Raw genomic sequence first — 53,187 nt, forward strand, 5'->3', positions numbered from 1 at the left:
TAATCTACTTTTTTATTTTTTATAAATATGCGGATTTTCCACTACTCCTTTTTTAAATACTTTTCTAACGCCCATTCTTAGTGCATTATCAACTTGCAAAACTTGATCCAAAACCTTTTGCTCTGGACGACCTCTAAACGAAGTCACATGAAAAGAATCTGTTTCTCTTAAAGGTTCTTTAGAAAAATAATAATTTGAAACACATTTTCTAAAACCTTCAAACTTTATTGGAGAAACCGAATGCAAAGAATCATTATGCGTTGCCATTACCGCTAATCGATTGAATTTACTAAAAATCGTAATTTGATCATTTTTCAATCCATTTGGCCAAATTTCTAAATTACCACCATATTCTTCTTTCCAGTCTGGCGTTACATAATACAATAAATTCAACACACGCCACAATTCTCTTTTCGCATCGTGAGAATTATCCAAATGAGGCTGCAAAAATTGACGATTTCCCATCATAGACAAACCTCCAGCATACAAAGATGAATCTGGAATAGGTTGTTTTATTTCGCAAATCTCAGCAATCAAATTTACGATTCTTTCATCTTGAAAAGCGTAAATAATTTCTTCTAAAATAGGAAGATATTGATCCATTTGAACAGCAATATATTTATCTTCTTTCAAACTTTTTTTCAACACCATTTCTTTTTCTTGTGGAAAAACTTGATTTATCTCCAAAACTAATTCTTCTGGTAATAGATCATCAACCCAAAAATAACCGATCTTATCTTTGCTACTATTATATTGTTGACTTATTTCTTCCTTTTGATCAATTAATCGTTGTAAAATTATATCTGCAAATTGATTTCTGTTCATAATCATAAAGTTAATTAAAAATTTGTTTCAAAATAATTTTGGCATTCAATTTATCATTCAAATCATATTCAAGCGTATCAATATATTCTTCTGACCCTAAAAAAGGTTTATTTTTTAAATGATTAATAGCTTTTATCAACTCTAATTTATTCAAAACTTGAACACAAAGTCCACTAATTTTCTCATCATCTATTACATTTTCATTAATTATCGAAAAACGACTATTGAATAATGCATTTATTACTTTTAGCTTTGTCCCAGATTCCTGAAAAGACCACGCAATATTAAGATGAGCTTTTGCGAAAAGTTTTTTCAAATGATTAAAATCTTTCAATTTAACAAATTGTATATGTGGATGATTTTTAATTTTTGCTTTTACCCAATCCTCTCTAGAACCTGAAGCAATAACGAAAGGATAATCAATTTCTTTAAAAACTTCTATCAAGAAATCGACTACTTTACAATTGTCCGAAGCTCTCAAATCTCCGTGATACAAAGCAAATTCTCCTTTTTCACTTAATGATTGAAAAGTTTCATTTCCATGAAAAACAGGTACAAATTTTCCTTTATTATATTTTTCTTGAATATAATTTTGTTCAAATTTAGAAAGTGTAAAAACTTCATCAAACTGGTGGATAATATTTTCGTATTGGATATATTTTTTTGCCTCAATATAAAACAATGCTTTTTTCGCTAGATTCTTTTCGCTTTCAGCCAATCCGGAAAAATAATTTTGCTCAATATTATGTAGTCTCAAATATTTAGAATAACCTTCAAGAGTATATTTATTCAAAATAAATGTTGTTTTTAGACTTTCAAAAAAAATAGGAGCTTTCAACGATTTAATTCGTTCATACAATAATTGACTATCCCTCGATCTTACTGAAATAGGATATTTCTTAAAAATATAATTAGGCTTTTGATGTATTGGATAAAAATAAACTTCTTTAGCATATTTTCTTAAAACATCGCTTTCTATTTCATTAAACCCAAACAGATGTAAATGAATCTCAATCCCAAGTTGATGAAATGCTTTCAATTTATAAAAAACATCTATAACACCTCCATAATTGGGAGGAAATGGAACATCCATACTTATAAAATGAAGTTTATTACCTTGATACATTAGTTAGTTAATTATTTAACAAAAAAAAGAGTCTACAACTAAGTAAACTCTTTCTTTAAAATTATATTGTGTAATTTATCTTATTCTGATATCGCTTCCGCAACTTCAAATAATCTTCCGTCTTCACAACGCACTTTACGCGCAGGATAGCGACGAATAATTTCATAATCGTGTGTAGCCATCAAAACTGCACAATTATTTTCTTTCGATACCGACAACAATAAATCCATAATATCATTTGACGTTTCTGGATCTAGGTTTCCTGTAGGCTCATCTGCTAAAATTAATTCAGGATGATTTAATAAAGCACGAGCTATAGAAACACGCTGTTGTTCTCCTCCAGAAAGACGGAAAGGCATCATTTTCTTTTTTGACAACATCCCTACCGAATCTAAAACCTCATCAATACGTTTATCGATTGTAGCCTTATCTTTCCAACCTGTTGCTTTCAAAACGAACGTCAAATTTTGCTCAACTGTACGATCTGTTAACAATTGGAAATCTTGGAAAACAATTCCTAAATGTCTTCTAAGATCAGGAATCTTACTTGTTTTCAATGATTTCAAATCCATTCCAACCACAGAACCTTGTCCCGATTGAAGCGGCAAATCACCATAAAGCACTTTCAACAAACTACTTTTTCCACTTCCTGTTTTTCCAATAAGGTAGACAAATTCTCCTTCATTAAGTGTAAAATTAACGTCAGATAATACTAAATGATTTCTTTGATATATAGATGATTGACTTAACTCAATTACATTTTTAGCTTCCATACTTTTCTACAGTCTTTAAAACAAATGTAAAAAAAAAGCTTGAAAGAACGACCTTCAAGCTTATTTTTTATGAATTGTAGCGATTATCTTTTAGCTCTTACTTCACTAACAGTTAATGCTTTTCTTCCTTTCTTTCTACGAGCAGCTAATACTTTGCGCCCGTTTTTAGAAGCCATACGCTCACGGAATCCGTGTTTGTTTCTTTTTTTTCTGTTACTTGGTTGAAATGTTCTCTTACTCATCTTTACTAAGTTTCTAATCCATTACTCGAATGGGTTGCAAATATACAGTTATTATTATTAATTCAAAAATCAAATTGATAGAAAATTACAAAAAAGCTGAATTAATAGTAAACCGCGTTCCGTTCTACACTTTGTAATTTTCGAAGTGCAAATATAAAAACATTTTTTTGTTAAGCAAGAGAAAATTAAAACAATAACAATTAAAACTTATCAACAATATCATTTACGAGGATAAAACAAAGCTATTTTTAGAAGGATTAGAAAAGTTTCCTTAAAACTTTCATAAAACATCAAATATCTTGTTTTTATCAATCTTTTTTTAGCTTAAAATTCGTATATTAGCCACCTTATATAACAAAACAATATGACTGAAGGAGAAAGACTAATCCCAATTAACATTGAGGATGAAATGAAATCCGCTTACATCGATTATTCGATGTCGGTAATCGTATCTCGTGCGCTTCCGGATGTGCGTGATGGCTTAAAACCTGTACACCGTAGAGTATTATTCGGAATGTATGAATTAGGTGTTTTTTCTAATCGTTCTTACAAAAAGTCGGCACGTATTGTAGGGGAAGTTTTAGGTAAATTTCACCCACACGGCGACAGTTCTGTTTACGACACAATGGTACGTATGGCGCAACCTTGGTCTTTGCGTTACTTATTAGTTGACGGACAAGGTAACTACGGTTCTGTAGATGGTGATCCACCTGCTGCAATGCGTTATACTGAAGCAAGACTTCAAAAAATTTCAGACGAATTATTAGCTGATTTAGATAAAGAGACAGTTGACTTTCAACTAAACTTTGACGATACTATCCAAGAACCTACTGTATTACCTACTCGTGTTCCAAACTTATTAGTAAATGGTGCATCTGGTATTGCGGTTGGTATGGCAACAAATATGGCGCCACATAACTTAACAGAAGTTATTGACGGAACAATTGCATACATCGACAATCGTGAGATTACAATTGACGAATTAACACAATACATCAAAGCGCCAGACTTCCCAACAGGAGGTACTATCTATGGCTATGATGGTGTAAAACAAGCTTTCGAAACTGGACGTGGACGTGTTGTTTTACGTGCAAAAACTAATTTCGAAGAAGTACATGGTCGCGATTGTATTATCGCTACAGAAATTCCTTACCAAGTTAACAAGGCAGATATGATTGCAAAAACTGCTGAGTTGGTAAAAGATGGTAAATTAGATGGTATTTCTGAGATTCGTGACGAATCTGACCGTAAAGGTATGCGTATCGTTTATGTCCTTAAAATGGATGCGGTTCCTAACGTCGTTTTAAATAAACTATATAAATTTACTCAATTACAATCATCTTTCAGTGTAAATAACATTGCGTTGGTAAAAGGTAGACCAGAGCAATTGAATTTGAAAGACATGATTTATCATTTCGTAGAACATCGTCACGAAGTGATTGTTCGTCGTACGGAATACGAATTGAGAAAAGCGCAAGAAAGAGCTCATATCTTAGAAGGTTACATGAAAGTAATCGGAACACAAGATGATCTTGATCGTGCAATTAAAATCATTCGCGAATCTGCAACACCAGACGAAGCGCGCACAGGATTAATGGAAGCTTTCGAGTTATCAGAAATTCAAGCACGTGCAATCTTAGATTTACGTTTACGTACATTGACTGGTCTTGAGATTGATAAAATTCGTGAAGAGTACGAAGAAATCATGAAAATGATTAACCATTTGAAAGATATTTTAGCAAACGAAGATTTACGTATGCAAATTATCAAAGATGAGTTATTAGAAATTCGTAAAAAATATGGTGACGAACGTCGTACAGATATCGATTACGCAGGTGGAGACTTAAATATCGAAGATTTAATTCCTGATGAGCAAGTTGTTTTAACGATTTCTCACATGGGTTACATCAAACGTACACCACTTTCTGAATACCGCAAACAATCTCGTGGAGGAGTTGGTAATAGAGCCGCTACAACACGTGACGAAGATTTCTTAGAGTATATGGTTTCGGCATCTAACCACCAATACATGTTATTCTTTACAGAAAAAGGAAAATGTTATTGGATGCGTGTGTACGAAATTCCAGAAGGTTCTAAAACATCTAAAGGTCGTGCAATTCAGAATTTGATTAACATCGAGCCAGATGATAAAGTAAAAGCATATATCCTTACACATGATTTAATGAACGAAGAATACGTAAATAATAATTACGTAATCATGGTAACTAAAAATGGTATCATCAAGAAAACATCTTTAGAAGCTTATTCTCGTCCACGTGTTAATGGTATCAACGCAATTACTGTTCGCGAAGGTGACACATTATTAGAAGCTTTATTAACAGATGGTAAATCTCAAATTATGATCGCTTCTAAATATGGTAAAGCTATCCGTTTCGAAGATGAGAAAGTTCGTCCAATGGGTCGTACTGCTTCTGGTGTTCGCGGAATCAACTTAGGAGATCAACCAGATAATGAGGTTATCGGGATGATTGTTGTGACTGATGTAGAAAAAGAAACTGTATTAGTTGTTTCTGAACAAGGTTACGGAAAACGTTCTTCTATCGAAGATTATCGTGAAACAAATCGTGGAGGTAAAGGTGTAACAACACTTAATATTACTGATAAAACAGGAAAATTAATCGCGATTGAGGCTGTTACAGACGAAGATGATTTAATGATCATTAATAAATCTGGAGTTGCTATTAGAACTGGTTTAGATGAAATTCGTGTAATGGGTCGTGCAACACAAGGTGTTCGATTGATTAACTTGAAAAAGAACGACGAAATTGCAGCAATTGCAAAAGTACAAGTTGAAGAAGAATTGGAAAACGAAGTAGAACTTGATGAAGAAGGAAATCCAATTGTTGTAGAAAACACAAACGAAAACAACGAAACTCAAGCAGAAGAAACGCCTGCTGAGGATCCAAATAATGAATAATCAATGAAAAAATTATTATTTAGTTTAGGATTAGTTTTAGCAATGTCGACATCATTCGCTCAAACTAACACAGAAGAATTAACGACAGAACCTACAGTTTTAGCTGAAAAATATAATAAATCAGCAAAAGAAAACTTAGCAAAAGGTGACGTTACAAAAGCAAGTCAAGATTTAGCAAAATTATCTAAATACGAAAACGGTAAAGTTTGGCAAGTCAAAAATAAAGACTCTAAAAAAGACGAATTTTACTATTCTCAAGCTGATTTAGATAAAGCTACAGCTGGTGGTAATTACGCAAAAGCAAAAGAAGTTGCTTTACAACCAAAATATGGTTTCTTGTTGCAATCTGAAGTTTCTAATTTAGCAAACAAAGAATTAGACGCAGCAAACAAAGCAATGGACGCTAAACAATATACAGAAGCTGGAACAAAATTCTTAAATGTTTTCAACTTAGTTGAAGCTTTAGGTACAAAAGAAGATATCTACAAATATCAAGCAGCAATCTGTTTTTACAACGCAGCTGATTATGACAAATCTTTAACGATTTTGAAAGAATTAGCAGCAAAAGGATTCACTGGGAAATCAGCTAATCAAACAAAAGATTACAACCGTGATATGTATGTTTTAGCTCTTAATGGATTGTATAATGCAAAAAAATATGATGCAATCGTAGAAGAAGCAACTACAAAATATCCAAAAGATGCTGACATCAACAATATCGCAACTGGAATTTACCAAGTTTCTGGAAATGCTGATAAAATGACAAAACGTATCGAAGAAGCGATTAAAATTAATCCAAACGATGCACAAAATTATTACAACTTAGGAGTTTTATATTTAGATGACGCTTCTAAAGCAGAAGAATCTAAAAACTTGTTCAAAAAAGCGATTGAATTAAATCCTAAACATTTCGAGTCTTACAACAATTTAGTTTTAGCTATTTTGCAACCAGACAAAGAAATTGTTGAAACAATGAACAACAATTTAGGAACATCTAAAAAAGAGAAAGAAATTTATAATGCAAACGAAGTAAAACGCAAAGCTTTGTTTACAGAAGCAGCTCCTTATCTTGAAAAAATGTACGAAATTCAACCAGAAAATCGTCAAGTTATTCGTAACTTAATTCAAGCTTACAAAACTTTAGGAAACGATCAAAAAGAAAATTTCTATCGTGACGCTGAGAAAAAATTAGTAAAATAATTATTTCAATATAACACAAAAAAGGACTTCAATTGAAGTCCTTTTTTGTGCTTTATCATTCTGAATGTAGCTTAAGTAAAACTTAAAACAAATCCCAATTTCTTAAATCTGGTAAAAAATGATGGGCTGTCAAATCATAACGAACTGGCACAACAGAAACATAACCTTCCTCTAAAGCACGTTCGTCTGTATCTTCACCTTTGTCAAGATTTTTAAACTCTCCACTCATCCAATAATACGTTCTTCCACGAGGATCTTCACGTTTATCAAATTTTTCTTCCCATTTTGCATCAGCTTGGCGACAAACTTTAATTCCTTTTATTTCATGTCCTTTCAACTTCGGAATATTAACGTTCAACACTACACCTTTTGGTAATTTATGTTTTAAAACTTGATCAATAATTGTTTTAATAAATTCTTCTCCAGCTTTAAAATCTGCATTGTAAGCAAAATCACACAACGAAAAACCTATCGCAGGAATCCCTTCTATACCAGCTTCTACAGCTGCAGACATTGTTCCCGAATAAATCACATTCACCGACGAATTCGATCCGTGATTAATTCCCGAAATACACAAATCTGGTTTACGAGGTAAAATTTGTGAAACAGCCAATTTTACACAATCCACTGGCGTTCCAGAACACGCATACTCTTTTACATCTTCATCAACTTCTATTTCATCACAAAACAATGTCGAATTTATTGTCACCGCATGCCCCATTCCACTTTGCGGACTATCTGGCGCAACAACATAAACTTCTCCAAATCCTTTTGCAATCTCTATCAACGCTCTTATTCCAGGCGCAGTTACTCCATCATCATTTGTAACTAAAATTAGCGGTCTTTCCATATTTTATTCTTACTTTTATTCATCATTTTTACAAATGTAAAAAACTTCCTTCTAATTTCTTTTTTGTTTTATATTTGAAGGAGTCTTAAATTATTAATTTATATAATACCAACGCAATATGTTAATTAAAAAAACGTATGTATTACTATCGTTTTTATCAATGAGTTTGCTTGCTTTTTGCTTTTGCAAACCCATGTTAGACACAGATGAAGAAAGAGAAAAGTTAATCGTAAAAAATACACGAAACACCCTAACTTACCTACATTACAAACCTGCTACTGTAGATGATAAATTTTCGGAAAATGTTTTCAATAAATATTTAGAATACATTGATCCAAGCAAACGTTTTTTATTGCAATCTGATTATGATCTATTCAAAAAAGATTATCTCAATTTAGATGATTATTACAAATCAGAAAACTTAGGTTTCTACAATTCAACTGTTGATACAATCTACAAACGTATTGCTGAAGCTGAAAAATACTCGATGGATGCCTTGTCAAAACCTTTTGATTTTAATCAAAAAGAGAATTTCAACATCGATTATAAAACATCAAAATTCGCGAAAGATAAGAACGAAGCAAAAGATTTGTGGCGCAAATATTTGAAATATAACGTGATGTTAGAAATCATTTCAATGCAAGACGAATTAAAAGGTCAAAAGAAAGATACTTTAGACAACTCTTCTTCTATAAAACCTGTAAAAGATCCTTTGGCAGATGAGAAAAAGAAAATAACAAAAGATACTCCTTTTGCAGAAGTAGAAAAAATAGCGCGTGAAGAAGTTAAAGATTTAATTTCTGACTATTTCCGTCGTATAAAACAGACAAAACGCGAGAACTATTTTTCTATTTACATGAACTCGTTCACAGAACAATACGATCCGCACACAACATACTTCTCTCCAACAAGTAAAGAGGATTTCGAGTTCGAAATGTCTGGACAAATGGAAGGAATTGGAGCCAAAATACAAGACAAAAGAGGTTACGCTACAATTGCTGAATTAATTGTTGGCGGACCAGCTTGGAAGAGCAATAAATTAGAAGTTGGCGACAAGATCATTAAAGTTGCACAAGGGAAAAATGGTGAAGCAAAAAACATCGTTGGGATGATTTTGAGCGATGCTATTCGCTTAATTAAAGGAAAGAAAGGAACAGAAGTTGTCTTGACTATTCAGAAAAAAGACGGTTCTCAACAAACAATCTCTTTGATTCGTGAGGTAATTGAATCGGAGGAAGTGTTTGCTCGCTCATCTGTTATTACGGACGAGAAAGGAGATAAATACGGAATCATCTATTTACCTGAGTTCTACACGCCGATGGGAAAAGAAGGCGGACGTTACCCTTCGGATGATATCAAGAAAGAAATTGAAATCTTGAAAAAAGAAAACATCAAAGGTCTTGTTTTCGATGTTAGAAATAATGGTGGAGGTTCTCTTGAAGAGGTAGTTAAAATCTCTGGATTGTTTATCAATCAAGGACCAATTGTTCAGGTGAGACGTTCGGACGGAATGCTTAAAATTCACGAAGACAAAGATAATTCTATCGCATACGACGGGCCTTTAGTAGTAATGGTTAACGAGCTTTCTGCATCTGCGTCAGAGATTTTTGCTGCAGCAATGCAAGACTATGGTCGCGCTGTTATCGTGGGTTCACCGCAAACCTTTGGTAAAGGTACTGTACAAACAATCTTGCCTTTAGATCGTCAGTCGGGAAGTGATGAGTTAGGTGCGATTAAGTTAACAATACAAAAATTCTACCGAGTAAACGGAGGCTCTACACAATTGAAAGGAGTTCAGTCGGACATTGCATTAGTTGATCAATTCACTTACGAAGATATCAGCGAAGCTTCTCGTCCAGAAGCCTTGAACTGGGATCAAATCAAACCATTGGTTATTGCAAAATGGCCTTCTGCTTTCGATTTAGCGAAGATTAAAGCGAACAGTAAAACTCGTTTGGCAAACAATGCACACTTAGCATTAATGAACGAAAGTTTCAAGTTCATTAAATCAATGGAAGATGTAAAAGAGATTCCTTTGAACTTAGAAGATTACAAAACGTACCGTAAAACTCGCGAAGATAAAATCAAGAAATTTGAAGCTTTAGACAAGTATAAAAACAATTTCAAATTTACAATGAATCAAAACGATTTGGCAACTACAAAAACAGATACTGTGCTAAAAGCTAAACGTAACAATTGGTTCAAAGGAATGCAAAAAGACTTTTATTTAAACGAAGCTGTTAACGTTTTAAGAGACATTAAATAATGGAACAAGAAAACGGTTCATTTTCTCAAATCATATTCAATAAATTAAGAAAGAACACCCTTGGTGTTCTTTCTTTTAGTGTAATAGTATTAGCTGCAATCATTTCTATTTTTGCTTATGTCTTTGCGTCCGACAAAACGGAAAATGCAAACAGACAGGACCTAACCATTGCATATTCACCTATAGGTTATCAGCAAAAAACAATCGAAATCCCCTTACCTAATTATTCAGGAAAAACGAAGTTTTCTGATTTTATATTCGGGAAAGAGATCGATACCGAACAAATAAGTATTACATCTTACAAAAGAGATGGACAAAGCATTACTTATGTTCCATATATAGGGAACGGACTAAGTGGTGAAGCAGTAAAGATAGATTTGTCAACTTGGACAAAGCATAACATCAAAAATCAAGATATAGAGAAAGATTTTATCTACACAAAAACCTATTTACTTGGAACAGATTCTTACGGAAGAGACTTTTATTCAAGGTTAATTATCGGGACAAGAATTTCTTTTCTTATCGGATTTATCGCTGTTTTCATTTCTTTAATTGTCGGAATCTCCTTGGGCGCTCTTGCAGGCTATTACAAGGGACGAACAGATAACATAATAATGTGGTTGATAAACGTTGTGTGGTCTATCCCAACATTACTATTGGTTATTGCAATTACCTTAGCTATCGGAAAAGGTTTTTGGCAGATATTTATCGCAGTTGGACTAACGATGTGGGTAGAAGTTGCACGTGTAGTTCGTGGACAATTCCTATCGTACAGAGAAAAAGAATTCGTAGAAGCAGCAAAAGCTTTAGGATTTTCGGACACAAGAATTATCTTCAACCAAATATTACCTAATGTCATTGCTCCTATTATCGTTATATCTGCTGCCAATTTTGCTTCGGCAATTTTAGTAGAAAGTGGTCTTAGTTTCCTTGGAATTGGTGCACAACCTCCTACTCCGTCTTGGGGAAACATCATCAAAGAACATTATAATCATATTATTTTAGGGAAACAACATTTGGCAATTCTACCGGGATTAGCTATTATGTTATTGGTTCTTGGGTTTAATATCTTTGGGAATGTATTGCGAGATATTATGGATATTAAGCAGTAAGAAACTTATAAAGTTTTATATTTTCTTTTTTTTAATAATTTAAAACACAAGTTATATCTTTATCTATGTCTCTATGTGATTAATATTTTATCTCTTTTAACCACATAGAGACATAGGTTAAATATTGATAAAGATTTGAATAGACTTTTAGTTTTCACAATAACTATACTTAAGTTAACAACTGAAAGTATATAAACAAATCACAATTAATCAATTTCTATGTTTCTATGTAGTTAAGATTTTACCAAAAGAAAATTTAAAATATTTCTTTTTTATCTACATAGATACATAGGTTTAATTCTTAGAAATATTAGAATGGACTTATAGTTTTCACAGTAACTTTACTTAAGTTAATAACTGAAAGTTTATAAATAAATCACAATTAATCAATTTCTATGTTTCTATGTGGTTAATATTTTACCAAAACAAAATTTAAAACCTATCTGTTTTTACAATATAAATACATCGGTTTAATAATTTGGAAGATGAGTAAAAAACTCATTAACATACGTTTTTTGTCCTTCATTAAATATGTTAAAACAATTAAAGTTGATTAATATTCCTTTTGGACATTTCAGTAGTTTCATATAAGTTAATAATTGAGCTTCATAAGCAGGAACAATATCTTGCACAGCTTTTAACTCAACAACTATACTATTTTCTACATAGAGGTCACAACGAAAATCAAGATCAAGTAGTTTTTCTTTATAGACAACTGGAATCTTCATTACTGTGAGAAAATTTATTTTCCTATGATTTAACTCTTCTTTTAAGCATTGATGATAAACACTTTCTAATAATCCTCTACCCATTATTTTATGAACTTCTATAGCAGAACCTATTATTTCATAAGTTAATTCATCTAAATATTTTTTAGTTTTCATAGTCTATGTTTCTATGTTGTTAATGATTATTCAATTGAGATATAAATAAACTTTTTATAAAACCTCCTTATCTTTTATATAAAACCTAAGGAGGTTTTAAACAAAACGTCAAGTGATTTTAATGAAAACCACTTGACGTTTTTTATTTACTTCAATTAGAAGTTAGAAAAATTATCTCAACTATTTCTTTTTCTCATACTTTAAAGTAGCTAAAGTATCTCGTAAATCTAGACCAGGTCTAAAAAGTATTTTAGCACTTTTTATAGAAGAAGAATTTACTTTGTTCATTGCATCCATTCCTTCGCTACTTATACTTATTTGAAAAGAACCAAAATCTCCTAAGCGAACAATCTTTCCATCAGACAAATGTTTCGATAACATTTTAGCCAAATCAATCAATGTTGCATATACATCACTCTCACTAATAGATGAGGTTTGCGCAATTTCTTTACTCAAATTTCGAAGTGATACTTCACCATCTGCAATAGAATTTGCGTAGAACTTTTTAGGCGCCATAGGATCTCCTGGGTAAGCCTTCTGAATAACGTTGTATTTTACAGCCATAATTAAAAGTATTTACATATTAATAGTTAATTATCTCTAAGTTAATACTTTATATTTAATTAACAAAATAAAACTATTGATTATCAATAAAATACATTATATCATAAAAATAAAAAAGGCTTTCTTATATAAGAAAGCCTTGCTATTATCTTGAAACTTTGGTCGAAAGTTTTGCTGTTGTTTTTGGTACAATTGGTTTTTGATGCAATCTCATCGAATCTTTATTTGGTGCTTTTAGCGGATAAGTTCCTGTAAGTCCAGCCAATTTAAATGCACTATATATATTCTTATTCTGCTTGTTTCCTAATGCAATTACCGTAAATTGATTGTTAACATCGTGTACAAAAACTGTGTTATTCCCGTGCCACCAACCATTGTGATACAATAATTTTTTACCATTGTCATATTCTAACAAGCGCATTCCAAGCCCATAATTTTTGAAACCTTTCTGCTCGTAACTATATCCTTTGAAAGCTTCTTTCTTGATCTTCTTCGGTAAGAAATCGTCTGAATACATGGCAACATCTAACTTATACAGATCTCTTGGCGTTGAGTAGATATTTTTGTCTCCATACGTGCGGTCAAAATCATCCCAAGCCCACTCGTAACCATTGTATTTGTAAGAACGAGCTACTGTATCTTTATCGCGATCATACTCAAAAACAAAGGTGTTATTCATCTCAAGAGGGTCAAAAACCATGTATTTCATTGCTTTCGGATAAGGCATTTTCATAATCTTTTCAATGACAAGAGCAAGAAAAGCAAAGTTAGTATTCGAGTAATAAAACCCTTTGTCTGCGGGACGAATTTGTTTAACGTCAAATTCTCTAAAGATATCTAACACATCTTGATTAGAAATTGGTTTCTCGCGATCCATCATTACCTTCTTGTTATTCCACAAAACGTTGGCATAATTTGGCAAACCACTGCGGTGATTTAGCAAATTACGAACCGTGATATCATCGTAAGGAAAACCTTCTAATATTGTATTTACTTTTTGATCTAATTTGATTTTACCTTTTTCTACAAGCTTAAGAACCGCCATTGAGGTAAAAACTTTCGAGATAGATGCGATGTGAATAGGTGTTTCTGCAGTGATTGGACGCTTATGTCTTTCGTCTGCCATCCCTTGATATTGCTCTAAAAGTACTTGCCCATTCTTCACAACCAACAAACCTCCGCTCACTTTCCCGTCAACCCAAAAGTCTTTATAATAGGTGTTTAGTTTATTTCTGTAATCATTAAGTTCTGCTTGTGTGTACTTCATTGGCTTGAAATCTGCTTTCCAATCCAACGAATCATAGCGCAAAGTATGAGGATCCTTCTTTCTAACTTCTTCTTTTTGTTCGTTTTTCTTGCTACAGCTTCCCATAAACAGCATTGCAGAAGCAAGAACAACCGCTACATATTTCATGTGTTTTTTCTTAATCTTATTGTTTGTTTCTACTAAAGTATATATTTATTTGTGGAATAGTTACCCGTTTAGAAACATTAAGTTTTTTTTATGATTTGTGCGAAAGTTGAGACTTAAACTCGCCTAAGATGACACTTGTTGCAACAGCTACGTTGAGACTTTCGGTAGAACCATTTTTCCCAAAGAACGGAATACTTAGTTTATTTGTCGTTAACTTCTCGATTTCTGGAGAAATTCCATTCGCTTCGTTCCCCATCACCAAGATACCTTCTTGTGGAAGTGTTTGTTCATAAATAGATTCTCCTTCCATAAAAGTTCCGAAAATATTTCCTTTATAGTCAGATAAGTATTTCTCCAAATCGATGTAATGAACCTTCACTCGTGTAAAAGATCCCATTGTCGACATCACAACTTTCGGGTTGTACATATCCACAGATTCTTTGGTACACAAAATATCCTCTACACCAAACCAATCAGCCAAGCGAATAATTGTTCCTAAATTACCTGGATCTCGAATATCATCCAAAGCAATACTTAAACCATTTAACTTGATATCTTCATCATAATTAGGTAATTCACAAAGTGCTAAACCTACATTCGGAGTAGTTAAGAAACTGATCTTTTTCAAATCTTTTTCTTCAATAAAAGTCTTTTTGATGTGTGTAGCTTCTGGCCAAAAGTCTTCAATTATAAATAATTCTTTAATATTTATAGAACTTTTTATAACTTCCCCGATATTTTTAACACCTTCTACGACAAACAAATTATATTTTTGTCTATATTTTTTAGAACCCAGAGAAGTTATTATCTTAATAACGTTATTTGATAACATATTTATGCAAAAAAAAATTACAACAAATATAACACTTATCTCTTGTTTAGGTTTACTTTTTTATAGCTGTAGTACAACTAAAAAAGTACCTGAAGGAGAATATTTGTTTGTAAAGAACAAATTTATCTACGATAAAGAAGATCCCGATATTAAGAAGAAAAAAACTATAATCAACAAAGATTTAAGTGATTATGTGAAACAAAAACCAGCTGGTAAGTTCCTTGGTTTTTTCCCTCTTTGGCAATGGGTTTATAATTGGTCTCCTGCAAAATTTGATGAAACTTTTCAGGAATATTATCGACAAGATGCTTCGGTTCGTAACCAAAAATTATTGGACAGTTTACTAACGAAGAATAATCTTAGCGAATATGTTGGGCACAGTTTATGGAAAGAACGTCTTTATTATAGTCAAGGTGAGGCTCCAGTTTTGTTGGATGAACAACAATCAGAATTTTCGGCAAAGAACTTAAATAGATTATTTCATGACAAAGGTTATTTCGATTCGAAAGTAGCTGTTTCCTATAATAAAGATTCTGTTGCGAAAAAAGCAGAAACTATTTATGATATTAAGTTAGGGGAACCTTCTTATATCGAAACATATGATCAAAAAATATCTGATCAAAAAATAGAAGAATATCTTAATTCTTCTATTGGAAAACAAACTGTTTTGCATGCTGGAGATCAATATAATTTTGACAAATTTGAGGAAGAACGCGATCGTATCATCGATTTGTTAAAGAATAGAGGTTACTATGATTTTAATGATTCGGGCGAAGATTTATATTTTGAAGCGGATACATTAAAAAGTAACAAACGCCTTGATGTAACGATGTTTATTGATAAATATATTCAAGATTCTTTGAAAACGGATAGTATTACACCTTTTACGCAATACCGTTTTGGGAAGATAAATATTTATGCAGATTCTCGCAGTTTTGTTGATGATGAAAGTAAATTAATCAAAGAAGAATATAAAGATTATAACGTTTTATATACAAAAGAACCAGAATATCGACCAAAATATTTTACAGATGCATTTGTAATTCGTCCTGGTCAACTATATCGTCAACGACAAGAACTTCAGACAAAACGTAATATTTTCAAGAAAGAAAACATTAACTTACATGGATTCAGAATTAATAAACAAGATTCTATCCTAAATGTAGACGTTTTCTTTACACCAAAAAAGAAATATGACTTGAATCTCTTTGTCGAAAGTTATGCTTCTCGCTACATGAACTTTGCAATTTCTCCCGGGATGACTTTAACTTCGAGAAATTTATTTGGAGGAGGAGAAAATTTAGAAACAACTTTGAAAGGAACTTTAGGTTCTGTCAACAAAGATTTCTCAATGAATAAAGCATTCTTAAATGCATATGAAATCGCAATCGAAACAAAGTTGAAATTTCCTTATTTATTAACACCAATTAATCTTGATAATATTTTACCAAAACGTTTTACAGCTGAATCTGCTATTAGAATGAATGCAAGTACGCAGAAAAATGTAGGTTTAGACAAAACGACTTATGGTTTTGGTTTTGATATGGATATTTCGAGTTCGGAGTTTCAACACAAAGTCTCTTTATTTAATACGGAATTTATTAGTAATCGAAAAAAAGATCGCTATTATGAAGTATTTACAAAAGATAATAATACAAAAAACGAAGTAAAAAATTTATATTACGCATACAATCCTAATGCACCAATTTATGTAACGGATGATGAATTAACAGACGCAATCGAAGCTGACAAAGGATTCCAAAGTTCATTAACAGGAGAAGATGCAAAGTTGTATGTTGATTTTGAGAATATGTTATATAGAAAAGCTAATATTTCTCAAAATGTGTTAATCAACTCTTTTATCTATCAATTTACATTTAATCAAGAAAATTCATTTCGACCAAAAAGTAATCCTTGGTTTATTCAAGCAAGAATTGAATTAGCCGGAAATGTATTAAGAGGTTTAGACAAGGCTTTTGGTTTTAATAAAGCAGAACCAGATCGAGATGGAAATCAAGCAGGTTTGATCTTTGGAATTCCTTATTCACAATTCGTAAAATTTGATGTGGATGTTAGACGAAAATTCAAATTAAATTCAAATTCTAGCGTAGCAGGACGTTTCTTATTCGGAATCATTCAACCATATGGAAACTCAGATGTTGCACCCTTTGTAAGAAGTTATTCGGCTGGAGGAGCAAATGATGTTCGTGGTTGGGCACCTTTAACATTGGGGCCTGGAAGTAAACCACGTATCGATTCTAAAAATCAAAGTTTAGAATTTGAAAGCATGAAATTGTTATTCAATGCTGAATATCGCTTCAATCTTTTTGGAAGTTTGGAAGGTGCATATTTTCTTGATGCTGGTAATATTTGGGGTGTTAATAAAAATCGTCCAGAAACATTATTTAAGTTCAAAGATTTTTACAAAGAATTCGGAATTGGTTCTGGATTAGGTTTCCGTTATCACATTGGTACGTTTGCAATTGTAAGATTTGATTTAGGTTACAAAATTTATGACCCTTCTTACGAATTGGGTGATCGCTGGCAATTTGACAATTTTAATTTGCTTAAACCAAGAATCCACTTCGGAATTAATTATCCTTTCTAAAAAAACATCTATATTTGTTTCACAAAATACTAACATAATGAGCAGAAAATTTCCTGCCGGTGTTGCTACCGGTTCATTAGTTCAAGACATTATCAATGATGCAAAAGCAAATCAATACGCTTTACCAGCGTGTAATGTCATCGGTTCAGATACTATTAACGCTGCAATGGAAGCTGCAGTTGAAGTAAACTCTCCAGTTATTATTCAATTTTCTAACGGAGGTGCTGCTTTTAATGCCGGAAAAGGATTAAAAGGAGAAAATCAACTTTCTGCTATCAAAGGTGCTATTGCGGGAGCAAAACATATTCACACTTTAGCTGAATCTTACGGAGCTACTGTAATTTTACATACAGACCACTGTGCAAAAAAATTATTGCCTTGGATTGATGGAATTATGGACGCTAACGAAGAACATTTTAATAAATTCGGAAAGACTTTATTTAGTTCTCACATGTTAGATTTATCTGAAGAGCCTTTAGAAGAAAACGTAGAAACGTGCAAAAGATACTTAGAAAGAATGTCTAAAGTTGGAATGACTTTGGAGATGGAATTAGGTATTACAGGTGGAGAAGAAGATGGTGTTGACAATTCTAATGTTGACAATTCTTTATTATACACTCAACCAGAAGAAGTTGCTTACGTTTACGAAAACTTAAAATCTATTTCTGATAATTTCTGGATTGCAGCAGCATTTGGTAATGTACATGGTGTTTACAAACCAGGAAATGTTGTTTTGACTCCAAAAATTTTAGATAACTCTCAAAAATACATCAACGAAAAGTATGGTGTAGACAACGCTGTAAACTTCGTATTCCACGGAGGTTCTGGTTCTACTTTAGAAGAAATTAGAGAAGCAATTAGCTACGGAGTTATCAAAATGAACATTGATACAGATTTACAATATGCATTTATGGAAGGAATTCGTAAATATTTTGACGAAAATGCAGCTTATTTACAAGGACAAATTGGAAATCCTGAAGGTCCAGAATCTCCTAACAAAAAATATTATGATCCACGCGTGTGGTTAAGAGCTGGAGAAGTTACTTTCAAAGACAGATTAATTCAAGCTTTTCACGATTTAAATAATGTTAATACTTTAGGATAATCTTTTCACTAAGATTATTCTTACCCAAATAAAAACAGAGAATATGCCTTGGTTTATTAGAAGCAAGAAAAATATTACAACGCCTACAGAGTCTAAAAAAGACGTTAAAAAAGGCTTATGGTACAAAACACCATCAGGAAAAATTATTGAAACTGAAGAACTAAAAGCAAATGCGTATGTAAGTCCAGAGGATGATCATCACGTACAAATTGGTTCTCAAGAATACTTCGATATCTTATTTGATGATAGTAAATTCACAGAATTAGATACAAAAGTAGAAAGTAAAGACCCATTAAATTGGACAGATACAAAACCTTATAAAGATCGTTTAAAAGAGATTAAAAAGAAAACGGGAATGACAGATTCTATTCGCAATGCGACTGGAAAAATTCATGGACGTGACATTACAATTTCTTGTATGGATTTCAAATTTATTGGAGGTTCTTTAGGATCTGTAATGGGAGAAAAAATTGCACGTGCAATTGATTATTCTATCAAAAACAAAACTCCATTCGTAATTATTACACAATCTGGTGGTGCACGTATGATGGAAGCTGCAATTTCGTTGATGCAATTAGCTAAAGTAGAAGCTAAATTAATTCAATTAGCAGATAACAACATTCCTTATATTACAATCTTAACAAATCCATCTTTTGGAGGAATTACAGCATCTTTCGGATCAATTGGTGACGTTATCATGGCAGAGCCAGGAGCATTAATTGGATTCGCTGGACCACGTGTTATCAAAGAAACTATTGGTAGAGATTTACCAGAAGGATTCCAAACTTCTGAATTTTTATTAGAAAAAGGCTTCGTTGATATGATCGTTCATCGTAAAAAGATGAAAGATAAAATAAAAGAAGTAGCTGATATGTTAATGCCTATCAACTAATTAAAATAAGTGCAAATATATTTTTAAAATTTTATTCAAATTTGATTTGGATTATTAGAAATTGATTTTATATATTTGCACTCCAATCGCGAGAATAGCTCAGCTGGTAGAGCGCAACCTTGCCAAGGTTGAGGTCGCGGGTTCGAGCCCCGTTTCCCGCTCTTTGAAATATAAAAATTCATAAAAATCAAATTTTGCCTTGGTGGTGGAATTGGTAGACACGCAGGACTTAAAATCCTGTGTCCATTAGGACGTGCGGGTTCAAGTCCCGCCTGAGGTACTTTTTAATTTGATTTTTACAATTTACACGCGGGAATAGCTCAATTGGTAGAGCGTCAGCCTTCCAAGCTGAATGTTGCGGGTTCGAGTCCCGTTTCCCGCTCTAACTTCTTTCTTAGAAGTGGATGCCTTGGTGGTGGAATTGGTAGACACGCAGGACTTAAAATCCTGTGTCCATTAGGACGTGCGGGTTCAAGTCCCGCCTGAGGTACAACAAAGCTCAAGAATTTATTTTCTTGAGCTTTTTTTATGCTCTAAATAATTATATCTTTATACTCATAAAAAAACTCGTTTTACCATATGATTCAAAAATCATTTCTAAGAAAAACACTCTTTACTCTTACCTTTTTACCTTTATTTTCGTATAGCCAAGAATCGAAAAGTTCGGATGATTTATTTCAAGAAGCGCGTCACAAAGCTTTCGAAGAAAAAGATTATACAACTGCCAAGAAACTTGCATTACAAGCGTTGGATCAGTCGCCAGAATACACAGATATCGCTGTTTTTTTGGGACGAATATATACGTGGAATGATGAAACCGAAGAAGCGAGAAAAGTTTTTCAGAATGTTGAAAAAAACATGGATCCCTCTACCGATTTCTATTTAGCCTACACATCACTTGAATATTGGAATGATAATTATACAGAAGCCGTTTCTATTATTGATCGTGGATTAATTAAATATCCTAAAAATGAAGAATTATTGTTATTGAAAGCAAAAGTTCTTAATTGGAACAATTCTTATAAAGAAGCTTCAAAAACAATCAAAGAATTATTAGCAATTAACCCTAAAAATACAGAAGCACGCGAATTAGCAAATCGAATCGAAATCAATAATACTAAAAACGCAATTGGTGTTAATTACAATTACTCGCATTTTGACAAACAATTTGCAGATGATTGGCATCAAGTTTCGGTAAGTTATAAAAGACAAACTTCGCTTGGTTCATTGATTTTTAAAGTGAATTACGCAAACAAATTTAAAGATAACGGTGTTCAATATGAAATAGAAGCTTATCCAAGACTTTCTAATACATTTTACATGTACGTTGGTGGTGGATATTCCGAAAGTGATGGAATTTTCCCTAAATATCGCACAGGAGCTTCTCTTTACGCTAATTTACCTAAAAGTTTTGAAGCCGAGTTAGGTTATCGTCAACTTCATTTTTCGGATGATGTTTGGATGTTTACAGGATCAATTGGAAAATATTATAAAAATTATTGGTTCAATTTACGTGCATTTGTGACACCAAGTAACAACAACATTTCGCATTCGTATACATTCACAACGCGTTATTATACGGGCGATGCAAACAATTATTTAAGCTTAGCAATTGGTACAGGTATTTCGCCAGAAGATTTTAACAATAATCTTTTAGAGGACACAACTTACAAATTGAAGTCCTTCAAAATTGGAGCAGATTATAATTTTTCAATCAATGATTTAAATTTAATTTCAATTGGTGCTAATTATTACAATCAAGAATATCGTCCAAATCAAAAGGGAAATCAATTTGATGTAAGTGTCTCGTACAGCCGAAAATTCTAATTGATATAACGATTAAATATAGAATCAGGAACCATTTTTTGAGTATTTTTCAAATAATGGTTTTTTGTTTTAAAACTTTTCAATCGATTTTTCAACTCTATTTCCATTTTCGAATTTTGTTCAAAATCTTCTGTTAAATTCTTTTCGATTCGATATAATTTCCCTCCTGACAAATGATAATTCTGGAAAACATAATCATCCAAAATATTTTTATTCTGCATCAACGGAACGCCTTGTTTTCTATAATTTGCTTTACCGTTTTCTAAATTCTGCCCCATCCAAGTCACATAATTCGGTAATTTCAATTTATACGAATCTCTAAAATATGTCACAAAAGTTGGTGCAACATCAAAATGCGTCGCAATATTTGACATCTTTTTCGGTGACTTTAACAAAGAAGAATAGACAATAATCGGAACATGAAAACGATCAATCTTTGTTTCCATCGGAACTTCAGGCATTCGATGATCTCCAGTAATCACAAAAATAGTTTGATTAAAATCTGAACGTTTTTGATAAGCTTCGAAAAAGTTTTTTACAGCTTCATCAACACTCAAAAAAGTAACCAATTGTTGTTTATATTTTTTTACTGTCGTCAAAGTTATCGCATCATAATTTCGGGATTTAATCAAAGTTTCAAACTGTTTATTATATTTCTCAACATTGTTTATTAAGAAAGGACTATGCGTCGCTAACGTCATCAAAACATTAAAATACGGTTGATTATTTTCTTTCTGCGTTGCTAAATATTTTTTGAACACTGAATGATCGTCAAACCCCCAAGAAAATCCATTATTTGATGGAATTTTAGCATAATTATTTTCGTAATCATTTTCATCAATAATTGTTTCAACACCCGAATAATTCAAATATTTTGACATAAAATCAAAATCAGCATCACCACCGTAAAAATAACCAGTTTTATAACCATTACTTTTTAACAAATTATACAAATTGAAATGTTGAGGTAAGTTTTTTTGTTCCATAAAACCATTTTCAGCAAATGGCAAAGACCCCGTCAATCCAGGTAAAACTCCATATGTTCTTCCAGTCGTGCTTAATCCATTTTCCCAATACAAACTCTTTTTCGAAAGCTGATCGATATATGGTGTAAAAGAACCTAAATATGCACCTTCGTTACTAAAAGCTCGTCCCAAACCTTCAATCACAATAAAAACAACATTCGGTTTTTCTGTTGTTAGATTAAATTGATCCGCGAAGAAATTTTTGTTCTCATCTTGATACAAAAATGGATAATTAGTTTTATCAAAATAATGTCGATTATCTTCATTATTTGAACTCGAATTTGAGTTTAAAAAATCAATTTCTGAAAGTTTATCTTCTGCATATTGTTCAATCGAATTTGAAAAAAAATAAGACGACTTACTCAAAATTAGATTAGATGAAAACTCATCATTTTGAGTACTTTTTAAATACAAATTAATTGGAATAATAAGCGATAAAAAACTCAAAATTACTAATGGAAATTGAAGAACTTTTTGATTGATTTTTAATCTATAACTGTAAATAAATATCGTTGTTAAAATAGCAATTGCAGCGATTGATAAAAGAATGTTTGTAACATTTACAACACCTGATGCTCCAATAATTAATTTCAATTCTTCGAACGTATAAGAAAACAAATCTGAACCTAATAAATTGAGCGTTGTTTGAAAATATTTAATCAATAAAACATTTGAAATGATTAAAAAAGAATACGCAAAAATGATCCATTTTTTCGCCCAACTTATCGAATAAAATTGCAGTAAAAAATATGCAAAACTTACCACAAAAATACTATCTAAAGCAAAATCGATATTATGTATGAATAAGTCAAAAAATAAAGTTTGATTAGAAGTTGTTGTAAGATTTTCTTGATAAAGATAAAATTCAAGAATTGTTGACAATCCAAAAAGTAACAAATAAACCAACGAAATAAACGTAGTTTGCTGAGCCAAATTTACAAATCCAAGTTTCAGTTTTTGCCAAATAGATAATTCTTTCGCTTGATTTCCTCCAAAACCTTGTCGCGTCATTTCTCCCCATGAATTATTTTTCAAAAAGAAATCCTTCACCCCTTTCACGCCAGCCATCACAACAAATGGATGAAATGTAAACGGCTCTATAAACGCCGTAAAAAATAATTTCGGAATATCGCCTTTTTTGTGATAAACATTGTACGTCATCAAATCAATCAGAATGGCATAAATCGAATATAAAATTCCGTAAAGCAACACAAAAGCCATTAAAGGAAAGAAAATATGCCAATTAATTAATCCTAAAAAGAATAAAACTACGAAAATTATCCAACCAATGTATTCGATAATCGGCCCTAAAAATTCGAAGAAAAACCAATACGGATAACTCATCATTCCAAGTTTTCCATATTTCGGATTGAAAAATAAAATACGATGTTTCCACAATGTTTCTATCGTTCCACGCATCCAACGATTGCGTTGTTTGGTTAAAATTTCTTTACTTTCTGGCACTTCTGTCCAACAAAGCGGATCGGGAATATTCACCACTTTATAGGCCAATTTTTGTTCATGCATATAACGTCGCATTCGCACAACAAGCTCCATATCTTCACCAACTGTATCGTGATCGTAACCGCCACATTGAAGCACAATTTCACGATCAAAAGCACCAAAAGCACCCGAAATCAGCATCAAACCATTGGCGCGCGACCACGCCATTCTTCCCAAAAGAAATGCTCGAATGTATTCTAACGCTTGCGCTCTTCCTAAACGAGTTTTTGGCAAATTAACATCGACAATTTTTCCGTCAACAATGCTACAATTATTCGCCAAACGAATAACTCCTCCACATGCAATTACTTTTGCTTTTGCTTCATCCATAAACGGTTTTGCTAGCTTCAGAATCGCATCTTGTTCTAAAATACAATCGACATCAATACAAACAATATAATCGTTTGTTGCAATATTAATTCCGACATTTAGCGCATCCGATTTTCCTCCATTTACTTTGTCAACAATAATTAATTTCTTGAAAACAGGATTTGTACTTTTATAAATTGCATTAATTGGTTTCGTTTCGATATTTCCTTCAACGAAATAATCAATTTTAATCAAATCATACGCTTCAATTAATCGTTGCAACGAATCATCTTTGGAACCATCATTTACAATAATAATTTCGAGTTGATTGTAATACAACGACAACAAAGAACGCACGTTCTCCACAATCGTTGCACCTTCATTATAAGCGGGCGCAATAAGGCTAAAAGTTGGCGCATTGGGCGATGTTGCAATAAGCGAATAATCTGTAAAACTGTTTTTTCGTATATAAGATTTTATCGCTCCTTTCGCATAAAAACCTATCCATCCATAGACTAAAATTAATAGGATTGAATAAAAAAGAAAGCCGTAAATAAAAAAATCGAAAGCCGTTTCTATCCAATTCATGATTAGTTTTCTTGGATAATTTGATTAATAATTTGTTTTAATTCAGGAGAGTTTGATTGATGTGCAAGTTTTTGTAAATCGGTTTTTGAACAACAATTATTTAACGCTTTTACACTTGCTTTTTTGACAGAAAATGAAGGATTTTCCTTTGCTTGAGTTTCTAAAAATGTGTTGTTTTCTGGATTAGAAATTTTATCTAAGGCTTTTAAAATTTGAATTTGAAACTTTTCGTTACACGTTTGATATTGTTCAATCAATAGCTTTGAAGTTGAATCATCTTCGATTCTGACTAATGTTTTAATCGTTTCTTCCACAACTTTTTCATCAGAAACATGCAAATTATCTGCGACCAAATCGTGCATTTGCAACAATTGAAACTTGCGAATTAATTTCATAGCAAGAATTTTTACACTTTGATTAGGTGATTTTAACCAACTCGAAATTATGATATCAACCTCATCATTATTCGGTAAAATTGTAATTGCATCCAACAACTTCAATTGCTGCCAATCCGTCAATTGCTCCTGTAAATTGTCCAAAAAAAATAATCCTTCGAAACCCGAAAATTTTGCTAAACCATATTGCGCTTCAGATCGAACTAAATCATTTTTATGTTGTAACATACTTTTGATTTTCGGTAAAGTTTCAACATGATTCATCGTCGTAACTTCCTGTATTGCTTCTGCAATTTCATGATTTTTTTGACTATTTAATTTCTGTAAGGATATTTTTTTTAATTCATAATGGTCAAATAAATTTTGAATACTTTCTTTTGAATTTCCAGAAAAATTTTGTTCCGCTTTTAATAATTTTTTGATAAAATAATGTTTGAATGAACTTGATTTCAAATAATCCGTAAAATCAGTATTCGAATTGGATTGCTCATCCAAAATTGTTTCATAAATTTCTTGATCAATAATAGCATTCCACTTATTTTTCTTTGTAATGGTTTTATATTCAATTATACTTGTCAATAACGTATAAATAATTGTCAAAAAAAGTAAAATAAGTAGAACGTAGATTCCTACGATTAACTCGGTATAGGTTATAATTTGTAGGATAATCATGCTTTTATTTTAGTAATTTCTTCACGCGAACAGACAATTCAATAGGGCTAAATGGTTTCACCATAAAATCATTTGCACCCAAATTAAATGCTTCCACCACCACATCTTCTTGCCCTAAAGAAGACAAAATAATCATTGGTGTTTCGGAATTCTTACTTTTTCTAACAGCACTAATAATCTCCAAACCAGACGCAAAAGGCATCATAATATCGGTAATAATCAAATCAATATCTTCAGTCTCAATCTTACTGATTGCTTCTTTTCCATTTCGTGTTAAAACAACTTTGTAACCTTCTTTTTTCAGTTTGTGCTCAATTGTTTTTAAAATCAATTCATCGTCTTCGGCAATTAAAATCTGCATAATATTGGTTTTTAAATATTTTTTAAATAGTTAATAACTAATTCTATTTCGGTTTTTACTTTAATAATCAGCTGGTTTTCTTGTAGGTAATTGATTGAAGTTGATTTTTCTATTTGTTCGGTTAAATCAGCCAAAATTGTTAGTCCAGCCGTTTTTGCTGTTCCTTTTACTTTATGACCTAATTGATTTAATTCTTCTAAATTTTGTTTGTTGGAATAAGTTTCAAATTCTAGTATAGATTTTTCTAACTCATTAATAATTATATCTATAAATGTTTTTCTAAACGATTCGTCTTCTTTCGTATAATTATTTATCATCGAAAGATCAAGGTGATTTCCAAAATCATTGGTTTCAATCTTTTCATATTGAGAAAAGTCTAACCATTTTTCTAGTACATCAAAAATATCTTTTTCTCGAATTGGTTTTGCTAAGAAATCATTCAATCCAGCATCAAGACATTTTTCTTTTTCGCCTTTTACATTTCCCGCTGTCACTGCAATAATCGGAGTTTCTTGAAAATTGTTTAATAAACGAATAACCTTAGTTGCTTCAATACCATTCATTTCTGGCATTTGAATATCCATCAAGATTAAATCCACCCTATTTTCTTGACAAATCGACACTGCTTCCACACCATTTGCAGCTGTATATAAAATAGAATTTGGCGCAATATTTTTAATAATCTGCTGATTTAAAGCCATATTTACTAAATTATCATCAGCAATTAAAATGTGAAATTGTTTCGAAAAATCTTGCGAAATTTCTTCTTGATTTTCAATTTCTATGGTTTGAATTTCTTTCGAATCAATAATCGTTTTACGCAGCGTATCAAACAATTCTTCAGACTTAATTGGTTTCAATAAACGCGAAGTTATTCCCAATTCTTTTGCTTTCTGAATTAGATATTCATCCTCAGAAGAACTATGCAATAATACTAAAGGAGTTTTTGTGTTCTTTGTTATAAAATACTCTTTTATTTTCTGAATTGTTTCTAAACCATTCAAAACTGGCATGTGATAATCCATCAAAATAACATCGTAAACATCGCCATTCAAAACTTTCTGAAGCGCTTCCATTCCATTGTTCGCAATATCAGATGTTATATTTTTGAACTTCAACATATGTTGCAAAATCATTTGATTACTTTGATTATCATCTACAATCAACACATGATTTATTTCGTCCAAATGATCAAATTGTTGCTCAATATTATATTCGTAATCAACTTCTAAATCAAAGAAAAATGTAGAACCTTTATCTATTTCGCTTTGCAATTCTAGATGACTTCCGAAATAATTTAATAATTTATTCGAAATTGTTAAACCTAAACCTGTTCCTCCGAAACGTTTGCTAACAGTACTATCCTCTTGTGTAAATGCATCAAAAATCTTGGCTTGTTTTTCTGGTTTTATCCCAATTCCTGTATCACGAACAGAGAATCTCAGTTTTGCTTTTTCTCCTTTCACAATTGGTTCAACTTGACTAATTTTTAGTTCTATTTCTCCACTATCCGTAAATTTCACAGCGTTTCCAAGTAGATTAATTAGCACTTGTTTCAATCGAGCTTCATCAATCCAAATAAATTGAGGTAAATTATTATCTATATTCAACAACAATTCAATTTTTTTGTTTTCGGCTTGATAAAGAATCACATTGATTACTTGATTTCCTAACTCGAACAAATTATTTTTTTCTATCGAAACATCCATTCGACCCGATTCAATTTTAGAGAAATCTAAAATATCATTTATTATTGACAACAATGAATTTGCAGAATCATTAATAAAATTCAAATATTGTTTTTGAGTTGGATTAAGCGGCGTTTTCAACAATAAATCAGAGAAACCAATCACACCATTTAAAGGTGTTCGAATCTCGTGACTCATATTGGCTAAAAATTCAGACTTTGCCTTACTAGCGAGTTCAGCATTCTTTTTGGCTTTTTTAAGTTCTTTATTTTTCTTGACAGATTCTGTTATATTTTGCGAAAACATAATCAGACCACCAATCTGTTTTTTGTTGATATACCACGGATGAATCGCCCAGGAATAGTGTTGATCCGTATCATATTTTGGTGTGCGATAAATCATATCTTCATCCGAATAACTTTCACCTTGCAAACAAGCGTCATAAATCGCTTTTCTTTCTGCTGGAACATTGTACATTTCATAATGAGATTTTCCGATCACATTTTTCTTTTTTACTACAAATTCATCACACCATTGATTACTCAAAGTTAGATAATTCATATCCTTATCAAACATTGCAACAGATGCAGGTACATGATTAATAAATGTTTCGAAAATAGCTTTTTGTCGAGCCAACTCTAACGTATAACGTTTTCTCTCATCAATATCCTGAAAAGTTCCAAAAACGCTAACACATTTTCCATTTACGAACTCTGGAATTCCTTTACTTCTTACCCAAATTGTTTTTCCTTTTTGGGTAACTATTTGCAACTCCATATCATATCCGATTCCTTTTTCTACCGCATCTCTAAAAGCTTTCTTTATTTTTGGATAACTACTTTTTGCTTCATAAAAATTGAGTGAAGTTTCTACATTTGGTTCATAATCTAGTTCAACTTCATGGATTTTTTTCGTTATATCAGTCCAAATTAATTCTTGCTTAACTAAATCGTATTTCCAACCTCCAACATTGGCAACTTCGTACGTATGATCTAGTAACTGACGAACACGATTAAGATCTCTTTCCAACAAAGTCCTTTGTGTCATATCAACTGCAGTACTCATTACAACAGGATTTCCTTCGTTATCTTTGTCCAAAATATTATTGTATAACCAATATGTTAACGAACCATCTTTCTTAATCAAGCTCATTAAACCAGAATCTTGCTTTTTACTTAAAATCGTCTCTATATAGATTTGATATTCTTTTTGATTAGATTTTGGGATTAATTTTTTAAGATCCAAATCTTTCGATTCTTCTTCAGTATAACCTATCAATTCTAAACCTTTTTTGTTAATGGATAAAATATTACCATCCAAATCGTGAATCGTCATTAAACCAAGCGAAGAATTGAAAAAATTTCTAAGCTTACGTTCACTGTTTTCTAGTTCCTCCTTTTTAGAGTTTTCAAGTGTAATATCTCGTCCAAATAAGAAAATCTCGTTATCATACGAAGTGTTTAATTTAGTATACCATTCAACCATTTTTTCTTCTTTCGTTTCTATTGAACACATCAAACATTTGAAGTCAATAGAACCTGAATTAGTTTTCAAATCAGCCAAAAACATTTGAACTTTTTTCTTATCCTTTTCCGAAACAAAGTCTAAAAAGTTTTCTGCAATAATTGTCTTTTCATCTTTTATTCCTAAAACCTCTTTAAAAGAAGGATTTATAGATTTTAGAACACCATTAATATCTGCAACTCCAATAAGATTATTAGATATTTTATAGATATTTTGAAAGTAAGAGGCGTCTTTTTTTCGCTTTTTACTAACCAATAATTTGGTGATATTTTTCCCTAGTTGAATCAATAAATTACGTTGTTTTTCGTCCAACGTTCTTGGATGATGATCGTTTACGCACAGGGTTCCCAACGCATATCCATTGTCATCAATCAACGGAACACCAGCATAGAACTGAATATTTGCGGCTTTTACGCCAGCAATATTTTTTGCAGGTTCAAATTTCGTCACATCATCAATCACCAAAATTTCATTTTCTACCAAAGAAAACTGACATATCGTTTGTTGACGCGGAACAATATCTACCTCGATTCCACAATTTGCTTTAATCACTTGATAGTTTTCATCAAAAACAGAAATTAACGCAATTGGCGCATTACAAATCAAACTCGCAGCATTTACAAAAACTTCTAATTCTTCGTCTTTATCATGCGCTTGTAAATTATAATCGTAAACCGCTTGCAATCTTTGCTTTTCGTTCGTTGGGATGGGATAATTTTCCATTTAAATAATAGTTATTTTAAAGGAAAGTAGAGGTGGTTAAAGATAGTACATAAATCCAAATATTCGAAATCAATTATTTCTAAAAATTAAACCAACCTTTTTATTCATAAAATTATCTCTATTATAAATCTAAACTTTAAAAAATATGAAAATCACAATTCCAACTCCATGCAAAGAAAAATTACGAGATGATAATTTTTGTGCGAAATGTCAACATAAAATTACTGACTTTTCTAACCTCACAAATGACGAAATTTAGAATGAATTTCAGAAAAGCAACGTTCATTGTGGTATTTTTCATCCAAGTCAATTAGGTCTAAATCTTTTTAAGAAAACGATTTATAATGTCATGATTTTTTCTGATTTTGAATTAATTAGTACTTTAAAAAAAAGATCAAAAACCTAATACAGCTTGCTATATCTATCCATTACCGATCTATAATTCTATAGAAAATGAATCGATTGAATTTAAAATAATTGTTACTTAAAGTTCGAACACAAGAATTCAAAGTTTTCCAATTTACAATTATTAATTAATGGTGAATTGATAGAACGAACTGTAAAAATTTGTAAAGAATACACCATAAAATCCCATGTTCTAAAAGGTTTGCCAATTGATATTCGACTAGCTTCAATCGAAAAAAACATAGAAATTAATAAAAATTATACAAGCAAAAATCTACCAAAAAAACTAAAATTGAATGGAGCAGATTTCGTAGCGGAAGAAATTATTATGGGAGATATTTCAATAGAACCAACAATACAAGGAATAATGGCTATTAAAAAATAGTTTTTTTGCTTTTATGATTATTTTATTACCTTACTAACACAAAAGGGAATCGAGTGCAAATCTCGAGCTGTCGCGCAACTGTAAGTAGAGAAAAACTATAAGCCAGACCACTTTTTAGATGATGCTTTCGCGATTGAAGCTCAATCAAAACTGCATGTATTTTATTATTTGTTAATTGATTGCACTTGATTTCGAAAGCATTTTTTATTAAAATTTAGTTTAGTATAAAATGCAAAAAGAAGAAATTCAACACATTATTGATCTTAAAACAAAACCGCTTGGAGCCTTAGGTTTATTAGAAAAAATTGCACTTAAAATTGGTTTGGTTCAACAAAAAAAACATTTAGAATTAATCAATCCACATCTGATTGTTTTCGCAAGCGATCACGGAATTGCTCAATCTGGTGTTAGCGCTTATCCTGCGGAAGTTACACCCCAAATGGTTTTTAATTTCCTAAATAATGGGGCAGCAATTAATGTTTTTTGTAATCAAAATGAGATTTATTTAACCATTGTTGATGCTGGTGTAAATTATGATTTCGAGGATTATTCGGTTTTGAAAAATTGTAAAGTAGCCAAATCAACCAAAAATTTCTTGCGCGAATCTGCCATGACCTTGGATCAATTGGAACAATGTTTTGATTATTCGAAGACAATTGTGAACGAAATCGCTCAAAATGGAACAAATATTATTGGTTTTGGCGAAATGGGAATTGGGAATACCTCTTCTGCATCGATGCTTGTACATTATTTGACCGATTTACCGCTTGAACAATGTGTAGGACGTGGAACAGGTTTGAATGATGAGCAATTACAAAATAAAATCAATATTCTAAATCAGGTTAAAAATACACATAGGAAAATTACTGATCCAAAAGAAATTTTAGCCACTTTTGGAGGTTTTGAAGTTGCTCAAATGACAGCTGCAATGTTATCTGCTTATGAACATAATATGTTGTTGATGATTGATGGATATATTGCTTCGTCTGCGATTTTGGTTGCGTCTAAATTAAACCCAGAAATTTTAAACAATACAATTTTCTGTCATCAAAGTGATGAATCTGGACATCAATATTTATTAAATTATTTCAACGAAGAACCAATTCTGAACATCAATTTGCGAGTTGGTGAAGGAACGGGGTGTGCGTTGGCTTATCCAATTATCAAAAGTGCGGTAAATTTCTACAATGATATGGCGAGTTTCGAATCTGCAGGCGTGAGTAACAAAGAAACTGAAGTGAAATGCTAAAAAAAGAAATCGCTTATTTTTTAACCGCATTGATGTTTTTTACGCGAATTCCGATTCCGTTCAAAATTCCATATAGCAACGAAATCATGAATCAATCACAAAAATACTATGCAGCGATTGGTTTATTGGTTGGCGCTTTTAATGCATTGATTTATACAATTTGTCAATTTATTTTACCTATTGATATTGCTATTATTATCACAATGATTACAAGCGTTTTACTGACAGGAGCTTTTCATGAAGATGGTTTCACCGATGTTTGCGATAGTTTTGGAGGCGGTTATGGCAAAGAAAAAATCTTGACAATTATGAAAGATAGCCGAATTGGAGCTTATGGTGTAATTGGTGTTATCTTATTGTTGTTATTGAAATTCACATCACTTCAACATATTGCAGAAAATAATTTTTGGTTGATAATTTTCAGCTTGATTGCAGCACATTCGGTTAGTCGCTTTTTTTCTGGAATGATGATTTATACACACGAATATGTGACAGATATCGACAAAAGTAAATCAAAACCGATGGCAAATAAAGCACTTCCAATAAAAAATCTTATCATTAGTTTTCTTTTCTGTCTTGTGCCTTTTATTGTTTTTGGCGAATGGAAATTCTTGTTGATATTACCACTTTGTTACATAGGAAAAGTTTATTTGGGCTGGTATTTCAAAAAATATATTGGTGGATATACAGGCGATTGCTTGGGAACTGTGCAACAAGTTACCGAAGTTTTGTTTTATCTTGGCGTTTTAATTCTATGCAAGTTTCTGTAATTCGACATACAAAAGTTAATGTTCCTTCATCGGTTTGTTACGGACAAACTGATGTGGAATTAGCTGATACTTTTCATCAAGAAGTAGTACAAATTCATACTAAGATCGAAAACGACTTTGAGATAATTTTTTCAAGTCCACTGAGTCGCTGTCAACGATTAGCAGAAACTTTCTCGAATGAAATTATTTTTGATGAACGATTAAAAGAATTCAATTTTGGAGATTGGGAAATGAAATCGTGGAACGAAATTCCTTCGGAAGAAATAGAACCTTGGTACGCCGATTTTGTCGAAACTAAAACACCAAACGGCGAATCAATGCAAGATATGTCTACGCGACTTTTTGATTTTATGGAAGAGTTACGAAATACTCAACACGAAAAAGTGCTGATTGTTGCACATGGTGGAATCATCCGTTTGATGTGGTGTTATTTGTTGCAAATACCAATCAAAAATGCATTCAAAATACCTATAAATTATGGTGAAATGTTTCAGTTTAATTTAGGAAAAACAAATGAGGAAGATTTTATTTTAAGGAAAGAATAAACTACAAACATTTTATCTTTTCTAACGACTTCCATTCATGTTCGATATTGGTCATCAAAATTGCGTTATCAAACTGAACAGAACCTTTTGGAAAGATTGTTTCATCTTCAAAAAAACTTGATTTCACATGTAAAACTTCCAAAGGTTCTACTCCCCAATTATAGGTTTCGAGTTTTAGACCTTCAAAATTATTTCCATTTGGAGAATAACCGACAGAACCATTCTCGAAGAATTTTGAAACTTCATCCAACGTTTCGAAAATCGAATTAGAATTAAATTCAACAGATTTTTTAGCATCAATTTCAATTCGTGTATCGTCAGAACTCGTGAAATCTAAATGATAATTATCGTTTTCTTCTATAACATTAAACTTCGCAAAATAATGTTTACCAGGAAAAACTCGACCACCAACAAGTGTATTCAATTTTAGAGAAGTATCTCTCCTCGGGATATATACACCTTCTTTTGTCACGCCATTTTCTTCCCATTCAACCGCGATTCGATGCGCTGCATTTTCAGAATTCACTCCTACAAAATCAGGTAAACCTTTTGGTTTTATATCTTTTAATCGAATCAAACAGATTCCAGCAATTGCTTTTCCTTTGTACAATTTTGGGCGAAAAGGTTGAGGTAAAATCTTCTCAATATAGTGTAGTTCTACACAAAAATTGATTAACATTCTACGTTCTATAATACCATGAATTTTGGGGATTTTCATAACTCTATTTTATTATTTTCAATAAATTCATTAATAATTGATTTGAAATTTCTTGTTATATCAAGCTCTAAAATATCTTTTACTGACATCAAGCTTTCTACTTTCCAAGCGTTATTTATAGAATTATATGAATCTAACTTAGAAACTAAATTTTGATAAAAAATATCGTCTCCAATTTCCATTTCAACTTTATTTATAAAATCATTTATTGTAATTGATTCCACAGGCCAATCATTTTCCGCATCAAAAAGTTTAATTGCAACTGTAAAATCTACTTTTGACTTGAAATTATTTCTTTCAATTAGTATAGATAACTCATCAAATGTCATTCAAATTATATTTCCCCCTAATTTCTCAAAAAAAATCAACAAGTCAAATATTTCAAAATTAATTTATTAGAAAAAAGTTGTAAAATTTATTCGAAAAACACTTGCAAAAGTAATATTAATGACCTTATATTTGCACTCACAACGCGGGAATAGCTCAATTGGTAGAGCGTCAGCCTTCCAAGCTGAATGTTGCGAGTTCGAGTCTCGTTTCCCGCTCTTTGAAATATTAAATTCAAAAATCAAATTTTGCCTTGGTGGTGGAATTGGTAGACACGCAGGACTTAAAATCCTGTGTCCATTAGGACGTGCGGGTTCAAGTCCCGCCTGAGGTACTTTTTAATTTGATTTGAAAATTTACGCGGGAATAGCTCAATTGGTAGAGCGTCAGCCTTCCAAGCTGAATGTTGCGAGTTCGAGTCTCGTTTCCCGCTCTGTAAAAGCCGAAGATTAATCTTCGGCTTTTTTTATTTAGAAAAATTTGATTCCTAAAACATAAAAAAACCTCAAACAATCACGTTTAAGGTTTTACTTTTTTATCTAATCGTTGTCTTATTTCGCTTCTTCAGCCAACATTTGTTTATATTTTTTGCCTTCGATTAATCTTTTTTCTGCCCAAATTGTTCCTCCAGGAATAACTGCTGCGATAAAAAAGATCATAAAAATTTTCCAAGACCAATTGTATTTTTCTTTCAATAAATAAACCAATATAATATAAGCTATAAACAATCCTCCGTGTACGCGTCCTGCGTATGTTACCCATGTCGGATCTTCCCAAATATATTTCATTGGCATTGCGATAAAAAACAAAACTATCGCAGAAATAGCTTCTAAATATCCAGTAATTTTAAATAATTTCAACATTCATCTTAAATTTGAAGTCAAAAATAATTTTTAATTTCCACATGAACACTAATAGATATCAGTAAAACAAATACTTAACATCTATTTTACACGTTATTATAAGCAACAATGCGATTTTTAGGCTACATATTCTTCTTTTTTATCCAAACTATTTTACTTTTTGGACAAGAAAAAACATATCATTTTTTACGATATAATGATGATACAAAATCGTATACAAAAGATTTCGAAAGCAAAAATCTTGATTCATCTTTAGATTCGCTTCAAAAAACAGGTTATTATACTTTGACGATTGATTCGATAAAAAATGAAAAAGTTTATCTAAATAAAGGAAAATTGTACCAAACAATTTGGGTGAAAAACAATGAATTGTTCGAAAATAAAAATAATTATTTCCCAACAAATAATTTAGATTCTATTCTAAATAAAATAGCAACAACCAACACTAATCAAGGTTATCCGTTTGCGCAAATAAAACTTGTTCCAAATGGTTTTGAACAAAATGAACAGAAAATTGAATTGGTTTTAGACAAAGGAAATCTGCGAACAATAGATGGTGTAAAATTGGTTGGTTACGAAAAATTATCCAAAGGTTATTTGCGTCATGGACTCAATATAAAAACTGGCGAAGTATACAATGAACAGAAGTGGGCAACAATTTCGACATTAATGCAACAAACCAATTATATTGCAGAAGCGCAATTACCACAAACTTTATTTAAGCCTGATTCTACGATTTTATATTTGTATCCTCGCAAAGTAAATTCAAATTATTTTGATGGTGTTTTAGGTTTTGGAACAGATGATAACGGCGATTTTAGATTGAACGGAAATGTACAACTTTCGTTGAACAACGTGTTCAATAGTTTGGAAGAAATCAGGTTAAATTGGATTGGAACAGCAAATAAAAATACGTCGTTGAATATTGGTGTTAAAGTACCTTATTTGTTCAAATCTGCGATTGGTTCGGAAACGAATTTCAAGCTTTTCAAACAAGATTCTGTTTTTGTGAATTTAGATTTTTCGGAGCGATTATTTTATCAACTCAACCTCAACTCGAATATTGGTGTAAGCGGAATTATACAATCGTCTAACTTTTTGTTGGAAGATGATTCCTATCTAAAATCGAGCTACGACGATTATTCGAAAATTGGTTTTGGTTTGAGTTATCACTATTTCCTGAAACATCCATTTCGTTTGATGGAAGGAAAATCTATGTTGAATGTTGCGGTAAATTCGATTCGTAAAAAGGAAAAGAATTTTTCGTGGACAGAAGATTTGGAAAATAAAACCGTCAATCAAATTGAAGTTGGTCTAAAAACATTTCGTTTATTCGAATTGTCCAAAAAACATTTCTTAAAAGCTGGTGCAGAATTTAGAGGTTTGCTCACGAAAGACGATGATTTCTCCGAAAACGAATTGTACAGAATTGGTGGTTTTGGTAGTTTTAGAGGTTTTAACGAAGAAAGTATTACAACAAATATGTACGGATTTTTGAGTGCAGATTATCGTTTTGTTCCAAGCGAAGCTTTTTATATTGGACTTTTCGCCGATTATGGTTTTATTGATAACAAACGCGCAAATCTGAACACTTCTTTATTAAGTTTAGGAACTGGAATTTCTTTTTTAACGAAAATGGGAATTTTCAATTTGAGTTATGCAGTTGGTAAAACAGACGAAACTTCATTCGATTTTAAAGAATCTAAAATCCACTTTGGGATATTAAGCCAGTTTTAAAAAAACATTACAAAGTTTATTTATCTGTAACCTACATTTATTTAAATCATATCTGTTTGTAATGTCCGTAAAGAAACTTTTATCACAAACAAGTCTGTTTTAATTTACCAAACGTACTGTGTGAATGAATACTAAGAATTTTTATTAAAAAAACTTTAAATTTTTATAGGTTTATTGTTAACATTTTCGTGAAATTAGCTACTTATAAAATACTCACACAAAATAAATTTAAAAATGCGTAAAATTTTTTATCCAGTTTTAGCTTCAGCTTTATTTTTAGCTTCAGCTCAATTGGTGTCTGCACAAGACAATTTAGTTAATTCTTTGAACAAAAATGTTAGTGAAAATAGTAAAGAAGCTTTCAAATTTACTGATGTTATCAATTTAGCTAAAACTCCAGTAGAAAACCAAGGTTCATCAGGAACTTGTTGGTCATATTCAGGAAATTCTTTCTTCGAATCTGAAATGTTAAGAATGGGAAAACAACCTATTCAATTGTCTCCAATTTTCAATGCGAGAAATACATATGTTGAGAAAGGAAAACAATATGTACGTATGCATGGTGCAACAACTTTAGGTGACGGAGGTTCTTTCTATGATGTTTTGAATACAATCAAAAAATATGGAGCTGTTCCAACGGAAACTTATACAGGTCTGAATTATGGAACAAAAATTAATCAATTTGGTGAAATGGCTGCCATTCAAGAAGGAGTTTTGAAAGCGGTTGTTGCAAATCCAAATGGTAAATTAACACCAAACTGGGAGAAAGCCTATACAGCTGTTTTGGATAGCTATTTAGGAGAATATCCAAAAGAATTCACATACAACGGAAAAAAATATACACCACGTACATTTGCTGATCAAGTGGTAGGAATTAATCCAAACGATTATGTTGCGATTACATCTTTCAAAGATCACGACTATTACAAACCGTTTGTATTAGCAATTCCTGATAACTGGGCGTACGAATCTTTCTACAATGTTCCGATGACAGAGATGACTGATAACATTGATTATGCTTTGAAAAACGGATTTACAGTTGCTTGGGCAACAGATGTTTCTGAAAAAGGATTTAGCTGGAAAAATGGTGTGGCTTATGTACCAGAAGTTGATTTTGCAGATATGAATGCACAACAAAAAGCAGATATGTTCAAAGGTCCAAAACCAGAAAAAGTGATTACAGAAGATATGCGTCAAGCTGCTTTTGATGATTATCAAACGACTGATGATCACGGAATGCACATTGTTGGTATTGCAAAAGATCAAAACGGAAAAGATTACTACATTGTGAAAAACTCTTGGGGTTTAACTAACGATTACGAAGGATATCTTTATGTAACAAAAGCTTTTGTTCAGTACAAAACAACAAATATTTTAGTTCATAAAAACGGTGTTCAAAAACAAACGTTGAAAAAATTAGGAATTTAATTTCTGATACAATCATAATAAAAGCATTTCTTCGGAAATGCTTTTTTTGTTTAAAAACGAATATTTCAAATGGTTTGATGTACTTTTGCAGTCTAATTTTTAGTCAATAAATATGCCTCAAAATGTAACGATACGAATTTCTCCTACAGAAGCTGCAAACGAGAAAATTTTGAAACAACGTTTAGCATCTGCTGTTAAAACAAAACCGGAGAATATCAATGCTTACCAAATTATTCGTCGCTCATTAGATGCGCGAAGCCGAAATATTATTTCCCAATTACAAGTCAATGTTTTTGTAAATGAAGAATTTTCTGATGCTTTCGAGTTTCATCCAAATCTTCAAAATGTAGAAAATAAACACGAAGTTTATATTGCTGGTGCTGGTCCTGCTGGATTATTTGCTGCGTTAGAATTAATAGAACAAGGTCTGAAACCAATTATTATCGAGCGTGGTAAAAATGTTCGTGATCGTCGTCGTGATTTAGCTGCGATGAATAAAGAAGGAAAAGTAAATCCTGAATCAAACTATTGTTATGGCGAAGGTGGCGCTGGAACTTATTCGGACGGAAAATTATATACGCGTTCTACAAAACGTGGAAACATTCTGAAATCATTGCAATGGTTTGTCCATTTCGGTGCAACAGAGCGTATTTTACAAGAAGCGCATCCACATATCGGAACAAATAAGTTACCTGGGATTATCGCCAACATGCGCGAAGCAATTATCGAATGTGGTGGTGAAGTTTGGTTTGATACAAAACTAACGGATATTATCATCGAGAATAATCAAATCAAAGGAATTGAAATTAATCATGATAAAAAAATTAAAACTTCTTCTTTGATCTTAGCAACGGGACATTCGGCTCGTGATATTTTCAGAATGTTAGATGAAAAGAAAGTTTTAATCGAAGCAAAACCTTTTGCATTAGGCGTTCGTGTAGAACATCACCAAAGTTTGATTGATTCTGCTCAATATCATTGTCCAATCGGAACAGAACGCAACGAATTTCTTCCGCCAGCCTCGTATTCATTAGTTTCTCAAGAAGCAGGTCGCGGCGTTTTCTCTTTTTGTATGTGTCCCGGTGGAATTATCGCGCCCGCATCTACAGACGAAGGAGAATTGGTAGTAAATGGTTGGTCACCTTCTAAACGTGACGGATTCTTTGCAAACTCGGGAATGGTTGTAACAGTTGATGAAAAAGATTTTGCTAAATATGGTTTTACTGGACCTTTGGGTGGAATGAAGTTTCAACAAATGGTCGAGCAAAAAGCGTGGCAAGTTGGTGAAGGTAAATTAAAAGCTCCCGCACAACGAATGACTGATTTTGTTTCAGGGAAATTATCCAATTCATTAAACGATTGTTCTTATTTACCAGGTTTAACATCAGGTTTATTGAGCGAAGTTTTACCAAAAGAAGTTCATCAATCTTTGAAATTAGGTTTCCAAACATTTGGTAAAAAAATGAATGGTTACTATACCGAAAATGCAAATATTGTGGCAACAGAATCAAGAACTTCTTCGCCTGTTCGTATTCCGAGAAATGAAGAAACCTTAGAACATACGCAAGTTGCTGGTTTATTTCCTTGCGCTGAAGGAGCTGGTTACGCTGGTGGAATTATTTCTGCCGCAATGGACGGAGCAAAAGTTGCAATTGCTGTGAAGAATTTTATCGGAAAATAGTTTTATATTTAATACTCAAAATAAAATACAGATGTCAAGCTGAACTTGTTTTAGCTTCACATCTTTAGGAATGATGAATTTAGAAAAAGTAAATAATTTCAAATTTTTATTGATTTCAGTAGTACTGATTTTGATAGGTTATTCAATCAACTTAATCGGTTGGAATATTGGAACAATTACAATTGCTTATTTTGGATTAGGTTTATTCTTTTTAGGAATTATTTCATTCATCATTTTACTATTTTTAGCTTTAATTAAAATTGTTAATAGAATTTAATGAATCTCTTAAAATCTATACTATTTGTCGGTTTAGGTGGCGCTTTTGGTAGTGTTGCAAGATTTTTAATTTCGTACGGAATCGGAAAATATTATTCACAACCTTTTCCATTTGCTACGTTTTTGACAAATATTATCGGTTGTTTTTTGATTGGCACTTTATATGGATATTCAATCAAAAATGGTTTAGGAAATACCTATTTCAATTTTTTACTGATAACTGGATTTTGTGGAGGTTTCACGACATTTTCAAGTTTTTCGTATGAAAATTTCAACTTAATTCAACAACAAAATTACATCACACCAATTATTTATATTTTTTTGAGTGTACTCATTGGTTTACTCTTTACAATGATTGGTTTTAGATTAACAAAATAACTCTATATCGAAAATAGTTTTCTCTTATTCGTTTTAATGTATTACTTTTAAGCAACTTAAAAAATTAATACATGAGGAAATCTATTTTGATCTGCGGAATCATTTTTGGTTCTGTATTTACTCACGCACAATTAAAAACAGTGAAAAAAACTGACAATAAAGGATATACCTACGAAATGGTAGAAAATGATCCTTCGAATACAAGAATTTATACGCTAAAAAATGGTTTGAAAATCTATTTGGCTCAAATAAAAGACGAACCAAGAATCCAAACTCATATAGCTGTAAAAACAGGTTCTAACAACGATCCAGAAGACAATACTGGTTTGGCTCACTACTTAGAGCATATGGTTTTTAAAGGAACTTCTAAAATTGGAACACAAAATTGGGCTGTTGAAAAACCTTTGATCCAACAAATTTCAGATTTATACGAACAGCACAAAGCAGAAAAAGATCCTGCAAAAAAAGTAGAAATCTATAAAAAAATTGATCAAGTTTCGCAAGAAGCATCCAAATATGCTGTGGCAAACGAATACGATAAATTAATTTCATCTTTGGGAGCATCAGGAACTAATGCACATACATCTTTAGAAGAAACAATTTATCATAATAATATTCCGAATAATGAATTAGAGAAATGGTTAACAGTAGAATCTGAGCGCTTTAGTGAATTAACTTTACGTCTTTTTCATACTGAATTAGAAGCCGTTTACGAAGAATTTAATCGTTCACAAGACAATGATGGACGTTTAGTTTTTTATAAAATGATGGAAACATTGTTTCCAAAATCGCATTACGGAACACAAACAACTATTGGAACTTCAGAACATTTAAAAAATCCATCAATGGTTGCAATTCATAATTATTTCGATAAATATTATGTAGCGAGCAATATGGCTGTGATGTTGATTGGTGATTTCGATTTTGATACGGCTGTTCCAATGATTGACAAATATTTTGGAAATTATGCTACAAAAGCAGCTCCTGCACAATATGTTGCAAAAGAAGAGCCGATTAAAACAATTGTAACAAGCGAAGTTTTTAGTCCATCTTCGGAACGTGTTCAGTTTGCTTACCGTTTTAACGGAGCAAAAAGTTCTGATGCAAAATATGTAACATTAATTGATTATATTTTAAGTAATTCTACAGCTGGATTAATCGACTTAAATATCAATCAACAGCAAAAAACATTAGGAGCAGGAAGCTCTTCTTCTTTCTTTAGAGATTATGGTATGCATTCTTTTTCTGGATCTCCAAAACAGGGACAAAGTTTAGAAGAAGTACGTGATTTATTAATTGCTCAGATTGAAAAAATCAAAAAAGGGGAATTTGATGATTGGATGATAGAAGCAGTTGTAAATGATTTAAGAAAATCTCGTATGAAAAGCTGGGAAAATACTCGTTCTTTAGCAGCAAGTTTGTACAAATCATATATCAATGATGTTCCTTGGGCAGAAGTTGTCGATCAATACGATGATATGGGTCGTGTAACAAAGCAAGAACTAATGGACTTTGCAAAGAATAATTATACGAATAATTATGTAATTGTTTACAAACGTCAAGGTGAAAACAAGGATTTGGTACGTGTTTCGAATCCTGGAATTACGCCAATTCAATTGAATCGTGATGCTGAATCTACTTGGTACAAAGATTTCATGAAGATTAAATCAAGTGAGATTAAACCAGTTTTTGTTGACTTCAAAAAAGAATTGAACGAAAGTAAAATCAAGAATGCAAAATTCACTTCGATTCAGAACAAGACAAACGATATTAGCTCTGTTTACTATATCGCGGATATGGGATCAGACAATAACAAAAAGCTTGGTTTAGCGATTAATTACTTAAATTATTTAGGAACGTCCAAATATTCGCCAGAAAACTTGAAAAAAGAGTTTTATAAAATTGGTGTTGATTATGGAGTTAATCCTGGTACAGAAAGAACTTCTGTTTATATCACAGGTTTACAAAAGAACTTAACAAGCGGAATCAAATTATTTGAACATCTTTTAAGTGATGCCGTTGCAAATAATGAATCTTACCAAGAATATGTGAAAACAATCTTGAAATCAAGAGAAAATTCAAAAAAGAACAAAAACGTGATTTCTTCTTTGTTGAACACTTATGCGCAATATGGACCAAATAATCGCTCGAGAGATATTATTTCTGAAGCTGATTTGAAAGCTATTGATCCAAAAGAATTAACGCAAATCATCAAAGATTTCTTTAATTACAAGCACCAGATTTTCTATTACGGAAATAATGAAGCGGAAACGAAAAAAGCAATTGAACAAAATCATAATTTCGGGAAAAATTTAGATTATCCTAAGAAAAAAGAATATCCACAACCAGCTACAGATGGCAAAGTATATTTTGCTCCTTACGATATGGTACAAGCGGAAATTAATTTCTTTGCTCGTGATACTAAATATGATCCAACTTTGTTGACATCTACAGGAATTTTCAATGAGTATTTTGGTGGAGGTTTGTCATCTATCGTTTTCCAAGAAATTCGCGAGTCTAAATCATTGGCTTATTCTGCTGGTTCTTATTACATTAATGCAAATAAAAAAGATAATTACAATTATGTAAGAGCTGTAATTGGAACACAAGCAAACAAATTGCCACAAGCTGTTGACGCAATGAAAGAATTAATGAATAATATGCCAAAAGCAGAAAATCAATTCAATAATTCTAAGCAAGCAGCACTTAAGCAAATCGCTACAAGTCGTTATACAAAAGCAAATGTGTTCTTTTATTGGTTATCATTACAAGATAAAGGTCTAAATTATGATATCAATAAAGATATTTACGATCAAACATCTAAATTAACATTAGATCAATTGGATCAATTTTTCCAAAAACATATCAAAGGTCAAAACTTCAATGTTGGTTTAATTGGTAAGAAAGAAAACTTAGATTGGCCATCTGTTGAAAAACTTGGACAAGTAAAAGAATTAACGTTAGAAGAGTTGTTTAACTACTAATAATCAAACACATAAAAACAAATAAACGCGTTTAGGAAATCCTACAACGCGTTTATTTTAAAAACTAACCAATGAATGAAATCACTCAAACACCAAATAAGGCTCAATTTCCATAAACTTTTCTTCACTTATTGCATAACATCTTTTCAATGTTTTTGCATCTTTAAAACTCCCACCTAACGAACGTTTAAAATTAAGAATCGTATTTACTTGTTTCTCTGTGAAACCGAGTTTTATCCAATCCTCATGACTCAAATTATTTGGATTAAACTTACCTTTTATTTCTATTTTTTCTGCTACTTTATCTTCACTTTTTGACTGTTCAACTTTTGGCTGCTCAGCTTTATAAATTACATTTTCAGGTAAATCAATATAAGATTCCATTTCTGCATATTTTTCATCCGAAATCATATAACATTTTTTCAATTGTTCTTTCGATTTAAACTGACCTCCCAAAATATTTTTATATTTCATAATTGAAGCAGCTTGTTTAGACGAAAAACCTATTTTTTGCCAATCATTTTCAGAATAACTATTTGGATTAAATTTTACATATTGAATCTTTTTGCCACTTTGTTTTTTCTCATTTTTTTCATCTTCCTTTGATTTTTCTGGTAACAAAATATACGTTTTCATCTCTGCATATTTCGCATCATCAATCACAAAACATTTCCTCAATTGCTCTTTCGAGGTAAACTTTCCTCCAACAATCTGTTTATATTTCATGATTATTTCTGCCTGTTTTGGCGAAAAACCAAGTTTTTCCCAGCCTTGTTGTGGCAAATCATTTGGATTGAAATTTTTGTAAACTATTTTAGTTTTTGGTGATGAATAATCTATAAAACTCGATTTAGATTGTTCTGGTAAAAGAACAAAAGGAGCTAATTCATTATACTTTCCTTCATCGATAACATAACATTTCTTAAGCTGTTCTTTCGATGTAAATTCTCCGCCAACAATTCCTTTATATTTCAAAATGACTTCGGCTTGACGTTCCGAAAACCCTAAATTCATCCAATCTTCTAAAGATAATTCGTTTGGGTTAAAGGGTTTGATTGAATCTTTTACTTGTTTATTTGAAGTAGAATTAAATGTATAATTTTTCGGAGTTTTTTGATAATTTGCTAGCAAAGCTTTATCTGCTTCTGATAATTGATATGTTTCTTTTTCAACTGAAATATGTTGAAAAATCTCAAATAACAAAATCAAAACAAATAATAAATACAAGCCAAATCTTTGCGATTTATTCAGGTAAAAAGTAGATTTTTTTAAATATTTCATCTTGGTTGGAAAAGAAGTGAAAATAATATCCTTATCAAACACTCACGATATCGAAAACGACATAACCATCAAATATTTAACAAATTAAGAAATCTAAAATTAATAAAAGGTTTTAAGTATTTGTAAATATTTTTTACAAATCAAAAACCGATTTTCGTTTGATAACAAAACAATCTTTTACCCAAAAAAAGAATAACATAATAAAATAACCAATAAAGGTTAAACCGAAAGTTGCAAAGGTTAAATAAATGAAAATCAAACGTAATTTTGCAACGCGAATTCCCAATTTGTCTGCAAATCGCGAAATCACATTAAACCATTCTGTTTCGGTAAAATTCCTAATTTGATCTTTCATTTAACGTAAAATTTGTTGTCCGATAGCGCAATTTAAACATTTTTTTTCGGAGCAATATCTTTTTTTAAGTTGAATTAATTGTTGAGAATCTTTTGCGGTTTTATTTTCAAAACCAATTCGTTCAAATTCATCTAAAATCGAGTTATTTTCCGCTTCCATTTCATTTAATAAATCCAAATAAAAATCAATTTCTACCTCATCTTTTTGTCGCTCAAAAGCATAACGAATCGGAATAATAGAATTGATGAGCAAATTATTTATTTTATCTTTTGAAAGATTTTTGAGTTGAAATTTTGATTCGTTCTTAAATGTATAATGCGTTTCCCAAAAAGAATTTAATTCCAAATTTTCGAAGATTTTATAAAATTCTTTCAAATTTTTTGGCTGAATAATTTCAGAAAACAAACTTTGATAATTCACATAAATCGATGCTAATTGCGCCAAACGAATCGTCGGAAAACCAATTGGTCGCATTTTCGAAAATCGGAACAAACTATTTTCAATTGATTCTAATTGATATTTATTTTTCAGGAATTGATATTCGTTTTTTAATTGCTTAGAATAATCATTTTCATAATTTTCTTCTAAAAATCCAGCTTGTCCAAAAAACAAGGCTTCAACTTTTTGGGCATTAAATTGTATTTTTTGCAAAACTTTGAACGGAAAAGAATTTGCCCAAATCTCAAAAGTTTCTACATTAACTTTTAATCCAAAATTCTTTGCCAAACTTTTGAACAATGTTTCTTCCCAATTGGAATTATTGTGTTCTAAAATTTGTACAATATCGTTTGTTTTTTCTTCGAAACGTTCGATTAAAATTCGTTCAAACCAAAAAGAAAATTGCTTCAAATCAATTGAATCTAAAAATTCTTCACAATAAATTTTATCCAACTTAGAATTAATAATATTTTGATAATTAAAAACAATTTCCGGTTTTACAAAATCTTGTAAAATCAAAGTTTGTACATTACGTTGACGCAAAATATCAACTTCACAATCGTGATTCCATACAACATGCAAAATCACATTTTGATACGATAAATCATTTGAATGTTGATGAAAATTCCAATCCGAAGAATTGACATGCATTTCGACACTTCCAATCCACAATTTATCGCCAATGATGATTTCTGCTTCCAAAAAATCTGGCCCAGCATGATGGTTTAACTTTCCAACTTTCACAATTTCAATGAAATCTCCATGAAAAGTTTGTAAGCTTTGATGTGAAAATTGATTCAATTTCCATATATGATGTAGAAAAATTTCTTTCATAGACAAAAGTTAATCAATGAATTATAAAAAATCATTAAAATAAATACTTATTTTTTTTAAATTAATTAAACGTTTGTTTAACTTTGCACGTTCAATTTTTATAAGATGAAATTAAGTGAGAAGCAAATAGAAATTTTGGGCGCGGCTGAACGAGTTTTTGGAAGACGAGGAATTGATGCTGCAAGTGTTCGAGAAATTGCAAAAGAAGCAAACATTAACATTGCGATGATTAGCTATTATTTTGGATCAAAAGATAAATTGGTCGAGAATTTATTTAGTTGGCGTATCACAACTTTCAATGAATCATTGGCCTCGATTTCTCAAAATTCGACACTTTCTCCATTTGAAAAGTTACAGTCAATCCTAAAAGCTTATTTGAATAGAATTTTAGATAAACCTGAATTTCATGGAATTATGGCAAGAGAATATTCGAAAAGAGATTCAATTTTAGAAATTGATTGTAAAGTCAATGAGTTAAAAACGAAAAATTTAGAATATATCACTAACATTATTAGTGAAGGATATTCTGAAGGCGTTTTTAAACGAAAAGCTCCTGCCGAAGCTGTTGTAATGGTAGTTATTGGCGGAACATCTTATTTGATTTTGAACGAAAAAACATATATGAAACAATGGGGATTATCTTCTCATGAAGAGTTTACAGAACATATTCACGAAGAATATTACCCTTATTTAATAGATTCTTTAAAAGCAATTTTACTATACGATGAAAAATAAAATTTTCTTACCGATTTGTTTAGTTGTTGCTACTTTCGCTCATGCGCAGGAAACCAACGTTTCTTTGCAGGAAGTTATTCAACAAAGTTTGCAGAACAACAAATCTGTGAAAGTTGCCGAAGCTGCTAAAAATACAAGTGAGTATAAAGTACAAAGCGCGAAAAACAATCGTTTACCAGACATTTCGTTGAGTGGACAATATATGCATTTGTTTACGACAACAAATGTAGACATCAAACTTCCGATGCAATCTTCTGGTGGAGGAATGGGAGTTGAACCGAACCAATTATTATTAGGACAAGCAAGTGCTTCTGTTCCTGTTTTTGCTGGATTTAAAATTAAAAATGCAATCAAAAGCAATGAATTAATGGTTGATTTATCAAACTTACAAATCGAAGCAACAAAAGAAAATGTGGTTTGGCAAGCTATTAATTTATATTTTGGATTGTACAAAACGCAACGTTCTATCGATGTGTTGAATGAAAACTTAGTGAGAGCAAATCAACGTGTGAAAGATTTTCAAAACTTTTTGGATAACGGAATCATCGCGAGAAATGATTTGTTGAGAGCAAAATTGCAAGCATCGAATGTGCAAGTTGCAATTGATGAAGCCGAAACGCAATACAAAAACATCAATTACCGATTGAATTTATTGACTGGACAAGACGAAAGTAAAATCGTTCATGTTGATAATGTAGAAACCTTGAAAACCATCAATCAAAATTCTCAAGATTACGTCAATCGTACAGATATTAAATCATATGATGTAAAAAATCAGATTGCTGATAGTCAAATCAAAATTGCGAAAGCAGCTTATTACCCTCAATTAGCGGTTTCAGCTGGATATATTGCGATGGATATTGATAAAGTTGCTTCGGTTACAAATGCAACAAATGTTGGTGTCGGATTGAAATATGATTTATCTTCTTTGTATAAAAATAAAGCAGAAGTTGAAATTGCAAAAGCTCAGAAATTAGAAAATGAGATGCAAAAAGAAACGACAATTGATAAAGCTAAAGTTGAAATGAACGAAGCTTTTCAAAAGTATGATTTAGCAAAAAAGAAAAATAATGTTTACAAAGAAGCTGTAGAACAAGCGAACGAAAACTACAGAATTGTAAAAGATAAAAATGACAACGGATTGGCTGATACAGACGATTTATTAGAAGCGGATGTACAACAATTGCAAGCAAAAATCAATCAAGTTGTCGGAGATGCTGACGAACAATTAGCGATCTACGAATATTACTATACTACAGGAATTTTATTAGAAAACGTACAATAACACCTCTCGATATGGAAGAAAATAATCAAGAAAAGAAAAAAATAAATTCAAAATTTATCATCGTTTTAGGAGCATTAATCATCCTTGGAGGTGGATATGGAGTTTATAAATATTTACACGGACAAGCGCACGAAATTACTGATGATGCACAAATTGAATCAAAAATAACACCTGTTATACCTAAAGTTTCAGGATACATTCAGAAGATTTTAGTAGAAGATAACCAAATGGTTCACAAAGGTGATACATTAGTTGTTTTGGATGGATCTGAATTTGCCTTGAAATTGCAACAATCGCAAGATGCTCTATTACAAGCAGAAGGTCAATTAGGAGTTGCTCACGCAGGTGTTTCTCAAGCTGGTGCAGCTATTGGAGTGACAGAAGCTGGTGCAGTTGCAGCAAATACAACAATCGAAACAGCTCAAGCAAGTGTTAATACAGCTCAAGCAAATGTAGAAGCAGCAAAAGTACAAGTTTGGAGAACGAAAAATGATTTTGATCGTTACAATAAATTATACCAAAATCAATCGATCACAAAACAACAATACGAGCAAGCTTTAGCAGCAAAAGAAACAGCTGAAAAGCAATTGCGAATTGTACAAGAACAATTAGGTGTTTCTCGTGCTCAATTAGCTTCTACAGCAAAACAAGCGCAAGCTACAGCAAAACAAGTGAACACTTCGAAAGCACAAGCTGATGCTTCAAAAGCACAAATTAAAGTTGCGGAAGCAGCAATTGGTCAAAGCAAAACAAACATCGATAATGCAAAATTATATTTGTCTTATACGTATGTAATTGCAGCTGAAGATGGACAAGTTTCTAAAATTAATTTACAACCAGGACAATTGGTTCAAGCTGGTCAATCTTTGTTTAATATTGTGACAACAAATAATATTTGGGTTGTGGCAAATTACAAAGAAACTCAATTAGAAAAAATTAGAGTTGGACAAGAAGCCATCATCAAAGTAGATGCATATCCAAACCACGAATTCAAAGCGAAAGTAACGTCTTTATCTCCTGCAACTGGTGCTAAATTTGCGTTATTACCTCCAGATAATGCGTCTGGTAACTTCGTAAAAACAGTTCAACGTCTTCCTATTAAAATCGAATTTATCGATCAAAAAGACGAAATGTTGAAAATGATTCGTCCTGGTATGAACGTGGAAGCTGATATTCTTTTAAAATCGAATACTTCTGCAAAGTAATAACACCTATTCAGAAAAATTATGGAAGAAAATAATTTAGTTGAATATGGTGCAAGACGTGTAATCATCACCATTACCGCCATCATGTGTGCATTGTTAGAGATTGTTGATACAACAATTGTTAACGTTGCAATGAACGACATGAAAGGTAGTTTGGGTGTCTCTTTAACTGATATTGCGTGGGTGGTTACCGCTTACGCAATTGCCAACGTAATTGTAGTGCCGATGACCAGCTGGTTGTCGCAACAATTTGGACGACGCAATTATTTTGCGGCTTCGATTATCATTTTTACAGTTGCCTCATTTCTTTGTGGAAATGCAACAACATTGTGGGAAATTATCTTGTTCCGATTTATTCAAGGACTTGGTGGTGGAGCGCTGTTGGTAACTTCGCAAACTATTATTACCGAAAGTTATCCACCCGAAAAACGTGGTTTAGCGCAAGCAATCTACGGAATGGGAGTTATCGTTGGTCCTACGCTTGGTCCGCCTTTGGGAGGTTATATTATTGATAATTGGTCTTGGCCATATATATTTTACATCAATATTCCGATCGGGATTATTGCAGTATTGTTAACGATATCATTTGTTCGCAGTCCAAAATATGCAGAAAAATCAAAACTAAGCCAAGTCGATTTCTTGGGAATTATTTTGTTAGCCATTGCAGTTGGATCGTTACAATATGTGTTAGAACACGGACAACAAGACGACTGGTTCTCAGATTCGACAATTGTAACCTTGAGTATTGCAAGTTTCTTCGGATTCATTTTATTTGTTTGGCGAGAATTAGTTTTCAAACATCCAATTGTAAATTTACGTGTACTGAAAGATAGTAACTTAGCAGTTGGTACTATTTTATCCTTCATCTTAGGATTTGGATTATATGGATCGACATTCGTTATTCCAATTTATACACAATCAATCTTAGGATGGACTGCAACTGATGCAGGTTTATTATTAATTCCTTCATCGTTGATGACTGCTTTCATGATGCCAATCATCGCAACAATGTTACAAAAAGGTGTACCACCAAAATATATGGTTGCAGGAGGATTCTTTATCTTTTTCTGTTACAGTTTTTGGTCATACAAAATCTTAACACCAGACACAGGTTCAGAGCATTTCTTCTGGCCATTAATTGTACGTGGAGTTGGATTGGGATTATTATTTGTACCTGTTACCACACTTTCACTTTCGAGCTTGAAAGGGCAACAAATTGGTGAAGGAGCTGCCTTTACAGGTATGATGCGTCAGTTAGGAGGATCTTTTGGTATCGCGATTATTACAACATTTATTTCTCGTTGGACAGTTGGACACCGAACAAATTTAGTTTCGCATCTTGATACATCCGATTTTGATGTACAAAAACATATTCAAAATTTACAAATGAGCTTCGTGAGTAAAGGTTTTGCCCCAAATGAAGCATTAAACAAAGCCTACAACCTACTCGATTTACAAGTTACTAAACAAGCAACTGTATTAACGTACATGGATGTTTTCTTGTATTTGGGTGTAGTTTTCCTAATCTGTATTCCGTTTATTTTGTTCTTTATCAAAAAAGGAGCAGGTAAAGTAATCAGTGCAGGACATTAATAAGAATAATTATTTTTAGTATTTCAGGTTTTTTATAAATGTAAAATCCATCTCAGTTCTTGAGATGGATTTTTTGTTGAATTATTTATTTTTATTTATCAGAAATAGATTACTTTAGAAACTTAATACTATTTATGAAAAACTCTATATTAACATCTATTACAGCTTATTTCCTCTTTTCTTTTTCTGTCAATGCGCAAAAAGTTTATACATCAGACGTGGATAATTTTTGGACTGCTTATGATAAAATCACTCAAACAAAAGATTCTGTATTGCAATATAAATATCTAAATGACGAGTATTTATCAAAAGGAACAGAAGGTTTAAAATTAATTAGAGAAGCAAGAAATTATACCGAAAAAGATTATATCAATGCAATTAATACTTATCCTAAATTCTGGAATTCGGTTCGAAAAAATACCTTAAAGTCTAAGAATCTATCAAAAGATTTGAATAAAGGAATTAAAAAACTCCGATTGATTTATCCTGAATTAAAACCAGCTAATATTTACTTTACAATTGGTGCATTACGTACAAATGGAACAATAAAAGATGGAAGTGTTTTGATTGGAAGCGAAATTGCGATGACGGATAAAAATACCATTACAGACGAATTTCCTGAAAATCAACGCAACTCAAGACGTTTGTATTTTGATAGCGAACCGATTAATAATTTAATATTATTAAATGCGCATGAGTATGTACATACACAACAAAAATTACCAGCAAACAATCTTCTTTCTAATGTTATTTACGAAGGTATTGCAGAATTTGTCTCCACAAAAGCAATGAATGTACCATCGGTAGCTCCTGCAATAGCTTATGGTAAGAAGAATAACGAAAAAGTAAGAGCACGATTTGAACAAGAAATGTTTACTCTTAATAATTTAAACAAATGGCTTTGGGGAGATTCTCCAAATGAGTTTGGTGTAAGAGATTTAGGTTATTATGTCGGTTATCAGATGGCTGAAAACTATTACAATCAAGCGAATAATAAACAAAATGCAATAAAAGAATTAATCGAATTAGATTATGCAAACGAAGCTGTTATTGAAGATTATGTAACTAAATCAAATTATTTTTCTAAATCATTAGAAGAACTTCAAAAAGATTTTGAAAGCAAAAGACCTACTGTTCTTGGAATAAAACAATTTAACAATTACAGTAAAAATGTTGATCCCAAAACAAAAGAGATTACCATCAATTTTTCTGAACCTCTAAATGGATTTAATACTGGAGTAGATTATGGTGAATTAGGTGAAGCCGCATTTCCTAAAAGTGATTTCAAGAAAAGATATTGGTCAAATGATAATAAAAGTTGGACAATTAGTGTAGAATTAGAACCAAATAAAAAATATCAGTTTATGATTACAAGTAATTTTAGAAATACAACTAATTACCCTCTAAAAAATTATTTGATAGAATTTGAAACTTCTAATTAGGTTTTTGAAGACACTGTACCAAAAACT

The 53,187-nt window shown here is 31.7% G+C and carries 42 protein-coding genes, 7 tRNA genes and 1 riboswitch; of the genes, 30 read left to right on the forward strand and 19 right to left on the reverse strand.

All coding sequences use genetic code 11. The features are described 5' to 3' along the window. Positions 1-12: 12 nt before the first annotated feature. The 4 genes from B4J88_RS10360 to rpmH form a co-directional block, all read right to left on the reverse strand. Entirely contained in the window at positions 13-825 is an 813-nt protein-coding gene (locus B4J88_RS10360) for a 2OG-Fe(II) oxygenase (RefSeq protein ID WP_291067578.1), read from the reverse strand. Positions 826-835: 10 nt separating this feature from the next. Next, complete coding sequence (locus B4J88_RS10365; RefSeq protein ID WP_219033701.1) at positions 836-1,918, reverse strand: hypothetical protein; 1,083 nt, start codon at positions 1,916-1,918, stop codon at positions 836-838. Positions 1,919-2,031: 113 nt separating this feature from the next. Further along, positions 2,032-2,724 (reverse strand): cell division ATP-binding protein FtsE, encoded by a 693-nt coding sequence (locus B4J88_RS10370; RefSeq protein WP_038333079.1) that lies wholly within the window; start codon positions 2,722-2,724, stop codon positions 2,032-2,034. A gap of 83 nt (positions 2,725-2,807) precedes the next feature. Continuing rightward, a complete protein-coding gene (gene rpmH, locus B4J88_RS10375; RefSeq protein WP_019974979.1) occupies positions 2,808-2,966 on the reverse strand; it encodes a 50S ribosomal protein L34 in 159 nt (52 codons plus the stop codon). Between the two features lie 364 nt (positions 2,967-3,330). Between rpmH and gyrA the strand changes: the two genes are divergently transcribed. Continuing rightward, entirely contained in the window at positions 3,331-5,904 is a 2,574-nt protein-coding gene (gene gyrA / locus B4J88_RS10380) for a DNA gyrase subunit A (RefSeq protein WP_219033702.1), read from the forward strand. A gap of 3 nt (positions 5,905-5,907) precedes the next feature. Continuing rightward, positions 5,908-7,104: a tetratricopeptide repeat protein gene (locus B4J88_RS10385; RefSeq protein ID WP_219033703.1), complete on the forward strand. Its 1,197-nt coding sequence runs from the start codon at positions 5,908-5,910 to the stop codon at positions 7,102-7,104. A gap of 82 nt (positions 7,105-7,186) precedes the next feature. On the opposite strand, the gene surE is transcribed toward B4J88_RS10385, so the two are convergent. Then, positions 7,187-7,954, reverse strand: coding sequence for a 5'/3'-nucleotidase SurE (gene surE, locus B4J88_RS10390; protein ID WP_115001644.1), 768 nt, complete (start codon positions 7,952-7,954; stop codon positions 7,187-7,189). 193 nt (positions 7,955-8,147) lie between these two features. On the opposite strand from surE, the gene B4J88_RS10395 reads away from it, so the two are divergent. Together B4J88_RS10395 and B4J88_RS10400 are read left to right on the forward strand one after the other, a co-directional pair. Further along, positions 8,148-10,220, forward strand: coding sequence for a carboxy terminal-processing peptidase (locus tag B4J88_RS10395; RefSeq protein WP_291067580.1), 2,073 nt, complete (start codon positions 8,148-8,150; stop codon positions 10,218-10,220). After that, entirely contained in the window at positions 10,220-11,332 is a 1,113-nt protein-coding gene (locus B4J88_RS10400; protein ID WP_291067581.1) for an ABC transporter permease, read from the forward strand. The genes B4J88_RS10395 and B4J88_RS10400 overlap by 1 nt, the downstream gene beginning before the upstream one ends. 470 nt (positions 11,333-11,802) lie before the next feature. Here B4J88_RS10400 and B4J88_RS10405 read toward each other — a convergent pair whose 3' ends face one another. The 4 genes from B4J88_RS10405 to B4J88_RS10420 all read right to left on the reverse strand — a co-directional run bounded on the left by B4J88_RS10405 (position 11,803) and on the right by B4J88_RS10420 (position 15,026). Next, positions 11,803-12,216, reverse strand: a complete 414-nt coding sequence (locus B4J88_RS10405; protein ID WP_291067583.1) for a GxxExxY protein — start codon at positions 12,214-12,216, stop codon at positions 11,803-11,805. 180 nt (positions 12,217-12,396) lie between these two features. Further along, a complete protein-coding gene (locus B4J88_RS10410; protein ID WP_280045253.1) occupies positions 12,397-12,780 on the reverse strand; it encodes an HU family DNA-binding protein in 384 nt (127 codons plus the stop codon). Between the two features lie 145 nt (positions 12,781-12,925). After that, entirely contained in the window at positions 12,926-14,194 is a 1,269-nt protein-coding gene (locus B4J88_RS10415; protein ID WP_291067585.1) for a serine hydrolase domain-containing protein, read from the reverse strand. A gap of 88 nt (positions 14,195-14,282) precedes the next feature. Beyond that, positions 14,283-15,026 carry a TrmH family RNA methyltransferase gene (locus tag B4J88_RS10420; protein WP_280045251.1) on the reverse strand — a complete coding sequence of 248 codons (744 nt, stop codon included), beginning with the start codon at positions 15,024-15,026 and terminating at the stop codon, positions 14,283-14,285. 4 nt (positions 15,027-15,030) lie between these two features. On the opposite strand from B4J88_RS10420, the gene B4J88_RS10425 reads away from it, so the two are divergent. The 8 genes from B4J88_RS10425 to B4J88_RS10460 all read left to right on the forward strand — a co-directional run bounded on the left by B4J88_RS10425 (position 15,031) and on the right by B4J88_RS10460 (position 21,458). Beyond that, on the forward strand, positions 15,031-17,634 hold the full coding sequence (locus B4J88_RS10425) for a BamA/TamA family outer membrane protein (RefSeq protein ID WP_291067588.1): 2,604 nt from the start codon (positions 15,031-15,033) through the stop codon (positions 17,632-17,634). 37 nt (positions 17,635-17,671) lie between these two features. Next, positions 17,672-18,739: a class II fructose-bisphosphate aldolase gene (gene fbaA, locus B4J88_RS10430; protein ID WP_115001650.1), complete on the forward strand. Its 1,068-nt coding sequence runs from the start codon at positions 17,672-17,674 to the stop codon at positions 18,737-18,739. Positions 18,740-18,782: 43 nt separating this feature from the next. Next, positions 18,783-19,631: an acetyl-CoA carboxylase, carboxyltransferase subunit beta gene (gene accD, locus B4J88_RS10435; RefSeq protein WP_115001651.1), complete on the forward strand. Its 849-nt coding sequence runs from the start codon at positions 18,783-18,785 to the stop codon at positions 19,629-19,631. 88 nt (positions 19,632-19,719) lie between these two features. Continuing rightward, positions 19,720-19,792, forward strand: a tRNA-Gly gene (locus B4J88_RS10440). A gap of 35 nt (positions 19,793-19,827) precedes the next feature. After that, positions 19,828-19,911: transfer RNA gene (locus B4J88_RS10445), tRNA-Leu, on the forward strand. A gap of 29 nt (positions 19,912-19,940) precedes the next feature. After that, positions 19,941-20,013 (forward strand) — tRNA-Gly (locus B4J88_RS10450). A 24-nt stretch (positions 20,014-20,037) separates the two neighbouring features. Further along, positions 20,038-20,121, forward strand: a tRNA-Leu gene (locus tag B4J88_RS10455). A gap of 89 nt (positions 20,122-20,210) precedes the next feature. Further along, positions 20,211-21,458: a YaiO family outer membrane beta-barrel protein gene (locus B4J88_RS10460; protein ID WP_291067590.1), complete on the forward strand. Its 1,248-nt coding sequence runs from the start codon at positions 20,211-20,213 to the stop codon at positions 21,456-21,458. Here the strand turns inward: B4J88_RS10460 and B4J88_RS10465 are convergent. From B4J88_RS10465 to B4J88_RS10480, 4 genes are read right to left on the reverse strand one after another with little or no spacing between them, the layout of a single operon-like run. Then, positions 21,455-24,883 carry a sulfatase-like hydrolase/transferase gene (locus tag B4J88_RS10465; protein ID WP_291067592.1) on the reverse strand — a complete coding sequence of 1,143 codons (3,429 nt, stop codon included), beginning with the start codon at positions 24,881-24,883 and terminating at the stop codon, positions 21,455-21,457. The two genes, B4J88_RS10460 and B4J88_RS10465, sit on opposite strands and share 4 nt — an antisense overlap. 2 nt (positions 24,884-24,885) lie before the next feature. Continuing rightward, on the reverse strand, positions 24,886-25,950 hold the full coding sequence (locus B4J88_RS10470; protein ID WP_291067594.1) for a HEAT repeat domain-containing protein: 1,065 nt from the start codon (positions 25,948-25,950) through the stop codon (positions 24,886-24,888). A gap of 4 nt (positions 25,951-25,954) precedes the next feature. Next, positions 25,955-26,311: a response regulator transcription factor gene (locus B4J88_RS10475; protein WP_180905097.1), complete on the reverse strand. Its 357-nt coding sequence runs from the start codon at positions 26,309-26,311 to the stop codon at positions 25,955-25,957. Positions 26,312-26,322: 11 nt separating this feature from the next. Then, positions 26,323-30,246: a response regulator gene (locus tag B4J88_RS10480; RefSeq protein WP_291067597.1), complete on the reverse strand. Its 3,924-nt coding sequence runs from the start codon at positions 30,244-30,246 to the stop codon at positions 26,323-26,325. A gap of 544 nt (positions 30,247-30,790) precedes the next feature. On the opposite strand from B4J88_RS10480, the gene B4J88_RS10485 reads away from it, so the two are divergent. The 4 genes from B4J88_RS10485 to cobC all read left to right on the forward strand — a co-directional run bounded on the left by B4J88_RS10485 (position 30,791) and on the right by cobC (position 33,600). Further along, positions 30,791-31,036 carry a hypothetical protein gene (locus B4J88_RS10485; protein ID WP_291067599.1) on the forward strand — a complete coding sequence of 82 codons (246 nt, stop codon included), beginning with the start codon at positions 30,791-30,793 and terminating at the stop codon, positions 31,034-31,036. Positions 31,037-31,044: 8 nt separating this feature from the next. Further along, positions 31,045-31,166: riboswitch (cobalamin riboswitch) on the forward strand. A gap of 99 nt (positions 31,167-31,265) precedes the next feature. Then, positions 31,266-32,285 (forward strand): nicotinate-nucleotide--dimethylbenzimidazole phosphoribosyltransferase, encoded by a 1,020-nt coding sequence (cobT, locus tag B4J88_RS10490; protein ID WP_291067601.1) that lies wholly within the window; start codon positions 31,266-31,268, stop codon positions 32,283-32,285. Further along, a complete protein-coding gene (locus B4J88_RS10495; protein ID WP_125350481.1) occupies positions 32,279-33,055 on the forward strand; it encodes an adenosylcobinamide-GDP ribazoletransferase in 777 nt (258 codons plus the stop codon). The genes cobT and B4J88_RS10495 overlap by 7 nt, the downstream gene beginning before the upstream one ends. Beyond that, positions 33,040-33,600 (forward strand): alpha-ribazole phosphatase, encoded by a 561-nt coding sequence (gene cobC / locus B4J88_RS10500; RefSeq protein ID WP_219033720.1) that lies wholly within the window; start codon positions 33,040-33,042, stop codon positions 33,598-33,600. The genes B4J88_RS10495 and cobC overlap by 16 nt, the downstream gene beginning before the upstream one ends. 1 nt (position 33,601) lies before the next feature. On the opposite strand, the gene B4J88_RS10505 is transcribed toward cobC, so the two are convergent. Further along, the gene (locus tag B4J88_RS10505; RefSeq protein WP_038333029.1) at positions 33,602-34,318 is read right to left on the reverse strand and encodes a DUF2071 domain-containing protein; all 717 of its coding nucleotides are present in this window, start codon (positions 34,316-34,318) and stop codon (positions 33,602-33,604) included. Then, a complete protein-coding gene (locus B4J88_RS10510) occupies positions 34,315-34,647 on the reverse strand; it encodes a hypothetical protein (RefSeq protein WP_038333026.1) in 333 nt (110 codons plus the stop codon). The genes B4J88_RS10505 and B4J88_RS10510 overlap by 4 nt, the downstream gene beginning before the upstream one ends. A gap of 143 nt (positions 34,648-34,790) precedes the next feature. On the opposite strand from B4J88_RS10510, the gene B4J88_RS10515 reads away from it, so the two are divergent. The 3 genes from B4J88_RS10515 (at position 34,791) to B4J88_RS10525 (ending at position 35,078) form a co-directional block, all read left to right on the forward strand. After that, positions 34,791-34,863, forward strand: a tRNA-Gly gene (locus B4J88_RS10515). A gap of 32 nt (positions 34,864-34,895) precedes the next feature. Further along, positions 34,896-34,979 (forward strand) — tRNA-Leu (locus tag B4J88_RS10520). Between the two features lie 26 nt (positions 34,980-35,005). Continuing rightward, positions 35,006-35,078: transfer RNA gene (locus B4J88_RS10525), tRNA-Gly, on the forward strand. A 118-nt stretch (positions 35,079-35,196) separates the two neighbouring features. Here B4J88_RS10525 and B4J88_RS10530 read toward each other — a convergent pair. After that, on the reverse strand, positions 35,197-35,508 hold the full coding sequence (locus tag B4J88_RS10530; protein ID WP_219033722.1) for a DUF3817 domain-containing protein: 312 nt from the start codon (positions 35,506-35,508) through the stop codon (positions 35,197-35,199). Positions 35,509-35,616: 108 nt separating this feature from the next. Here B4J88_RS10530 and B4J88_RS10535 point away from each other — a divergent pair, with 108 nt between their 5' ends. The 6 genes from B4J88_RS10535 to B4J88_RS10560 all read left to right on the forward strand — a co-directional run bounded on the left by B4J88_RS10535 (position 35,617) and on the right by B4J88_RS10560 (position 43,992). Continuing rightward, entirely contained in the window at positions 35,617-37,245 is a 1,629-nt protein-coding gene (locus B4J88_RS10535; protein ID WP_291067606.1) for a hypothetical protein, read from the forward strand. Positions 37,246-37,479: 234 nt separating this feature from the next. Next, a complete protein-coding gene (locus B4J88_RS10540) occupies positions 37,480-38,673 on the forward strand; it encodes an aminopeptidase C (protein ID WP_291067608.1) in 1,194 nt (397 codons plus the stop codon). A 112-nt stretch (positions 38,674-38,785) separates the two neighbouring features. Further along, positions 38,786-40,354 (forward strand): NAD(P)/FAD-dependent oxidoreductase, encoded by a 1,569-nt coding sequence (locus B4J88_RS10545; RefSeq protein WP_125349603.1) that lies wholly within the window; start codon positions 38,786-38,788, stop codon positions 40,352-40,354. Positions 40,355-40,424: 70 nt separating this feature from the next. Beyond that, positions 40,425-40,631 carry a hypothetical protein gene (locus tag B4J88_RS10550; RefSeq protein ID WP_125349604.1) on the forward strand — a complete coding sequence of 69 codons (207 nt, stop codon included), beginning with the start codon at positions 40,425-40,427 and terminating at the stop codon, positions 40,629-40,631. Continuing rightward, the gene (gene crcB / locus B4J88_RS10555; protein ID WP_125349605.1) at positions 40,631-41,008 is read left to right on the forward strand and encodes a fluoride efflux transporter CrcB; all 378 of its coding nucleotides are present in this window, start codon (positions 40,631-40,633) and stop codon (positions 41,006-41,008) included. Before B4J88_RS10550 ends, crcB begins: the two co-directional genes overlap by 1 nt. A 71-nt stretch (positions 41,009-41,079) precedes the next feature. Further along, entirely contained in the window at positions 41,080-43,992 is a 2,913-nt protein-coding gene (locus B4J88_RS10560; RefSeq protein WP_115001672.1) for a M16 family metallopeptidase, read from the forward strand. An 81-nt stretch (positions 43,993-44,073) separates the two neighbouring features. On the opposite strand, the gene B4J88_RS10565 is transcribed toward B4J88_RS10560, so the two are convergent. From B4J88_RS10565 to B4J88_RS10575, 3 genes are all read right to left on the reverse strand, one after another. Next, positions 44,074-45,273: a helix-hairpin-helix domain-containing protein gene (locus B4J88_RS10565; RefSeq protein ID WP_219033727.1), complete on the reverse strand. Its 1,200-nt coding sequence runs from the start codon at positions 45,271-45,273 to the stop codon at positions 44,074-44,076. Between the two features lie 133 nt (positions 45,274-45,406). Beyond that, positions 45,407-45,628, reverse strand: a complete 222-nt coding sequence (locus B4J88_RS10570; protein WP_125349608.1) for a PspC family transcriptional regulator — start codon at positions 45,626-45,628, stop codon at positions 45,407-45,409. Then, complete coding sequence (locus B4J88_RS10575) at positions 45,629-46,900, reverse strand: DUF2851 family protein (protein WP_291067611.1); 1,272 nt, start codon at positions 46,898-46,900, stop codon at positions 45,629-45,631. Positions 46,901-47,005: 105 nt separating this feature from the next. On the opposite strand from B4J88_RS10575, the gene B4J88_RS10580 reads away from it, so the two are divergent. The 5 genes from B4J88_RS10580 (at position 47,006) to B4J88_RS10600 (ending at position 53,160) form a co-directional block, all read left to right on the forward strand. Continuing rightward, complete coding sequence (locus tag B4J88_RS10580) at positions 47,006-47,635, forward strand: TetR/AcrR family transcriptional regulator (RefSeq protein WP_219033728.1); 630 nt, start codon at positions 47,006-47,008, stop codon at positions 47,633-47,635. Continuing rightward, positions 47,625-48,920, forward strand: coding sequence for a TolC family protein (locus tag B4J88_RS10585; protein ID WP_052217631.1), 1,296 nt, complete (start codon positions 47,625-47,627; stop codon positions 48,918-48,920). The genes B4J88_RS10580 and B4J88_RS10585 overlap by 11 nt, the downstream gene beginning before the upstream one ends. A gap of 11 nt (positions 48,921-48,931) precedes the next feature. Continuing rightward, on the forward strand, positions 48,932-50,125 hold the full coding sequence (locus B4J88_RS10590; RefSeq protein WP_038332984.1) for an HlyD family secretion protein: 1,194 nt from the start codon (positions 48,932-48,934) through the stop codon (positions 50,123-50,125). 21 nt (positions 50,126-50,146) lie between these two features. Next, complete coding sequence (locus B4J88_RS10595) at positions 50,147-51,718, forward strand: DHA2 family efflux MFS transporter permease subunit (protein WP_125349612.1); 1,572 nt, start codon at positions 50,147-50,149, stop codon at positions 51,716-51,718. 134 nt (positions 51,719-51,852) lie between these two features. After that, positions 51,853-53,160: a DUF2268 domain-containing putative Zn-dependent protease gene (locus B4J88_RS10600; protein WP_291067614.1), complete on the forward strand. Its 1,308-nt coding sequence runs from the start codon at positions 51,853-51,855 to the stop codon at positions 53,158-53,160. The last annotated feature ends 27 nt before the right edge of the window (positions 53,161-53,187 follow it).

It is taken from the genome of Empedobacter sp. UBA5036, from assembly GCF_002415215.1.
Lineage (GTDB): Bacteria > Bacteroidota > Bacteroidia > Flavobacteriales > Weeksellaceae > Empedobacter > Empedobacter falsenii_B.

Coding starts and splice junctions, on each gene's coding strand:
- B4J88_RS10360 (WP_291067578.1), bottom strand. CDS start 825: ATGAACAGAAATCAATTTGCAGATATAATTTTACAACGATTAATTGAT.
- B4J88_RS10365 (WP_219033701.1), bottom strand. CDS start 1,918: ATGGATGTTCCATTTCCTCCCAATTATGGAGGTGTTATAGATGTTTTT.
- B4J88_RS10370 (WP_038333079.1), bottom strand. CDS start 2,724: ATGGAAGCTAAAAATGTAATTGAGTTAAGTCAATCATCTATATATCAA.
- rpmH (WP_019974979.1), bottom strand. CDS start 2,966: ATGAGTAAGAGAACATTTCAACCAAGTAACAGAAAAAAAAGAAACAAA.
- gyrA (WP_219033702.1), top strand. CDS start 3,331: ATGACTGAAGGAGAAAGACTAATCCCAATTAACATTGAGGATGAAATG.
- B4J88_RS10385 (WP_219033703.1), top strand. CDS start 5,908: ATGAAAAAATTATTATTTAGTTTAGGATTAGTTTTAGCAATGTCGACA.
- surE (WP_115001644.1), bottom strand. CDS start 7,954: ATGGAAAGACCGCTAATTTTAGTTACAAATGATGATGGAGTAACTGCG.
- B4J88_RS10395 (WP_291067580.1), top strand. CDS start 8,148: ATGTTAGACACAGATGAAGAAAGAGAAAAGTTAATCGTAAAAAATACA.
- B4J88_RS10400 (WP_291067581.1), top strand. CDS start 10,220: ATGGAACAAGAAAACGGTTCATTTTCTCAAATCATATTCAATAAATTA.
- B4J88_RS10405 (WP_291067583.1), bottom strand. CDS start 12,216: ATGAAAACTAAAAAATATTTAGATGAATTAACTTATGAAATAATAGGT.
- B4J88_RS10410 (WP_280045253.1), bottom strand. CDS start 12,780: ATGGCTGTAAAATACAACGTTATTCAGAAGGCTTACCCAGGAGATCCT.
- B4J88_RS10415 (WP_291067585.1), bottom strand. CDS start 14,194: ATGAAATATGTAGCGGTTGTTCTTGCTTCTGCAATGCTGTTTATGGGA.
- B4J88_RS10420 (WP_280045251.1), bottom strand. CDS start 15,026: ATGTTATCAAATAACGTTATTAAGATAATAACTTCTCTGGGTTCTAAA.
- B4J88_RS10425 (WP_291067588.1), top strand. CDS start 15,031: ATGCAAAAAAAAATTACAACAAATATAACACTTATCTCTTGTTTAGGT.
- fbaA (WP_115001650.1), top strand. CDS start 17,672: ATGAGCAGAAAATTTCCTGCCGGTGTTGCTACCGGTTCATTAGTTCAA.
- accD (WP_115001651.1), top strand. CDS start 18,783: ATGCCTTGGTTTATTAGAAGCAAGAAAAATATTACAACGCCTACAGAG.
- B4J88_RS10460 (WP_291067590.1), top strand. CDS start 20,211: ATGATTCAAAAATCATTTCTAAGAAAAACACTCTTTACTCTTACCTTT.
- B4J88_RS10465 (WP_291067592.1), bottom strand. CDS start 24,883: ATGAATTGGATAGAAACGGCTTTCGATTTTTTTATTTACGGCTTTCTT.
- B4J88_RS10470 (WP_291067594.1), bottom strand. CDS start 25,950: ATGATTATCCTACAAATTATAACCTATACCGAGTTAATCGTAGGAATC.
- B4J88_RS10475 (WP_180905097.1), bottom strand. CDS start 26,311: ATGCAGATTTTAATTGCCGAAGACGATGAATTGATTTTAAAAACAATT.
- B4J88_RS10480 (WP_291067597.1), bottom strand. CDS start 30,246: ATGGAAAATTATCCCATCCCAACGAACGAAAAGCAAAGATTGCAAGCG.
- cobT (WP_291067601.1), top strand. CDS start 31,266: ATGCAAAAAGAAGAAATTCAACACATTATTGATCTTAAAACAAAACCG.
- B4J88_RS10495 (WP_125350481.1), top strand. CDS start 32,279: ATGCTAAAAAAAGAAATCGCTTATTTTTTAACCGCATTGATGTTTTTT.
- cobC (WP_219033720.1), top strand. CDS start 33,040: ATGCAAGTTTCTGTAATTCGACATACAAAAGTTAATGTTCCTTCATCG.
- B4J88_RS10505 (WP_038333029.1), bottom strand. CDS start 34,318: ATGAAAATCCCCAAAATTCATGGTATTATAGAACGTAGAATGTTAATC.
- B4J88_RS10510 (WP_038333026.1), bottom strand. CDS start 34,647: ATGACATTTGATGAGTTATCTATACTAATTGAAAGAAATAATTTCAAG.
- B4J88_RS10530 (WP_219033722.1), bottom strand. CDS start 35,508: ATGTTGAAATTATTTAAAATTACTGGATATTTAGAAGCTATTTCTGCG.
- B4J88_RS10535 (WP_291067606.1), top strand. CDS start 35,617: ATGCGATTTTTAGGCTACATATTCTTCTTTTTTATCCAAACTATTTTA.
- B4J88_RS10540 (WP_291067608.1), top strand. CDS start 37,480: ATGCGTAAAATTTTTTATCCAGTTTTAGCTTCAGCTTTATTTTTAGCT.
- B4J88_RS10545 (WP_125349603.1), top strand. CDS start 38,786: ATGCCTCAAAATGTAACGATACGAATTTCTCCTACAGAAGCTGCAAAC.
- B4J88_RS10550 (WP_125349604.1), top strand. CDS start 40,425: ATGATGAATTTAGAAAAAGTAAATAATTTCAAATTTTTATTGATTTCA.
- crcB (WP_125349605.1), top strand. CDS start 40,631: ATGAATCTCTTAAAATCTATACTATTTGTCGGTTTAGGTGGCGCTTTT.
- B4J88_RS10560 (WP_115001672.1), top strand. CDS start 41,080: ATGAGGAAATCTATTTTGATCTGCGGAATCATTTTTGGTTCTGTATTT.
- B4J88_RS10565 (WP_219033727.1), bottom strand. CDS start 45,273: ATGAAATATTTAAAAAAATCTACTTTTTACCTGAATAAATCGCAAAGA.
- B4J88_RS10570 (WP_125349608.1), bottom strand. CDS start 45,628: ATGAAAGATCAAATTAGGAATTTTACCGAAACAGAATGGTTTAATGTG.
- B4J88_RS10575 (WP_291067611.1), bottom strand. CDS start 46,900: ATGAAAGAAATTTTTCTACATCATATATGGAAATTGAATCAATTTTCA.
- B4J88_RS10580 (WP_219033728.1), top strand. CDS start 47,006: ATGAAATTAAGTGAGAAGCAAATAGAAATTTTGGGCGCGGCTGAACGA.
- B4J88_RS10585 (WP_052217631.1), top strand. CDS start 47,625: ATGAAAAATAAAATTTTCTTACCGATTTGTTTAGTTGTTGCTACTTTC.
- B4J88_RS10590 (WP_038332984.1), top strand. CDS start 48,932: ATGGAAGAAAATAATCAAGAAAAGAAAAAAATAAATTCAAAATTTATC.
- B4J88_RS10595 (WP_125349612.1), top strand. CDS start 50,147: ATGGAAGAAAATAATTTAGTTGAATATGGTGCAAGACGTGTAATCATC.
- B4J88_RS10600 (WP_291067614.1), top strand. CDS start 51,853: ATGAAAAACTCTATATTAACATCTATTACAGCTTATTTCCTCTTTTCT.